Raw genomic sequence first — 47,419 nt, 5'->3', positions numbered from 1 at the left:
CCCGTGGAGGGGTTCCCGAGCGGCCAAAGGGATCAGACTGTAAATCTGACGGCTCTGCCTTCGAAGGTTCGAATCCTTCTCCCTCCACCATCATTCAAGAAAACCCGGCCTCGCGCCGGGTTTTCGCTTTCTGCCATTCCCCTCACACTTTTTCGGTCTTGTCAGATCTGACAGTTGCAATTGCATCCCATCTTGCTCATCGTGGCATCATCGACATCAGAGTGTTCATATCATGTTTGAAGTCTGGGACGAGCATGGTCACGCCACCGGTCTGACACTGCAGGCGCTCAAAGTCAGAATCAGCAACGACTATCAGGGTGATCTGATGGTGCGCTACAGCAACAAGCTGGGACTCCCCACGACCCTCTTTCTGACCATTCATCAGGGCGTTGCCTATCAACGCTTCAAAGCGGGTTCGCCAAGACTGGATTGGGAATGGCTGGCCACCGCAGGCAATGGTCACAGCCCCCGCAATTTTATGAGCGAACAGTTCCCCTTACTCCAGCTCTCCCTCGATAACTGAGTGCCCTTTCTCGCTCAATAACGTCAATTCATCGATGATTTGCTGTAATTGGGCACGAAAGCGTGTCAGCTCATCTGTACAAGCTGGCGATCCAAACTGACGGATTTTTTCTTCCAACCGCCATGCCTGTTCCGCCAATTCTGGCGCCATCATCATGCTGATGGTCCCCGCCTGACGATGCACCCAATTGGCCAATGCATTGTCATCAGGTGGCACCTGCGCCATCGACTGTTCAAGCTCCTGGCGAAAAAGCGGAAACATCTGCCGCAACTTTTCACCATGACCAAAAAATGCCTCCATGGCTGCAATATCAATCAAGGTTGGCGCGGGTAAGATCTGCCACTTCTGCAACATCTGGTGCAGAGCATCCAGCAGCACCGGTTTGCCCAACAGATCGTCCATGCCCGCGGCAAAACAGCGCTGAGCCTGCTCTGGCAACACATTGGCCGTCATGGCGATGATCAGTAGCCGCTCACCTTTCTCTGCAGCCCGTATCCTGCGGGTGAACTCATAACCATCCATCACCGGCATCTGACAGTCACAGAGCACCAGCTCATAGAGATGCTGCGCGACCATCTCGAGAGCCTGCTGGCCATGCTCTGCCACATCGCAGTTCATCCCCAGTTGCCTGAGCTGGCGTATCACCAGCGACTGATTGAGGGGATTATCCTCAACCAGCAATACCCGGCAGGGCTGCATGGGTGCGCTCTTTCGCATCGCTTTCGTTGCCGTCCCATAGCTCAAGCCAAGCTGGCGATAGCAAACTTCCCGCACCGCATGCCAGGTCATGGGATTGCTGTTGAGGGTGTAACCCTCCTCATCACAACGATAACCGAGGGGGGTTGCCAGCGGCAGCACCCGGATGACCCTGTTGCCCGCCAACTCATGGTCTGTGAAACGCAACTGAGCATCACCAGACTCCGACGTTCGTGTTACCCCCAAGGCGTCAAGATGCAACAGCAGGGTGTGGCACAGCTTATCGTCATGGAGATCGATATGGGCTTGCACGCCATTGAGACGGAGATCCGGCTCTCGCTGTGCCAACACTGGCAACGTGACCGTCAGGCTGATGAAAGTGCCTAGCCCAGGGGCACTCTCCAGCCGGATCTCGCCACCCATCAAGGTGGCCAGGGTCTGGCAGATACTCAGCCCCAAGCCGGTACCACCATAACTGCGGGTGGTGGAGCTCTCTGCCTGTTCAAAGGCATTGAAGATCCGGCCAAGCGCCTCCGAGCTCATACCGATGCCGCTGTCGCGCACGCCGAAGCACAGTTGCTGTTGCCCCTCCTCCTGTACCAGCAGTTGCACCGAGATCTCGATAAAGCCCCGCTCGGTGAACTTGATGGCATTGCTGACAAAGTTGAAGAGGATCTGGCGCAGACGCAGCGCATCACCGCTCACCCGGGCCGCAACACCTGCATCCGCCCAGAGATAGACGCGCAACCCCTTGCGATGAACTTCGCTCACCGTCATGGTCAGCACGTTGTCGAGCAGCTCCCGGACAAGAAACGGAGCCTCTTCGAGTTGCATCTTGCCCGCCTCCAGCTTGGCGAAGTCGAGCACGTTGTCGATCAGCGCATGCAATCCCTGGGCACCGCGGTTGATAACCTCCACCATCTGGCGCTGATCCTGGGTCAGCTCGGTAAAAGTTAGCTGTTCCGCCATACCGATAATGCCATTCATAGGCGTGCGAATTTCGTGGCTCATGGTGGCCAGAAACTCCCCTTTCTGGGTGGCGGCAGACTCCGCCTTGGCCTTGGCTCTAGCCAATGCAGCCTCAACCTGATGGCGACGGACTATCTCCTGACGCAGCCGCCAGTACGCCACCGACAGCACCAGAATAAAGAGCGTAATCGCCACCCCGGCGGGCAGCAGGGTACGCACCAGTTTCGCTCTGGGGATCCCTTCGCTGTAATTGAGCGCCAACCAGCTGTTGCGTATCTGGCGCTTCTCCTTGTCGCTCATGCTGGCAAGCACCCGGTTGACCAGGGGCAGCAAGGGGCTGTAAGGCTCACGTACCGCAACGGCCAACTCATCTTTGAAGGGGGTGGGCGCGGCAATATGAAGTCGGTCATCAAACTGCTCGGTGACAAGACGGGAAACCACCACCAGATTGCCGATATAGGCATCTCCCTCACCTGCTGCAACACGAGCGAGCCCCTCGTTGGCACTCTTGGTCGTGATCAGTTTCAGGTCAGGCACCAGTGTCCTTAGCTGGGGGATCAGCATACTGTCGGTCAACAACAACTTTTTACCGGCCAGATCAGAGAGATCCCCGATCGGAATACTACCGCGCGCCGTCACCAGCACCATCGGGAATGATGCAAAGGGCTCGCTGGCATGCCAACCCACCAACCGCTCAATGATGCGGGTGGGTAATACCGCCAGATCCACCTCGTGATGCAGCAGCAACTGCTGCAGATCGGGCCAGCTCTGCACTGGCACACGGCTGTATGCCAGCCCCAACTTCTCTTGCAGCACGTCCAGATAATCCGCCATCAAGCCGACCGGATTGCCCTCCTCATCGAGATGGGAGAAGGGCACCCAGCCGGGGATCAGCCCCAGCTTGAGCGGTGGCAGCATCGAGAGCCAGCCACGCTCATCAGGACGCAGTAAAAAATGACTGTGCCCCATAAAGTTGGGCTCCAGGCTCTCCCCCAACCAGCGTTTCTCCAGTTCACTGCGCGCCTCGACCGTCAGTGCCTGAATCGCCGTATCAAGCCGGATAGCAAGAGTGTGTTTCTGGCTGGCAATACCAAGGTGCAGGGTTTCCATCAACAAGGGAGACTGGGCAACCACCGCCAACGCCGGGTGACGCTCGATAAACAGATTGGCCACGTGTAGGTTGCCGATATAGGCATCTGCCCGCCCTTGTTCAACCGCCTGCAGTGCGCTGCTCGTATCGACAAAGAGCCGGGGTGTGACATTCGGATAATGCAGCTTGACCAACTTCTCGGTCAGAAAGCCTTTTTCAATAGCAATGCTGGCGGACTGCAACCGGCTCACATCCCGAAACAGGGGGCTGTCCTGGCGAACCACCACCACGGTCGGCGAAGTGTAGTAAGGTAGGCTATAGGTGACACACTGACGCACCTCAGAATTAAATGCATCGAGCAGGATATCCAGCTTGCCACGGCAGGCATCGGCATACATGGTTTTCCAGTCAGGGTAAACCTGCCAGGCAATCCGGTAGTCAAGCTTTTTGGCTATTTCCTCCATCAATTCAACACTGAATCCAGCGGCGACCTTGCCGTCCCACTGCTGGAATGGTCCCCATCCGCCAGCCAATATGCCCACTTCAATCGTTGGTACAGAATGTACCTCCGCCGAAAATACGGAAGGCGTCAAGGAAAAAACAGCGACAATAATTATGAATCGTTTGATTAATGACATAAGCGAACAATATATAGACATAACGATTCACATATATTTATAAAAAGATATATGCACCTGAAAAAATGGGGTGCGCACGGTAGTATAGAAATGTTAGCTTTGGTAGCCTGAATATTATTCACCGTTTTATAAGAGGCTCATCCATGTCCTTCAAGATTATTCTTGCCGATGACCACCCCTTGATTCTGACCGGGATCCGTAGCCTGATTGACCAGATAACACCCCATTGTGAAGTGATCGCCGAGGCATATCAGGTATCTGACTTGCTGAAATTATTGCAACAGCATCATTGTGATCTGTTGATCACTGATTTCAGCATGCCGGGAGATATCCGCTGTGATGGCCTGGTGATGATCCAGCAGTTGCGTCGGGATTATCCAAACCTGCCCATTATTGTGCTGACCCAGATCCAGAACAGCGCCATCTTGCAATCCCTTATTCAGGTTGGGGTCAACGGTCTGATACTGAAAAAATCGGTTATCAATGAACTGGCCGATGCCATTCGCCAGATATTGCTCGGTCATCGCTATATTGGTCCTGCGGTAAAAATACTGCTGGCCAATGCCGGAATCTCTGCTCAAGGCGAACCCCACACGCTTACACCAAAGGAGAGCGAAGTGGTGCGCCTACTTGCCAGCGGCATGTCCGTCACTCAGGTTGCCGACTATCTTCATCGCAGTGTCAAAACCATCAGCACCCAGAAAAAGAGCGCCATGATACGGCTGGGTATTAGCAGCGATAGCGCCCTCTTTGACTATGCCAAAAGCAGCGGACTCTATTAATCAATAGCCGCATCAAATATCAGGGTAACATCACCTTTAAAGGAGGCGCCAGGGTATTTCATCATCTCGGCGACCGTCCCACCCACAATCTGAAATCGAATCGTACTGGCAGCATTGATAACCGGACTTCCCTGTACATGAAGTACAAATCTGGTTTTATTTTTAGTCAACAGAAACATTTCATTTATGCTGTTAACATAGTGCGTTTTTAAAGGCACTGTTCGCCCCTTGCTATCTTTTAATGCGCACTCGCCACTAGTAGACCATTGATATTGGCAACGAAGTGAGACAGTAAATGGGGCACTAAACCATATTCGAAAAGGAACATCTTGCTGCAATATGCTTGGCTCTCGCTTTCCACTATGAATCCAATTACTCCACCCACCTGGTGGCAATAAGGTTACTTGGCTATGGCCATCGCTATCTCCTTTGGGAAAATCAACTTTCAATTGATGACGGACTGTCAGTGTAAATTTAAGTTCATGCTCTGTTCCCCCAGAATAGGTTGCATCACCCAGGTCAATATCCTTATTACGCCCCACCATTATTTTTAAACTACCAGTATACTTTCCGTTTGACATAGTCAATGGATTAGGTGCTTTGATACGAAAGCCATAATTCAGCCAATCGACAGAGTATGATGTTCCATCACCAAGTTGGCTATTGTGATAGCACTCAGACGCGCCATTTTGAGCTAAATCATTAATAGAATATAAAAAAAGTTGCCCAGTTACTACAGACCCGAACCACCCCCAAGTACTAAAGCTTTGATAGCAATCACCACCAATAGTATGCATGGGCCATCTATTATTATTGACAATTGGATACTCCATTTTTATTACCTTGGCACCTATATTGGTTGGAATAAATGCCAATTCATGGCGTTCTCCATTGTTGCTATTTGTCAACGTGACCTTTTTAGGCCCAGAAAGTCGATAGTAACTTAGGTAGTTCTGTTTACCCTTCGCCGAATTTATTGTTTTTCCTATCGACACAGGGAGTTTTACTATAACCGATGACTCTAGCGGCTTCAGGGGATCACAATAAGAAATCTCATTGCCGACATCGCACGGAGTGGTGTTGATAAAACGCCCACCACTCACTTCATAACTCTCCGGTTTATAGTCTGCCGTAATATCAATCACATCAGCCAAAGAAGAGTGACTGATAATCAGTAGAACTAATATTTTAATGCTTTTCATTTTTTACAGTAACACCAGGTGAACATATTAACTCTCCCAACATAATAATCTCCGATGCCTCCGTGCGACTCTGCACTCCTGACGAGTTGTTGCAACGGAGAATGCCATTATGTTCCACGCTAAATTGTGGCTGTCGTCGACTCGCCTCCAGCGCAAAGAAGCCATCGTTTTCGGTAAATGCCCGCCCTATGGGGTTGCTGACCATGGCACCACGCAGCGGCCTATTTTGCCCGTCGAGCAGGCGACCAATCACAGTGACGGTACTTATGGCGTTCACCTGGCCATAACCCACTCCGCCGCGGTTAAGGTGGTAGGGGAGCACCGTGGGCTTGATGGTGAGCGGTGCCCCTTCGTGGTCGGCCATCTCCAGTTGCAAGGCGCCACTTTGCAAGGCTGGCACCGAGACCAGATGGCGCCCAGGTCCAAGAGTTTGGACGCTACCCAAGTCGTCGCTAACCCGGATCCGTGCCGCCTCATCGTCGGCGTCGATATCGAGGATCATCGCAGCCTCATTGCCCATACCGCCCATCTCTCGAGAACCGAGCGCCAGCTCCCCCTCCCGCCCCAGTGCCACCAAGCTCTCCAGATTGATACCGCCAGTCACCTGTTCGTTATAAGAGGAGTGCTGGGCAAACAGGTCCCCCCCCAGCCAGGGCGATGCAAAACGGCCATAACCTGACAGGCCGGTACCATAACTGTCGTGGGTGCTACCGACGCTGACCTGACGAAGCGGCCCCCAGTCCACCTCCTGCTGATAATTGAGATAGGCGCTGCGCTGGGCACCGCCCGAGCGGGAAGTATTGCTGCCCAGCCCCAACGACAACTGGCGATCCTGTCCGCCCAGGTTGACGGTCAGACTGAACGTGCTGCCGCGATCCCGCTGCTGCGCCGTGCTCTCGCTGCCGGGGCGATCGAACAGGGTCACCCCCCAGGTCACCCAACGCCCCCACAGCCGATCGCTATAGTGCCATCCCACATCAGCGCCATTACCACTACCAGACTGATGAGAGAGATAGACCCCGAGGGATCCCCATTTTTCCAGCGATTTCTGCAGTGACAGACTGGACACCGCACTCGCCTCCCCTTGCTTGCGCAGATTGCGCGAATGGCTGGCCACCAGACTGCTGTTGCCATGCCAGTAGATCCCCTGCAAGTCGTAACCCCACCCCATGCCGACACTCTGGTTGAGGGAGGCAAAACCGTGGAGCTGACTGGTCGCCTCCCAATCAAGCGAGAGAGAGTGCTGGGCTCGTTTGTCCACATACTGGCTACCCGCCCCCGCTACCAGCGAGGGGAGCAGCAGATGGTTAACGGCAATACCACCACTGGCCCCTTCCAGATCACTATCTCCTTGCCGCACCAGCCAGCGGGTCTGGCGTCCGGCAAACAGGTTGAAGCGCCACGGCTCCTCCGGCGTCTGCCAGTTGGAGGGTTTGTAGATCATTTCGCGCCAACGGCGGGTCTCCTGACCATCCTCCAGCAACCGCAGTTCTACCTCGTAGATACCTCCGGGCAGCGATCGGGTATCAAGTGCCTGCAAACCCGATACGACCGGCTGGGACTGGATCAGGTTGCCATCACGATAGATCTCCACCATGCCCGGCCGGGCCGGTGCCACCTGGATCGGCGCCAGACTGGGGACCCCGCGCTCCCGGCGCAGCAGATCCGAGCTGCCCCACATCATCCCGAGCACTGTGGGGGTCGCGCCACTGTAGTAGTTGGGCTGACGCACCAACCCCTGCGCCGAGGGAAAGAAGAAGCCGAGACGATAAAAATTGGCCTCATGGAGCCGCTCGCCATAAAGCTGAGCCAGGCCGACTTCACTCGATTGCCCCTCCTGCCAGGTGGCATCCCCCTCCATAAAAGGGGTCCACGGTCCCCAGCTGCCCTCCAGCTGCAGGTTGTAGTGTCCATGGCGCTGAGTGCCCTGCACCAGGTTCAGCTGGTTCTGGATCAGCAACCCCTTGCTCTCTTGAGGCAGCGCCATAAAGCGCTGATCCCGCGCCCCCAGCTCCACCTGACCGGTCAGTACCGAGAGCTGGGACTCCTCCAGGCTGTATTGCAACCCCACTATGCCTTCGGGACAGGCACGGCCGCACTCGCCGAGTGGCAGATGGCTTCCCAACTTGCTCAACCAGCGTTCACGCGTACCCTCGTCAAACTCGCTCTCCTGTACATCCACCAGTGAAAGCAGCTGTACCGAGTTATCCCGCCCGAGCAGCACTTCCCCATCCCCCAGCAGGCGACCGTCGACAGTGACTCGCACCATCAGCGGGACGCCAAAAAAGTGCTCTTCAAACCCTTCCGGCAACTGCTGCGCCTGTTGCAACAGCAGTGCAGGTTTAGCCACCACCAGCGGAGCAGAGAGCAACAGCCCGAGCAAAAGAAGAAGAGAACGAACCATGAAGTACAACCTGAAAGCCTGAAATCTCAATTAAAGGGGGGCCTGATGGCCCCCACATCCCCAAGTCAGCCACCTTGAGCAGGCGGCGCCTCGGATTCAAACATCATGCTGACAATTCCCTGATAGTTGCCGGGCTTGTAGCCACCGCTTGGAGCCACGGCCGGAATGATCTCCAGTCCGACTTGTTTGCCGGTATTGGCATCGGCCTGAGTCAACAGCTCGGCGGATGTGGTGGTCAGTGCGACGCCTCCGACCTTGACCGTCAAACCGATGCTATCCTTGCCGCTAGCCATGGTGGCGGGATAGACCAGATAGCCCTTGATGGGGCCAAGAGTGCTCTTCATCTCCAGCTGCTTGGCCAAGGGATCCAACTTCTGGTTAAAAGGGTTGAAGGTCAGTTTCTGCGGGGTATTCATCCAGTCCCCGACCGGCTGCACATAAAACTTGTCCGTCGGGATCTGCGCCGTCACCGTTACCGTATGCTCGACCTTCTCGGCTGCCATCAGGGTACTGCTTGCCAACAACAGTGCGGGGGTGAACCATAACCTCTTCATAACCACTCCTTATTCTTTGATGATATTCATATGACATATCGATGTTCAGGCCTTGAACTCCTTGAATACCGATTGCTTTCCTTCTATCAGTTCAAAACGAACCGTACTGGTGGCATCTTGGCTGACCCGTTTTTTAACGCCGGGCAACAGATGCAGCTTCTCCGGTTGGCTGCATGACGTTTTGTCACACAACTCCAGATAATCGAGAATCACGGTGGTATTGCCCCGATTCTCCACATAGAGGGCACCGTTATCGCGGCCAATCCGGGTGTCATAATGGGTCTCTTTGGGTGCTACAAACAAAATGGTGCCATAACCGGTCATGATGCTGACACCGGCGCTAATTTGCTGCTGTGGTGGCAATTCGGTTATTTCATCATCCTGTGGTTTGACCGGTACAAAACGCACCCGAAAATAACGTTCGCGCTCCCTCTCACCCATATAAATAAAACGGGTAGCCTGGATTCCACCTGCAGGAATAATCAACCGAGATGGACTTGTCACCAGCTGGCGAACGCCCTCCTCCGGTAACTCCCGCTCCTTCGGCACGCCATCGGCACCATATATAATTTCGGCCAGCGTTATTTTGACAAAGGCCGTCTCATTACCAAGATTTCTAACCCGCTTGAGCAGCGTAGTTTTTTCTGCTGACATATAGTCATATAAGGTGCCAACGCTAATATCTGGAGATGCCAAGACATTGCTGCTGAATATAAGCAGCAACACAGCAAAAATCTTATTCATGAAATAATAATCACACTATGAAAATGATAGAGAGTAGTGCCTTCATTGCAGGCTCCGAAAGATATATGAGTTCAATATATGTGAGTTCCATATATGCAAATCGCCCAATGATCATATTTGGCTCGGCGATTCGTCATTGAGGCCAGTCTAGATAATCCACACAGCGGACTTAATCGGAATAATCTGATACTGCCAAAGTATTTTTTCTGCAAACAATCAGACAATTCCTACAGCCAGCTTTCAACATCCTCCCCTATTATCTGAAATCATCTCAGTCAGCAGGGAAGTGACATGTTTGCGTTTAAAGAAGAGTTTCCGGTCGGTGACGTGGCATCCCTGACGACAGCGGACACTGCCGTGCCCTTTTATCAGCCAATCGTTAACCGGGATCGCCAGATCATCGGCTTTGAGGCGCTGGCCAGACGCTGGGAACCCCGCCAGCAGCGCTATCAGGGAATAGACTTTCCCTCTCTCAGCGATGACGAGTCCCTGCATGTGGATATCGTTATGCTCAGAGCCATTCTACGCGACCTGCCAGCACTGGCATGCCATGCTCCTTGTACCCTCTCGATAAACCTCAACCCCGCTTTTGAGAGCACTACATATAAGAACCTGCTGTTACTCACTCTCTTGCAGGCCCGCAAGCTGGATATCGCAATCTGGTTCGAGGTGGTGGAGTACGCCCCGCTAGAGCGCAAGGAGTTGGCCCTGATCGAGGTACTGCGCAGCCACGGTGCCCATATCGCCTGCGATGACTTTGGCACCCAGGAGTGCAATTTTCAGCGAGTGATGGCGCTCCCCTACGAGGTCATCAAGCTGGATCGCTCCCTGCTGCTGCAAGCGACTAGGAGTAGCCATGCCTTGCGCATGCTGACCGGACTGGTGGAGTACCTGCAGCGACTCGGCATGAAGGTGGTGTGCGAAGGGGTGGAAAACCAGACCCATATCGAAATTGCCGACCAGCTCGGCTGTGACTATCAACAGGGTTACGTCTACGCCATGCCCGCCCCCCTCTCCCGTTGGGCCTGAGCGGCTGTTTCATTTCGGCATTCTGTCGGCTCGCGCTGCCAACAATTTCCTGCCAAATTGCATGATGACGTGGGGGCGAGTACAATCTCGCACCCCGAATATCCGGCGCATCTTCTGTAGATAGGCCCGGATATGCCGTCATCGGGTCGCGCTGCATTGAGCCTCTTCTCTGAGAGCTTTTTGCACCGCAACTCAACCACTACGATGCCATCAGGTGGCATCGTCCTGATTTGCAATCAGATATAAAGAGTCCGCCATGTTTAAACCAGAATTGCTCTCCCCCGCAGGTTCCCTCAAGAACATGCGTTATGCCTATGCCTATGGCGCTGATGCCGTCTATGCCGGTCAGCCCCGCTACAGCCTGCGGGTGCGCAACAACGAATTCGATCATGAAAACCTGCAGCTGGGCATCAACGAAGCCCATGCGCTGGGCAAGCAGTTCTATGTGGTGGCCAACATCCAGCCCCACAACTCCAAGCTCAAGACCTTTATCCGCGACATGCGCCCTGTGGTGGAGATGAAGCCGGATGCGCTGATCATGTCCGACCCAGGTCTTATCATGATGATGCGTGAAGCCTTCCCGGATATGCCCATTCACCTCTCGGTGCAGGCCAACGCGGTCAACTGGGCCACGGTGAAGTTCTGGCATCAAATGGGCCTGACCCGCGCCATCCTCTCCCGCGAGCTGTCGCTGGACGAGATTGACGAGATCCGCATGCAGGTGCCGGAGATGGAGCTGGAGGTGTTCGTCCATGGCGCGCTGTGCATGGCCTACTCCGGCCGCTGCCTGCTCTCCGGCTATATCAACAAGCGTGACCCCAACCAGGGCACCTGCACCAACTCCTGCCGCTGGGAGTACAAGGTACACGAGGGTAAAGAAGATGACGTGGGCCAGATCGTCCACCGTCAGGAGCCCATCGCAGTGCGTCCGGACAACACGCTAGGCCTTGGCAAGCCGACTGATGCCCTTGTGCTGCTGGAAGAGTCCAACCGCCCGGGCGAGTACATGAGCGCGTTCGAGGACGAACACGGCACCTACATCATGAACTCCAAGGACTTACGCGCCGTCGAGCACGTCGAGCGACTGACCAAGATGGGCGTTCACTCCCTGAAAATCGAAGGGCGCACCAAATCCTTCTACTACTGCGCACGTACCGCTCAGGTTTACCGCAAGGCCATCGACGATGCGGTAGCGGGTCGTCCGTTCGACCGCAGCCTGATGGGTACCCTCGAAAATCTGGCCCACCGCGGCTATACCGAGGGCTTCCTGCGCCGTCACAACCACAGCGAATACCAGAACTACGACTACGGCTACTCCGTCTCCGACACCCAGCAGTTTGTCGGCGAGATCACCGGTCGCAAAGGTGACATGGTCGAGGTCGAGGTGAAGAACAAGTTCCTGGTGGGCAACAACCTGGAGCTGATGACCCCGCAGGGCAACGTCCGTTTCAATCTGGAGCAGATGGAGAACCGCAAGGGCGAGCTTATCGATACCGCACCGGGCAACGGTCACGTGGTCTATGTGCCGGTCCCGAAAGATCTGGATGTGAACTACGGCATTTTGCTGCGCAATCTGGGCGACAGCCAGGATACCCGTAACCCGCATACGGCGGCCTGAAATGGCGCTGCTCATCACCGACAAGTGCATCAACTGTGACATGTGCGATCCCGAGTGCCCCAACCAAGCTATCAGCCTGGGTGAGGAGATCTACGAGATCGACCCCAGTCGCTGCACCGAGTGCGTCGGTCACTATGAGAAGCCGACCTGCATCAGTGTCTGCCCTATCGACTGCATCATCTGGGATCCCGCTCATGTGGAGACCGAAGATCAGTTGATGGAAAAATTTGTGCGGATGCACAGGCAGTAGCTGATGCACAGACCGTAAAACGAAAAAAAGGCCGAGCAATCGGCCTTTTTTGATCCTGCGTGCAGCGGCTGGCTATCACTTGCCGACCAGCCGGATCAGTTTGTCCAGCTCCCGCTGGGCCTCCAGCATCCGGGTCTGGGACTCCTCCAGCCTGGCCTGCCGCTTGGCAATCTTCTCCGGTTTGCCACTGACTCTCGCCTCCTGCAGCGCGAGCAGACGCTCATCCACCTCGCCACGCAGTTTGTTAACCCGCTCTTTCTGCTCCTTGAGCAGACCTTCATCGGTACAGTTGGCCTTGATATTGCGCGCGGCCTGTTCGAGCCCGGCAATCTGCCCGGCATTATTGTGTGCTTTGGCAAACACCAGCTGGTCGTTGACGGCCTGCAGACGGGCCTTGCAACCGACCGCCTCACTACCAAAGGCCTGACCCGCCAATAGCAGCAAGCCGGCTCCCAATACTTTCCACATCTCGATTCATCCGGTCTTGTTTGCGAGCTGACCATAAAAACCTCGATCGGCGACAGGGTCAAGCAAGCGTGAAAAAGGTGCGACAGAAGTTGTGCAACATCACGCAATTGCCACCCTGTTGGTTCTACAATGGCGCTCTTTCCAATCGGGAGTCTGTTATGAATCAACAAATTGTGGTCATTGCCAACGGTGCCCCCTATGGCAGCGAATCCCTGTTCAACGCCCTGCGTCTCGCTATCGCCCTCAACGAACAGGGTGGTGCCAGCCTGAAGCTGTTCCTGATGTCCGATGCGGTGAGCGCGGCGCTGGCCGGTCAGGCACCGGCCGAGGGATACAACCTGCGCCAGATGCTGGAGATCCTGCTGGCCCAGGGCGTCACCATTCGCCTGTGCAAGACCTGCACCGATGCCCGTGGCATCACAGCCCTGCCGCTGATCGAGGGCATTGAGGTCGGCACCCTGCCGATGCTGGCCCAATGGACCCTGGCTGCCGACAAGGTGCTGACCTTCTGATCTCCCCCTCCGGATCTCTTGCCCCTTTAGCCTTCACCTGACCCTCCATAGCCCCCGCCACGCGGGGGCATTGCGCGCGCCCCAGCCTCACTGACTACACTATCAATTGCCACACCTGCTTGTTTGTCCCACCTCACGGACAGCGTAACGCCCAGTAATAAGCCGAGGACGATGATGAATCCGACCGAACAGACCCTGCTTGAGCAGATGAGGATCACCGACTTCGAAATTGCCCATCGCAAGGAGTTATTGCTGCTCAATGAGCAGGATGTGGCGCGGCTGGCAAGTTATTGCAGCAAGATAGAACCACGTATCGACGCCCTGGTGGATCGCTTCTACCAGCAGCAGACGGCCATCACCGAAATCGCCCTGTTGATCGGGGATGCTGATACCCTCATACGGTTGCGCACCGCGCAACGGCGCTATGTGCTGGATCTCTTCAGCGGCCATTACGATCTGGAGTACGTCAACAACCGGCTGCGGATCGGGCTGGTTCACAAGCGGATCGGGGTCGAACCCAAGCTCTATCTGGCCGCCATCAACACCCTCAAAGCCCTGCTGATCGAGGATATGTTCGAGCAGATCCGCGATGAACCGGAGCGCCTCGTCATGCTGGCCGCCCTGGACAAACTCTTTCTGTTCGACATCACTCTGGTCTTCGAAACCTACATTCGCAGTCTGGTGTCGGAAATAGAGTCATCCAGAGAGAAGTCGGAGAACTATGCCAAGAGTCTGGAACAGAAAGTACGCGAGCGGACCAAGCAACTGGAGGAGCTGAACCGCACCGATGCCCTGACCGGATTGCTCAACGTTCGCCACCTCAACGAGCTGTTGCTGCTGAGCCTGCGCACCTGTCAGCGCCGTGCCGAACCCATGGCCATCGCCTATCTCGATATCGACAACTTCAAGCAAATCAACGATACCGAAGGTCACCAGCGCGGCGACGAGATCCTGCGCATCGTCGGCAACTGCATCCGTCAGGTCTTTCGCGCCGAAGACAGCTGCTTTCGTTATGGGGGAGATGAGTTCTGCCTGATCCTGCCCAACTGCAACGAGAGTCAGGCGCGGGATATCTATCTCAAACGATTGATCAACACCGTCAAGGAGCAGTTGGGCGATCTCACCCTCAGTATCGGCATAGTGCAGACCGGGCCGGAGCACTACGACGACGGGCTAAACCTGATCCGCCTCGCCGACGAGAGGATGTACGCAGCCAAGAAGGCGCTCAAAGAGAAGACGCCGGGTAGCACGCACTGAACATTCAGCATCACAGGTCCCCGCATTAACCGGGTCAGCTCCGCTCAACCACAGACGTGGCCACTGCGGGACGCTGTACTCTGGCCCCCCACTCATAAAGCGCAAAAATCGCCACGCAGAGCAGCGCCATCAGCACATAGAGCAGCTGGCCGCTCCACTGTTCGAGGATCCAGCCTCCCAGCAGGGCGCCTGCGGCCCCTCCCAACCCGGCCAGTGCGCTGGCACCAAAGTAGCTCCCCTTGAGGTGAGTGGGGGCCATCTGGTCGATCAGCACGTTGAGCAGGGGGAAGAGGATGGTCTCGCCGATGCTGAGCAGCAGCACGGCGCCAAACCAGTGGCTGCGCACCATCGGGTCCCCCAGCGCGAAGAGCAGCTGGGCCGCCAGAAAGAGCGCCATGCCGATATGAAGGCGTACCCGCACCGGCCAGCGTGACAACAACCGCAGCAGCGGAAACTGCAGCAGCACCACGGTCAGGGCGTTGGTCGCCACCAGCAGAGCAACCAGCTCGGCCACCTGCGGCATACCGGCTCGGGTCAGGTATTGCACCAGCGGCGAGTGAAACTGGGAGTAGACCAGCACCATCAGGAGATTGGCCATCACCAGCAGCAGGAAGGCGCGATCCGCCAGCAACACCTTGATGGCATCCCGCAGTCCGGGGCCTGCCGCCCCCGGCTTGCCTGTGCTGCCAGCCCGGCGAAAGCCCCAGCCAAAGGCCAGCGCCAGCAGCAGATAGCTCACCACCAGAAACAGGAAGGTCTCCTGCTGGGCGTTGATCCCGAGGGTCACCCCCAGTAGCGGCCCCAGCGCCGCCCCCAGGTTGAGCAGAAAATAGCGCAGGTGCAGTGCCAGCTCCCGCGCCTTGGCCGAGGCCAGACTGTCGGCCATCAGCGCCTTGCCGGGGGCATCGATGAGCCCCGACGAGAGGCCGCTGCCCATCACCCCGACCCCGAGCCAGAATACCTCGTGCGAAAAACCGAGCAGGCCGAAACAGATCATCGCCACCAGACAACCGGCCAGCAGTATGCTGCGCCGCCCGAAGCGATCAGAGAGCCAGCCGCCGTAAAAACTGACCAGGGTAGAGAGGGCCATCGAGCCACCCAGCAACAGGCCGATGAAGGTGGCCGAGAGGGCATACTCCCGATAGAGCAGAATGGAGAGGAAGGGCCACACCATGTAGTAGCTGGTACGCACCATGAAGGTACCCAGAATGACGATCCAGACCAGCGGGGTAAATTGCCTGAAGGTGCTCCATGACATCGCTATGCTCCATGCCCCGCAGCTCTTACCACAAGATCCTGTCATAAACGGGGAAAGCATTCAGTTGTAACAGAGGGCCTCAATAGAAACAACCTTTGCTCACCAGCAAGATGCAACCGGATGCAAAAAAGCCAGCCGATGGGCTCGGCTGGCCTTTTTATCACGGGATTTCCCTCGGGCTAGCGCCAGGGGCTCTGCTGCCACAGCCGCCCCAGTCCGGCTTCCAGCGCCTGCGCGCCCTGCTGCCCCAGCTTCTGGGTCAGGCTTTTTGGCTTGCGATAGCTAATGCCGATCACCTTGTGGTGGCTTGCCTGCGCCAGCAGGTAATCATCGCTGGTGCAGAGGGTATCCACCAACCCCAGCCCCTTTGCCTGACTTGCCAGCCAGTGCTCACCGGTCGTGACCTGATCGATATCGAGTTGCGGGCGGTGTTCGGCCACAAAGGCCTTGAAGCGCTCGTGGATCGCCGCCAGCTCCTCGCGAAACTTCTCGCGCCCCAGATCGTCGTTCTCGCCAAACATGGTGATGGTGCGCTTGTATTGACCGGCGGTGTGCATCTCGAATTCGATGTCGTGCTTTTTCAGCAACTTGTTGAAGTTCGGCATCTGGGCGATCACCCCGATGGAACCGACGATGGCAAAGGGGGCAGCCAGGATCTTGTCCGCCACACAAGCCATCATGTAGCCGCCGCTCGCCGCCACCTTATCGATAGCCACGGTGAGCTTGATGTCACGATCGCGCAGCCGCTGCAGCTGGGAAGCGGCCAAGCCGTAACCATGCACTACGCCACCACCGGATTCGAGCCGCAGCAGCACCTCGTCGCCGGGCTGGGCGACGCCGATCACCGCGCTCACCTCCTCGCGCAGGGAGGCCACCTCTTTGGCATCCATGCTGCCGTTGAAATCGAGCACGAACAGGCGGCTGCGCTCATCCCCCGCCTTGGCGCGTTTTTTCTGCTCCTCTTTCTGCTGCTTTTCCATCACCTTGCGCTCGGCCTTACTGGCGAGCGCGCTATTGAGGGCAAACTGCCCCTGCTCCAGCTCGCTCGAGAGATCGGTCACCACCAGCTCACCCTTGCGCGCTTTCGGCTGGCGAGTGCTGACGATCATCAGGATGATGGCGCCGATGGCCAGCAGGAAGGTCACTGTCTTGGCCAGAAACAGGCCATATTCGGTCAGAAATGTCACGATGGACTCCAGAATGGATCGGTTTTCGTCACATTCTAGGGAGTTTGATGGAGGTGCGCAAAAAATCGCAGCCAGTGCCCGGAAAAACCAACCCGAGCATCACAACCTCTCTATTTTCTTCACATTTTTCTTGCCGCTGGCTGGTCAAACAGGCGCGCGGATCAGTACACTTGGCGCCGATTGCCATGCACTTATGGCCGGAATTTGTTAACAGGAGTTGTCATGCTCGATTATCAGGCACCCCGCGATCTGCTCAAGGATAAAGTCATTCTGGTCACCGGTGCCGGCGACGGGATCGGCCGCGAAGCCGCCCTCACCTACGCCGCTCACGGTGCCACCGTGATCCTGCTCGGCCGCACCAGCGCCAAACTCGAAGCCGTGTATGACCAGATTGAAGCGGCCGGTTATCCGCTGCCCGCCATCGTGCCGGTGGATCTGAAAGGGGCCACCGCCGCCCACTACCGCGGCATGGCCGAAACCTTCGCCCAGCAGTTTGGCCGCCTCGACGGCGTGCTGTTCAACGCCGGCCTGCTTGGCACCCTCTCTCCGTTTGAACATATTCAGGAGAAGGAGTGGGACGAGGTGATGCAGGTCAACGTCAAATCGGAATTCCTGCTGACCCAGGCGCTGCTGCCGCTGCTGCGCCAGACCGCCAAGGCGCAGGGCGATGCCTCCATCGTCTACACCTCCTCCAGCGTGGGGCGCAAGGGGCGCGCCTACTGGGGCACCTATGCCATCTCCAAATTTGCCATCGAGGGGATGATGGAAGTGCTGGCCGACGAGCTGGAAAATACCGGTGTGCGGGTCAATACCCTAAACCCGGGCGGTACCCGTACCAAGATGCGCGCCAGCGCCTTCCCGGCGGAAGATCCCATGAACCTCAAGACTCCGGCCGACCTGATGCCGCTCTACCTCTACCTGATGGGGTCGGACAGCCGCGGCAAAACCGGCCAGACCTTTGTGGCTCAGCCCAAATAAATCAATAAAATACCCAGAGTGTTGTGCGGCAGGGGTTAAATTGAATAGGGGGCACAGGCTCCCTGTTCGAACCACTGACCATCCTATCTCCAATCAGGTTGAACTATGTTTCGTCCCAAGAGCACGTTTGAGCAATGGCGGATCTTTCAGGCGGTGGTCGACTGTGGCGGCTACGCCCAGGCGGCCGAGGCGCTGAACAAGAGCCAGTCCTCCCTCAATCATGCGGTTGCAAAGTTGCAGCAGAGTCTGGGGGTGCCCTTGCTGGAGGTGCGCGGCCGCAAGGCGGTGCTGACACCGGCGGGCGAGATCTTCCTCAAGCGGGCTCGCCAGTTGAGCCAGCAAGTAGAAGAGCTGGAGAATCTGGCCAACAACCTGGAGCGGCAGTGGGAGCCGCAGATCAACCTCTATGTCTCGGCGCTGCAACCAAGGGATCGCCTCTATCGGGCGCTGGCCAGCTTCTATCCCCGCAGCCGGGGTTGCCGGGTCAACCTGCACGAACGCATTCACTGCCACTTCAACGCCCTGCAACCGGGGGATCTGATGCTCTCCGAGCACCTGCCCGGCGATCGCACCGGTCTGCTGCTGGACGAGGTGTGCCTGCTGCCCCTCTGCGCCGCCAGCCATCCGCTGGCGCAAGAGGAGGGGCCCATCCGCAGCGACGTATTGACCAGCCACAACCAGATCAGCCTTCATCCCCCCATTCACCGCTCGGTGGACTGGAACGATGCGGATGACACCGGCTGGAAGGCGACCCACTACCACGAAGTGCTCGCCATGCTGCGCCTCGGCCTCGGCTATGCCTGGCTGCCGCGCCATCTGGTAGAGCGGGAGCTGGCGGAAGGTTCACTCATACAGCTGGATCTGGAGAGCGGCAACGAGCGCCACCTCTACACCTACCTGCTGACCCTCTCCCCCGAATCTCTCGGCCCCGCGACCGAGCTGCTGCTGCGCTGCCTGCGCAACGAGTATCAGGGCGAATCAGCGACGCTCCCGCACGCCCAGCCCCAACACGACAAATAACAGCCAGCCCCCCTGTCAGACGTTGGGCACCCGCCAGCTGGCGGCCAGTGCCACCAGTGCCAATCCCAGCGCCACCATAAAGACCCCGTGGAAACTCCACACCTCCGCCACCACACCGGCGATGGCCCCCGCCATGATGGAGCCGGTGCGGATGCTGTTGGCAAACAGGGTAGTCGCCACCCCGGCTCTCCCCGGCATCAGATCCTGAAAGTAAGACATGCCGATCCCCGCCACGATACCGATAAAGATGGCGTTGAACAGTTGCAAGGCGATCAGAGCATATTGGTCGGTGAGGGTCACCAGACCTGTGTAAAAGGCCGCGCCAGCCAGCACCGCCAGCAACATCATGGGGCGCTTGCCAAAACGGGCCGTGTAGTAACCCGCCAGCAGCATGAAGGGGATCTCCAGCGCCGCTGCCGTGCCCATCAGGATACCGGCAAGCTTCTCATCCAACCCCAGCTCGCGGGTGATGTAGAGCGGCATATTGATCAGGTACATGCTGTTGCAGGTCCACATCAGGGTTGAGGCGATAAAGAGTGCCCGCACCGCCGGATCCCGCCAGCTGCTGACCCGCTCTGTCTCTTCAGCCATCTTGGGCAAAGGGAGAGAGGGGAGCCAGCGCCACACCACCAGAGCGCAGAGCAGGTAGGCCAGTGCCGAGGCCAGGTACATCAGCTCGAAACCGTAGCCGATGGCCAGCGCGAAGGCGATGGGCGGGCCGATGACCCAGGCCAGCGAAAACTGGGCCCGCATCACCGAGCTGAACATGTCCGCCCGCCGGTTGCGGCTGTCGGAGTATTCCCGCGCCAGCGCAAACAGCTGGGGGCTAGCCGTGGCCGCCAGCGCAGCCAGCATGACCCCCAGACTCGCCAACAGCCAGTAGTTGCGGTTCCAGGCAAACAGCAAGGAGAGCGCCACCCCGGCAAAACAGCAGCGCAGGATCAGTCGCTTGCGATCCCCCTTATTGTCGGAGCGGTGGCCCAGCCACTGGCTGACCAGAATGCCCACCACCGCATTGATGGTATAGAAGAGCCCGACCAGAAAGGGGCGCACCTGCACCTCTTCGGCCAGAAACAGACTTAAGGTAGGCACCTGCAGTGCCACCGCGACGCCGGTCATAAAGGTCACGGCAAGAAATGAAAGAGAGACGGGGTCAGGGCGTTTGACCGCCGCTATCGACAAGCTCATAGGGTTACCACTGGTTGGAGGGACGATACGGGCTAACGGGCGGCAGCCGTATGAAAATTCGGCGCCTATCTTATGTCACTATCAAGAGCGGGCTCAAGGATGCATAAGCAGGTGTGCGCCTTGCGAGGGAGGCCGCGACCCCGTAGAGTGAAAGCCCATCCTGCCAGCACAAGGAGTTCGCATGTTTGATTTTGATCAGGAAGTAGACCGCTGTGGCACCATGAGCCTGAAATGGGACAAGTACAAGGGTCAGGATGTGCTGCCCATGTGGGTTGCCGATACCGACTTTGTCTCCCCCCCGTCCGTGATTGAGGCGTTGACCAAACGGGTCGCCCACGGCATTTTCGGCTATTCACGCCCCTCGCCGCGCCTGATCGAACTCATTATCGAACGGATGGCGACCCGCTATGGCTGGGCCATCGAGCCCGAATGGCTGGTGTTCCTGCCCGGCGTGGTGCCGGGGCTCAACCTTGCCTGCAAGGCGTGGAGCCAGCATGGCCGCGGTATCATCACCCCCAAGCCGGTCTACTACCCCTTCCTGCAGGCGCCGGGCTTCAATGATCGTCCCCTGCTCACCGTGCCGATGATTGAAGAGGCGGGTCGTTGGGTGCTGGATCTGGCAGAGCTGGAGCGTCAGGCTCCCGCCGCAGATCTGCTGCTGCTCTGCAACCCCCACAACCCGGGCGGCACCATCTTCACCCGTGACGAGCTGCTGGCCATCGATGCCATCGCCGCGCGCCACAATCTGGTGATCTGCTCCGATGAAATCCACTGCGATCTGCTGCTGGATAAAAACGCCCGCCACATTCCCTACGGCGCCATCAGTGCGCAAGCGGCCGAGCGCTGCGCGGTGATGATGGCCCCGAGCAAGACCTTCAATATCGCCGGTCTCTGCTGCTCCTTCGCCATTATCCCCAACGCCCGTCTGCGCTTCAGGCTGCAACAGGCGATGCGCGGCATCAGCGCAGACGTCAACCTGCTGGGTTTTGTCGCCGCCGAAGCAGCCTATGAGGGTGGCGAACAGTGGCTGACCGAGCAGCTCGACTATCTGGCGGCCAATCTGGCCCTGATCCAGCAGGCGGTTGCCCGCTGGCCCGGCGTCAAGCTGGCCAACCATCAGGCGACGTATCTGGCCTGGATCGATGTGAGCGCCCTTGGCCTTGCCGATCCCATCGCCTTCTTCGAGCAGGCCGGCGTTGGTCTCTCCCCAGGCGCCCAGTTTGGCGACGGTCAGTTCGTGCGGCTCAACTTCGGCTGCACCAGGGCACGGCTGGCCGACGCGCTGGCGCGGATGGAGCGGGCAATCCTCAACAACAAGCCCTGATCAGCCAGCAACGGGATGGGCAAGCCCCATCCCTTTTTCCCTGTGTCATTAGCCAGCGGTCAACTCAGTCAACGGTCAATTATGTCTCTACGGATCTTGCATCACCTTCTGCTTCCCCTCTGTGCACTCTCTGCGCTGCTCCCCTTTGGCAGCCAGGCGCTGACTATCGGAACGGGCCCGCTCAATGGGGTCTACTACCCGACCGGGGGCGCCATCTGCCGGGTGCTCAATGCCGGCCATGCTCTACATGGGGACAGCTGCACCGTGCAGAGCACCCGTGGCTCGATGGCCAACCTCAAGGCACTCGACAAGGGGGACGTACAGCTGGCGCTGGTGCAGTCCGATGTGTTGCACCACGCCCTGCACGGCACCGGCCCCTTCAGCGGGCAGGGGGCCAACAATGAGCTGCGCAGCCTGTTTCGCCTCTATCAGGAGTCGTTAACCCTGCTGGCCGCCGCCAATAGCGGCATCACCACCCTGGCAGATATCGAAGGGAAGCGGGTCTATCCCGGCAACAAGGGCGCCGGTGAGCAGATCACCAGCCAGGCCCTGATGGCGGCCATGGGATGGCAACCCGGGCAGTTTGCTGCCTATCAGCTCAAATCGGACAGCGAACCGCTGGAAGGACTCTGCGATGGCTCGCTGGATGCCGCGTTTGTGGTTGCCGGTCACCCCAGTCTGGCGGTCGGCGATCTGATCAGCCGCTGCAAGGTGCGCCTCATCCCCATCGAAGGGGAGCAGATCGACACGCTGCTCAAACAACACCCCTACTACCAGCGCAGCCGTATCGCCGCCAACCTCTATCCGGGACAGACTACTGCCATCAACAACATCGGAATGAGTGCCGAACTGGTGGCGCTGGCCAGCCTGCCGGACCCCATCGTCCGTACCGTGCGCGATACCCTGCTGGCCCGGGTCAAACAGTTCAGTCGGCTGCATCCCGCCCTGAGCAAGGTGACCCCCGAGCAGTTGCAGGCGCAAACCGAGCTGCCACTCCATGCGGGGATGTCGGATCAATCGCCAGCCCCCTTGCCACTGCCCCCCGAGCAGTTAACAGCGGAACAGCTGGCGCCGGAGCCGTTAACACCAGCGCCATCGGCCTCGGAGGCGGTGCCCACGACAGAGCAGGTGAGTGCCGCAGTGGCGACAGAAGCCACAGAGGTTAATCCCTTGCCCGAAGAGGCACTTGAGGTCACCCCCGAGCTCACTGCTACGCCGACCACCGAGGGTGAGAGCGTGGCCCCTTCGGCCGCAGCGTCAACGGCGCCAGCACCATCGGCTGCCGTTTCGGCTCAGTTGCCGCAAAGCGCCTCTGCGGCCACTGCGCCGCAAGAGCAGGCAACCCAGCCTGCCAGCAGCGCGGTTGCTGACGAAACCCCACCGCAGGATAAAACCGATATACTTCCCTCCCCTGCCACCAGTGCAGCCACACCGCCGCAGCACTGAATGGTCAGCGCCCACAAATGCATCAGGGCAGCCTCGGCTGCCCTGATTGTTTACGCGCGTTCGATAGTGACGCAATTGATGGCGGTACAGTCACCCCGATAGGCCTGCTCACCTTGCCGTACTGCTATGGCTCTATCACCCGGGTCAGATAGGGGTTGGGCTTCTGGATCTCCTCCTCAACCCAGTGCAGCAACTGCTTGATGGCCCTTGATAACACCTGATTCTGACGCACCACATAACCCAGACTGGTCCCAGGAAAGTCGCCGAGGCTGGTGACCGGCGCGGTGAGGTTGAGGCGCGGATGCAGGGAGAAGTCCGGCACGATGGCGACACCAAAGCCCGCCTCGGCCCAATCGAGCTGGGCGTCGACGCTGCCCACCTCCATGATGCGGCAAGGGGGGAGCGCCAGCAGCGGCAGGGACGGGTCGATCAGCGCCCGGGTGCGGGTGTCGTGACCGAGCAGGATCAGGGTCGGCTCATCGAGGGGGTCGCTCTCTCCCGCCACCGCCCGTGCCTGCCAGCGGGCAAGGCCGTGACCCAGCGCGCACCAGGTCACCTGTTGCAGCTCGGTGTAGAAGAGCGGCTCGCTGCGCTTTTGCGCCATCACGAAGCCCAGATCCGCCTTGCCCGCCTTGACCAGCTCGGCAGCCTGATCCGAAGTGGTGTTGAACAGGGTGAGGTCGATGCCGGGGAACTCCCGCTTGAAGCGCTGGAACGGCTGGATCAGCAGCAGGCGGGAGATGATGTCGCTGGCGGCGATGGCCAGCGTCCCCTGACTCAGCTGGTTGAGGGCATTGAGATCGGACTGGCAGAGCTGCAACTCGGCAATGGTGCGCTCGGCGCTTTGCAGCAGCCGCTCCCCCGCCTGCGTCAGGCGAAACGGGCTGCGCTCGATCAGCCGCACCCGAGTCGCCTGCTCCAGCCGCTTGATATGCAGGCTGACATTGGGTTGGGTCATGTGCAGTTCGGTGGCGGTCTGGCCAAAATGTTGCAATCGGGCCAGAGTGACAAAGGTTTGCAACCAATGAATATCCAGCATAAGAGTCCCTCAACCCGCAATGTGCGGGGCTTGCCAGGCAAAATCGGACGGTTTGCCGCTTAATTGGCCATAATTATATGGTTCTCTTATCAGAATTATAAAGATAATTAATTTTTCTAATCCGCATCAGGCTCCTAGGATGGACGCCTAACGTCTTAGGAGAAAGAGTCATGTCGTCTATCGTAGTCGTAGGTGCTAACTGGGGTGATGAAGGCAAAGGCCGCATCGTGGATTATCTGGCAGGTCAAGCTGGCGCCAGCATTCGCTTCCAGGGCGGCAACAACGCTGGCCACACCGTGGTCAACGACCTTGGCACCTTCAAGCTGCACCAGGTTCCGAGTGGCGTATTCAACCCGGATTGCCTGGTTGTCCTCGGCCCGGGCATGGTGATCAGCCCCGAGAAACTGACCGTCGAGCTCGAGGAAGTCAAAGCCTCCGGCGTGACTCCGAAGCTGGCCATCTCTGACCGCGCAACCCTGTGCCTGCCGCTGCACGCACTGGAAGATACCCTGGAAGAGCAACGTCTGGGTGACGGCGCCTATGGCTCCACCCGTCAGGGCATCGCCCCTGCCTACGGCGATCGCGTCATGAAAAAAGCGATCCTGGTTGGCTGGCTGAAACAGCCGGACGTGCTGGTCGAGCGCATCCAGTTCATGCTGGACTGGAAACTGCCGCAGATGAAGGCTATCTATCCCTCTTTCGAATTCACCCAGACTGCCCAAGAGATGGCCGACTGGCTGCTGGAAGTCTCTGCACCCTGGATCGACGCAGTCTGCAACGTCAGCATGCCGCTCAAAGCGCTGCAGGCAGAAGGCAAGACCCTGCTGTTCGAAGCGCAGTTGGGCGCTGGCCGTGACCTGATCTACGGCGAATACCCCTGGGTGACCTCCTCCCACGTATCCGGCGCCTACGCCGGTATCGGTGGCGGTCTGCCGGGTCTGCGCCCGGAGCGCGTCATCGCTGTGGCCAAGGCATTCAGCTCCTCTGTCGGTACCGGCACCCTGCTGACCGCCATGGAGAACCAGGACGAGTTCCGCAAGATCACCAATGAGTTCGGCGCTACCACTGGCCGTCCCCGTGATGTCGGTTACTTCGACGCCGTCGCCACCAAGAACGGTGTCGAGCTGCAAGCCGCCACCGAAGTGGCTCTGACCAAGCTGGACTGCCTGACCGGTCTGCCGGATCTGAAGATCTGCGTGGCCTACGAAGGTGCCCACACCGAGAACCCAATTTGGCCGCAAACCGCTGCCCTGAAGCCGGTTTACGAGCAGATGGAAAGCTGGAGCGAAGACATCACCGGTTGCCGCACTTTCGAAGAGCTGCCGCGCGCTGCCCAGCAGTACGTGCTGCGTATCGAAGAGCTGCTCGGCGTACCGGTTCCGATGGTTTCCGTCGGCCCGGGCCGTGACGAGATGATCCTGCGCTAAGCCGCACTTCTCATCGTCAAACAAAAAACCGGCATCCCTGATGCCGGTTTTTTTATGGCTGCCGTTTACCTTCTTGCCATAAAACCACCAAAAGGCTCAATTAATTCACCATTCGAGCTCACATTGAGCCGTTCTGCAATATTATTCTGCCCTGCTCTCGCTAAAGTGAACCCGTTACCACACGAGGAGTCACCCGATGAAATTGCTCAAACAGAGTGCCCTGTTGCCACTGCTCTGCCTGACGGCCATGCCAGCCTTTGCCATGACCCTGAAGAGCACAGATATTCACGAAGGCCAGCTGATGGACAAACAGTTCAGCTTCAACGGCTTTGGCTGCAGCGGCGACAACCGCTCGCCCCAACTGAGCTGGCAGGATCTGCCGGCAGGCACCAAGAGTGTTGCCATCACCGCCTATGACCCAGATGCCCCCACCGGCAGCGGTTGGTGGCACTGGCTGGTGGTGAACCTGCCTGCCACCCAGAGCGAGCTTGCCAGCAATGCCTCAGGCAAGCTCAAGCAGGGATTGGAGATCCGCACCGACTTTGGCAGCCAGGGTTACGGCGGCCCCTGCCCGCCCGCAGGTCACGGCATGCACCGCTATCAGTTCACCGCCTGGGCCCTGCCCCATGATCTCGAGGTAAAGGCTGATACCCCGCCCGCTATGATAGGCTACATGCTCAACAGCATGGCGCTCGGCAAAGCCACCCTGACCGCCACCTTCGTCACCCCCTAGGAGCCAACCGGATGAGCACTCCCCTGCTGCAACAGAGCCACTATCTCGGGATCCGCCAGCAGCCCCTGCATCGGGTGCTCATCTATGCCCCAACCCTCATCTGGGTCACCCAGGGGAGCAAGCAACTATGGTGGCGCGAGCGACGTCTGTCGTTTGACAGGGAGCGGTGGCTGCTGATCCCGGCAGGCCACCAGCTCACCTTCGTCAATCAGCCAGAGCAGGGCAAGTTTCGCTCCCACGCCATCACGCTGCTCACTCCGCCGCCACCAGAATGGCTGGCCGAGTCAGCCCCTTCCCACGCCGATCTGGAGGAACCCGCCGTCAAGATCACCCCCGGGCTCGCCTTCTGCTTTGAGCTCATCAGCACCATGGCCGAACGGGGACTGAGCGAGGCGACCCAGGCCGAACTGCTGCGCGGCTTCTATGCCGAGCTGCGGGCCGCCAACGCCCTCGGATTGCTCTTTCCCGCCAGCACCATGACCCTCGCAGAGCGGCTGGCACGCTACCTGGCGGTGGAACCCGGCATCGACCACACCCTGGAGGCGGTGGCCCCCCACTTCTCCATGAGCCGCGCCTCCATGGTGCGCAAGCTGGCCGCCGAAGGTCGCAGCTTTCGCCAGTTGCTGGCTCAGGTACGCATGAGCCACGCCCTCAACCTGTTGCAACAGGGCCTGACCCCGCTGGAGGTCGCCCTCGCCTGCGGTTATGACTCCCCTAGTCGCTTTGCCGCCCGCTTCAAACAGGAGTTCGGCCTGACGCCCCACCAATACCTGCACACCTGCCCTGCCAGATTGGCGAGCAACGAAAAGTAAAATATTACTTAAAGACCATTCTATGTAACCTGATGTAACCCGGTGATCCTGCTCACATTGCCGCCTCTTCAGAGTGTGATCTCGCGCCAACGATCCCTTTCCCCTTGCCATACAATGGCTACCGAACACCTTTTCACTAAAAATAAGCGTAAAAAATCTTCCTTTTAACCTACATAAACGGAATTGGAGCGAGAAATGTTTCGTAAAACTTTACTCTCGGTAGCTCTCGGCACCGCCCTGTTCGGACTGACCGCCTGCAACGATAACCAGACAGAGAGCAGCACAGTCGCCAAACCGGAGCAGGCCATCCAGTACAAGGACGTGATCAACCGTCGGGGAACACCGACCCAATTCCGCGACTTTGACAGCTACTCCAACCTCAAATACAACCCGCTGCTCGATCTGGGGGCCTGGCACGGTTTCCTGCTGCCTGCCAGCGACAAGGAGTGGGGGGGCTTTACCGGCCCCATGGTCATCTCCGAGGAGTACAGCCTCTTCTTTGCCAGCGAGCTGGACAAGCTCACCCTGAGCGATGCAAGCGGCCGCCCGTTCCCACTCACCAGCGCCCGCAAGCAGGAGGTGTACGCCATTCCCGGTGCACTGGTGCAACGCTTCGAGTTCGAGCCCTTTACGCTGGAGCTGGAGCTGCGTTATGGCGATGCCCGCACAGCTCTTATCCGCACCCGACTCATCAATCAGACCGATGCACCGCTCACCCTCAACCTCAACTGGCAGGGCGAGTTGCTCAATCAATGGGATGCCAAGGATACGATTGCCAGCAAATATCCAGGCTGGACTCGCACCATCAGCGAGAGCGACAAAGGAATCGAATTCCAGTTCGGCAAACTGCGCAGCACTTGGAACATCATGCAGAGCGGCAGCGCCCGCTATCGCATCGACCGCACCCTGCCAAGCCGCACCACCCTCGACCAAAAGACACTGGGCTACCAAAGTGACGCCAGCATTACCCTGGCCGCCAAGGGGAGCCAGGATATCTACACCCTGCAGAGCTATCTCCACTCCGCAGATGACGCCAGCCGCCATCAACAGAGCCGTCAGGCCCTGCTGGCTGACCCGGCCAGCTATTTTGCCGACTCCATCCGCCGCTGGGAGGGCTACCTTGCCAACGGTCTCTCCAATCAGGGTATCCCCGAGTCGGAGCGTCGCATCGCCGTCAAGGCGATGGAGACCCTCAATGGCAACTGGCGATCCCCGGCTGGCGCCATCCTCCACGATGGGGTAACCCCCTCCAATACCGCCCGCTGGTTCGACGGCGTCTGGGCTTGGGACAGCTGGAAGCACGCCTATGCCATGGCACACTTCAACCCGGAGGTGGCCAAGAACAACGTGCGCGCCATGTATGACTATCAGGTGCAGCCGGATGATCCGGTACGACCGCAGGATGCGGGCATGGTGATCGACGCCGTCTTCTACAACAAGCTGGCGGATCGCGGTGGCGATGGCGGCAACTGGAACGAGCGCGACACCAAGCCGCCCCTTTCCGCCTGGGCCATCTGGGAAATCTACAGCGCCACCAAGGACAAGGCCTTTATCGCCGAGATGTATCCCAAGCTGCAGGCCTACCACGACTGGTGGTACCGCGCGCGGGACAACAACCGCAACGGCATCATCGAATATGGCGCCACCAAGCATGTGGAGCACAACGACGAGTACGGCAATATCACCTTCAAGGTGCAGTACTCCAACGGTATTCCCGCCGGGCTGGATCTCTCCAGCTGTACCAGTGAGGGGGATGGCTGGTATGCCTGCGCCGGAATGCCGCTCTATCAACAGGTGTTGAACGTGGGCGGGTACAGCGACATGGATATCGGTGCCCAGCACGGCGCCGGTTGGGAGTCCGGCATGGACAACGCCGCCCGCTTCGGCTTTATCGAACCGGGCCAGCTGCAACGCTATGCCGACAAGATTTATGGCGGAGATTTGGCCAAGGCACGTCAGGACTGGAACGTCGCCTTCTTTGAAAACCATCAGGACAATGGCGATTTGATCGGCTTCTCCATCGATCAGGAGTCAGTGGAGCTCAACGCCTTCCTCGCCAAGGAGAAACGCATTCTGGCCGACATGGCCGACCTGCTTGGCAAACCGGACGACGCGAGCCGCTACCGCGATGGCGCGACCCAGCTGGCTGGTTACATCAATAGCTGCATGTTCGATGAGGCATCAGGCTTCTATTACGATCGTCAGATTGCTCAGGGGGATGTGGCTGACGGCAACGGCTGCGTCGGCAAATTGCTGACCGCTCGCGGCCGTGGTCCGGAAGGGTGGAGCCCGCTCTGGGCAGAGGTCGCAGACAAGGAGAAAGCGGCGCGGGTGCGTGAGGTGATGCTCAACGCCCAGGAGTTCAACACAAAGATCCCGCTGGGCACAGCCGCGCTGACCAACCCGGCCTACGACCCCAATATCTACTGGCGAGGCCGGGTATGGCTCGATCAGTTCTACTTCGGGGTGAAGGGGCTGGAGAACTACGGCTATCGCAGCGATGCCGAGGCACTGGTCAACAAGCTGTTCAACAATGCCGAAGGACTGGCGGGCAGCGGCCCCATCCGCGAAAACTACAATCCGGAGACCGGCGCCATGCAGGGGGCCAGCAACTTCAGCTGGAGCTCGGCCCACCTCTATATGCTCTATCGCAACTTCCTGAAACCACAGGCGTAAGCTTGCTCCACCATGCAAAAGGCCTCCGGATGGAGGCCTTTCTGTTTTCACTCAAGTTGCACTCACACAATACCTGCCACGCGGCGGGTACGGACTCGTCTTAGCCGTTCGTGAGTGGCAAAGATAGGCGTTTGGCCAGTGCCTGAAAGTGCTGGCTCACCTCAGCCCCGAACAGGGGGTCGCCAATGGCGCGGTTCTGCCAGTTTTGCTCCAGATGACGCCAGTCATCCTCGGTCAGGGAGTCACGCAGATGGGGGAAGATCACCCCCTCTTCATAGTTCATGTGCGCCTCTTGCAGTTCCACGAAGCGCTCCAGCTTGGTGGTGAACTGATCGAGGGGGATCACCGCATCCATCAGGATCATCTCCACCATCTCCTTGAGATCGGCCCCGGCCTCCAGCAGCTTGACGTGCTCCTCCTGCAGGCGGTTGGCGACCTCACCCTCCACCACCCGATATTTCAGGTAGTAGTCATAGATGAGGTCTTCCTTGGGATGGTGGTACTTGTCAGAGACCTCCCGCAGGTAGTCGATGACATCGCGCACCAGAAAATAGCTGATGGGCTCTTCGGCACGAATGGCTGCCAGCTTGTGCTTGAGCAGCTCCAAAAGTCGGGCGATGTTGAGATGATCCTTGTGCAGACTGGATAACATGGGCACTCCTTGGCTCTGAATTAATCTTATGTCCCTGAGTATACGGTCATTTGTCGCCCGAACTTTGCACTCAATCAAGTGGGATGCAGACAGATTTCCACTCTATCGGACTCTTGCCCTGTTGTTCCAGCAAGCGATTGGTCTCGCTAAAGTGACCGCAACCGATGAAACCGCGGTGGGCAGAGAGGGGGCTCGGGTGCGGCGCGGTCAGCACATAGTGGCGCTGGCGGTCGATGAAACGTCCCTTCTTCTGGGCGTGGGCACCCCACAGCAGGAACACCACCCCCTGACAACTGGCATTGATCTGCTCGATGACCCGATCGGTAAAGGTCTCCCATCCCAGATGGGCATGGGAATGGGCCTGACCGGCCTGCACCGTCAGCACAGTGTTGAGCAGCAAGACACCTTGTTTGGCCCAGGATTCGAGAAAGCCGTGATTAGGTGTGACGAAACCTGGCAGGTCACGCTGCATCTCTTTATAGATGTTGACCAGTGAGGGGGGCGTACGCACGCCGGGCAGAACGGAGAAGCAGAGCCCGTGCGCCTGATTGGGGCCGTGGTAGGGGTCCTGGCCCAGGATCACCACCTTGACCTGATCCAGCTCGGTCAGCTTGAAGGCATTGAACACATCGGTAGCTGGCGGGTAGATCACCTTGCCCGCTTCCCGCTCGGCTCTGACAGTTGCCAGCGTACTCTTGAAATAGTCCTGCTCTTTCTCAGAGCCAATCACATCACTCCAGGTCAGCACCCCGGCCTCCTCACTTGATACGGCGAAGGGCTCAGGATAGGGGGCCAGCCCGCAAGACGCAACCGTGGCTCACGCTTTCCAGAGCCTGGCGAGGCGCCCCGAGCGCTCCAGCTTGCGCAGGCCGGTATTGAACAGCAGCATCAGACGGCGCGCCTCGGGATCGGCCTTGCGCATCAGCAGGTATCCCGGTTGCGACCAGATGGGGTCGGCGGCACCGGTCAGTGACAGCGATTGGGGATGACGAACGAGCGCCTGCTGGAACAAAGTCTGTGCCACCTGCTCATCCATCACCAGGTAGTGGATCCGCCCGTCAAGCAGCTTGCCCATGCTCTCCTCATCGGAATCTGACCACTCGAGGGTGAGCCCGGCCTGGCGAGCGGCAAAACCATCGCCATAGAAATAGCCACGGGTCACCCCGACCGGCTCGTGTTTCAGCTCACCCAGATTGACCGCGGGCGTACCGGTCAGCGTCATCAGGCGAGTGGTGAAATGGCCGAGCGAGGCGGAGAGATAGAAAAGCAGCTCCCGCTCGCGGGAGCGAAACCAGGGCATGGTGACCACATAGCGCCCCTCCAGAGTCAGTCGGTAAGCCTCGGCCCAGGAATAGAAGTGAAAGCTGACATCGAGCCCCTCTTCGGCAAAGGCCTGGCGCACCACCTCACAGAGAAAGCCCTGATTGGGCAACGACTCACTGATATAGGGCGGCCACTCGCCCACGGCAATACGCACCGTCTCGGCCCGCACCGCAACACTGCTTGCCCAGCAACAGAACAAGGCCAGCCATGCCCACTTTCGCCACCCATTATTCACCCGGTACTCTCCTCGCTTTTTTTGCTGAGTGTAGCCAACCCCTCAATTAACCACAGAAAAAGCCGAAAAGATGTAGTTAAATTACTAGATTAACGAGATAAAAGATGCATAATTTGGATATCTTACAAAATCAGAAAAATGACCTATTTTTGATTCAACTCAAGAATTTAATCCCATTGAAATGGTGCTTTGTCGGATTTTCTTGATCCAGATCAATTTTGGTAATATTACCACCGTGGTATATATGACCCCATCAAAGAAAAGGTGTAAGGCAAGGGCCCTTTAAGTCATCGCCATCGACGGTAGCTTAAATACATCAGGGTAATTTCCTTACAGTTGGATTCGCGTTCCCATTGAGGAGTCATACCATGATCAAAGGCATTCAAATCACCCAGGCCGCCAACACCGCTCTGCTGAACTCTTTCTGGCTGCTGGACGAAGAGAAGCAACAAGCTCGCTGCATCTGCGTCAAAGGCGATGCTTTCGCTGCTGATCAAGAAGTGCAACTGGCTGACCTGGGTCAGTTCGAATACCGCGAACTGCCGGTTCAGGCTGAGCCTGCTGTTGAAGGTGGCCAGCACCTGAACGTCAACGTGCTGCGTCGCGAAACTCTGGAAGATGCTATCGAAAACCCGGAGAAGTACCCGCAGCTGACCATCCGTGTATCTGGCTACGCAGTGCGTTTCAACGCCCTGACCCCGGAACAGCAGCGTGACGTGGTTACCCGTACTTTCACCCAGAGCCTGTAATCAGCGCCCTGCAGTGAAGAGCTGATACTTGCGGTATCAGCACAAAAAAAACGGCCGATTGGCCGTTTTTTTATTGCCCCCGCACCAGCCAACGCGGCCGTGCGGGGGGAACAGCGCTTACGCCCTGTCCGCTTCCAGTTGCCCGACCTTGCCGCCGAGCACTGCATCCATTTTCTTCTCGTCCAGCTGCTTGCAGTATTTGGCGACCACCACAGTGGCAACCCCGTTACCGATCAGGTTGGTCAACGCCCGCGCTTCGGACATAAAGCGGTCGATCCCCAGGATCAGCGCCAAACCAGCCAGTGGCAGATGGCCCACCGCCGAAATGGTCGCTGCCAGCACGATAAAGCCACTACCAGTCACCCCCGCCGCCCCTTTCGAGGAGATCAGCAGTACCACCAGCAGGGTGATCTGTTGGAACAGATCCAGCGGCGTATTGGTAGCTTGGGCGATAAAAATCGCCGCCATAGTCAGATAGATGGAGGTGCCATCCAGGTTAAAGGAGTACCCGGTCGGAATGACCAGCCCCACCACCGATTTCTGGCAACCCAGCTTCTCCATCTTGTCCAGCATCCGCGGCAGTACCGACTCGGAAGAGGAGGTCCCCAGCACGATCAGCAACTCCTCACGAATGTAGGAGATGAAACGCAGGATGCTAAAACCTGAGGCTTTAGCGATGCTGCCCAGCACAATGAAGATAAAGAAGAGGCAGGTGAGATAGAAGCAGGCAATAAGCTGGCCCAGCTGTACCAGTGAACCTACTCCATATTTGCCGATGGTAAATGCCATTGCCCCGAATGCACCGACCGGCGCCAGTTTCATTATCATATTGATAATGCCAAATATGACTTTGGAGAAACTGTCGATGACGCCGAAAATAACCTGTCCCTTTTCACCGATATGATGCAGGGAGAAGCCGAACAGCACCGCAAACAGTAACACCTGCAAGATATTACCGCTGGCAAAGGCACCGATCACACTGCCCGGAATAATATCCAGCAAAAAGGCGATAATGCCCTGGGACTTGGCCTGCTCCGCATAGGCGGAGATGGCGCTGGCATCCAGCGCAGCCGGATCGACGTTCATACCGGCACCCGGTTGCAGCAGGTTGACCACACACAGCCCGATGATCAAGGCGATAGTGCTGACCACCTCGAAGTAGAGCAGAGCAATGGCGCCGGTCTTGCCGACCGCCTTCATACTTTCCATCCCGGCAATGCCGGTAACCACGGTACAGAAAATAACGGGGGCGATGATCATCTTGATCAATTTGACGAAGCCATCACCGAGGGGCTTCATATCGGCGCCCAGTTCCGGATAGACATGCCCCAGAAATACCCCGAGGGTAATCGCGAGCAATACCTGAAAATAGAGGCTGCTAAATAGTTTCTTTCGCATTATTAACGTCCTGTTAATTTAATTGCACATTGTTATGGCAGCAATAAACATGCAGATAGCCGGACGAGATATCTGCGTACCTCACCCGATCCATGCTGTTTCTGCATTACTACGGTCACCACTTTACATGTAATAAAAAACAATTAAGAGACATCAATCACACAACAAAATTAACACCATTAACACTACGGCAACCAATAATTGTTTGCTCACAGATTAATTTTAGTCTTCAACTAAATATGGCAGATATAAAAATGCCCCGCATTGCGGGGCATTTTCATCAGGCATGACAGCGTCGGGATCAGGCCGAGGTATCGAGAGGTTCGAAACCCTTGATCAGGTCATCAATGGCCTTCATCTGTTTGAGGAAGCCTTCCAGCTTCTCCAGCGGCAGGGCACTCGGGCCATCGCAGCGAGCAATTTTCGGATCCGGGTGGGATTCGATAAAGAGACCGGCCAGACCGACCGCCATGCCGGCACGTGCCAGCTCGGTCACCTGTTCGCGACGACCACCGGAGGCGGCACCCAGCGGATCACGGCACTGCAGGGAGTGGGTCACGTCAAAGATCACCGGATAGCCACCGGTGCTCTTCTTCATCACGCCCAGACCCAGCATGTCCACCACCAGGTTGTCGTAGCCGAAATTGGCACCGCGCTCGCACAGGATCAGCTGGTCGTTGCCGCACTCCTCGAACTTGTCGGTGATGTTCTTCATCTGGCTTGGGCTCAGGAACTGCGGCTTCTTGATGTTGATAACGTTGCCGGTGCGGGCCATGGCTTCCACCAGATCGGTCTGGCGTGCCAGGAAAGCGGGCAGCTGGATAACGTCAACCACCTCGGCGACCGGCTTGGCCTGATGGGGTTCGTGCAGATCGGAGATGACCGGCATGCCGAAAGTCGCTTTCAGCTCCTGGAAAATCTTCATCCCCTCTTCCAGACCCGGACCGCGGTAAGAGTGGATGGAGGAGCGGTTGGCCTTGTCCCAGCTCGCCTTGAAGACAAACGGGATGCCCAGCTTGCTGGTCACTTCCACGTACTTCTCGCACACCGCCATCGCCATGTCGCGGGATTCCAGCACGTTCATGCCGCCAAACAGCACGAACGGTTTGTCGTTGGCAACGTCGATCTGGTTGATCTTGATATTCTTCTGTTCCATCTAAGACTTCCTTAATGAAGGGGCCTGAAGCCAAGTTACTCCGTTGCAGCCGAGCGCTGCGGCCTTGATATTCTTCTGTTTAAGTTTCAAGCCGCCCTTAATGGAGGGGCTTGGGGCTCAGATCCAGCGCGGCCAGCTGCACTTTCAGCACATCGGCGACCGGATCGTCCGGGCATTGTTCAATAAAATATTCAAAATCGTCGGCGGCCTGGCGCGGGCAATCGAGCTGCTCGTAGATAAAGCCGCGATCCCGCGTCTCCAGCGGATCGCCGGGCTTCATCCGCAGCAACAGCTCGCTGCAACGCAGCGCCTCGGGCATGCGGTCTTCCCGCAGCAGGGCCCCCTTGCTGACGTTGAGCAGCCGTTCGATGATCTCCCACTGGCCGGAGGGCTGCAGGTAGTCGGGGGTCAGGGTCGCCAAGTCCCCCAACGCACCGCGCAGCAGCAGCTCGATGCGGGCCAGGCTCAGCTCGTCGCCGGTAAAGGGGTCAACATAGACCTCCCCCTCGCCACCGGCAAAGCTCACCAGGAAGTGGCCGGGGAAGCAGATCCCCTCTACATCGAGCCCGAGCTTGCGCCCCAGCTGGATAATGAGAATGCCGAGGCTGACCGGGATCCCCTTGCGCTGAACCAGCACCTGATTGAGATCGCAGTTGTTGGCAGAGAAATAGTCCTGCCAGTCGCCATGAAAACCGAGGCTGTGGTAGAAGCCCTGCAGCAACTGCTGGCGCACCTCGTCGCAGGTGCCCTCTTCGATCTGCTCGTCCAGCCACTCGTCCAGCAGGTTCAACTCGCGGATCCCCTCCTCGACCGAGCCATAAATTTCGTCACTGACTGACAACGCCAGCTCGGTGATGTCGTGGGCTTCGAAATCGGTCCATTCGTCTATGTGTAACATTCTCTTCATGCCTTAGCCGAACACACTCGTCTGTTTGAGCACTGCCAACTTGGCAATAAAGTAGATCCAGCCGAGCGCCCCCAGAAAGGAGCACCAGCGCACCAGATTGCTTTTGGCCAGCCGCAGCGCCATCGCCGCCAGAAATACCAGCACCAGAATGGCCATCAGCTTCTCGCTGAGCCAGGGCGTTCCGTTATTGAGCGGGTTAAGATCCAGCACCATGCAGAGCAATACGCCGGAGAGCACCACCAGACCGTTGAGCCAGCCGCTGACCTTCATCACCGGCGCGCTGTAGGCACGGCCAGTGGCGGTCTGTACCCAGTAGAAGCGGAGCATAAACATCAGCACGGCCCCGGCAATCAGGGTGAGGTGCAGGTGTTTGAGCACAAAAACCATATTCAATCCTTGCATGGGGGCGCACAGGCAACCCGCCGTGTAACAGTAAGGGGCTGTCAGCGCAGCGGGCAGAGGCCCAGCGTCACCCTGTCGTTATCCCCGTAATCACGCACCGTGGCTACCTCGCGGTAGCCGCTATCACGCAGCAACTGACGCACCGCCTCCCCCTGATCCCAGCCATGCTCCAGCAGCAACCAGCCGTCAGGCAACAGATAAGCGGGGGCATGGGCCACGATGTGGCGGATATCGGCCAGCCCGGCGTCATCGGCAACCAGCGCCGAGCGGGGTTCAAAACGCACATCACCCTGCTCGAGATGGGGATCGGCGCCATCAATATAGGGGGGATTGGAGACAATCACCGCAAAACGTGGCGTTTCGTCGCGCTCCGGCTCGCCAAGGGGCTCGAACCAGCTGCCATCGCGCACCTCGATGGGCAATCCCAGCGCGGCGCTGTTCTCGCGGGCCAGCGCCGCGGCATCGGCCATCCGATCCACCGCCCACACATCGACCTCGGGCCGCTCGGACTTGAGCGCCAGCGCGATGGCGCCGGTGCCGGTGCCGAGATCCAGCACGGCGCACGGCCCTTGCGGGATTCTGGTCAGCGCCTGCTCGACCAGCACCTCGGTATCGGGGCGCGGGATCAGGGTCGCCGGGCTCACTTTCAGCGGCAGCGACCAGAACTCCCGCTCGCCCACCAGATGGGCGATGGGTTCGCCATTGAGACGACGGGCCAGCCACCCCTGCAGGGTGGCCTGCTGGGCGGCATCCAGCTCACGCTCGGGCCAGGTCATCAGATAGCTGCGACGGCAATCGAGCAGATGACAGAGCAGTACATCGGCGTCGGCGCGGGGGGATTCTCCCCCAGCCAGCACGGTCATGATATGGGCGCGGGCCTGCTGGATCTGCATCAGTGCCACTCCACCTTATGGGCACAACACTTAATGCGAGCTTGCCGGATCACCATTTGCATCAGTTGTTCTCGGCCAGCGAGGCAAGCTGATCGGCCTGATACTCCTGCACCAGCGGCGTGATGACGCAGTCCAGCTCCCCTTCCAAAATTTCGGAGAGGCGATAGAGGGTCAGGTTGATGCGATGCTCGGAGAGGCGGCCCTGCGGGTAGTTGTAGGTACGAATGCGCTCGGAGCGATCGCCGGAGCCCACCAGATTGCGGCGGGTGCTCTGCTCGGCAGCGCGGTGGCGCTCATCCTCGGCCGCTTGCAGGCGGGCGGAGAGCACCGACATCGCCTTGGCGCGGTTCTTGTGCTGGGAACGCTCGTCCTGACACTCCACCACCAGACCGGTCGGCAGGTGGGTGATGCGGATGGCCGAGTCGGTCTTGTTGACATGCTGACCGCCGGCACCGGAGGCGCGGAAGGTGTCGATCTTCAAGTCGGAAGGGTTGATCTCGATCTGCTCGGCTTCCGGCACTTCCGGCAGCACGGCGACGGTACAGGCGGAGGTGTGCACACGGCCTTGAGACTCGGTCTCCGGCACCCGCTGCACCCGGTGACCACCGGATTCAAACTTGAGGCGGCCATAGACGCACTCGCCGTCGATCTTGGCGATCACCTCCTTGTAGCCACCGTATTCACCGTCATTGCAGCTGACGATGGAGACGCGCCAGCCCTGACGCTCGGCAAACCGTGAATACATGCGGAACAGGTCACCGGCAAAGATGGCCGCTTCGTCGCCACCGGCACCGGCGCGGATCTCCAGATAGCAGTTGTTGTCATCCTTGGGATCCTTGGGCAGCAACATCAGTTGCAGCTCCTGCTCCAGCGCCTCCAGATTGGCCTTGGCCAGCGGCAGCTCCTCCTGCGCCATCTCGCGCAGGTCGGCATCGTCCTCCTCCAGCATCATCTGGGTGGTCTCCAGATCATCCTGAGCCTGACGGTAACGCTGGAAGGCATGAACGATATCTTCCAGCTGGGCATATTCGCGGGTCAGGGCGCGGTAGCGATCCTGATCCGAGACCACATCCGGCTCGCCGAGCATGGCCTGTACTTCTTCGTGGCGCTCGATGAGGCCTTCCAGCTTTCTGATCAGTGACGGATTCATAACTCTTGCATTCTCAATGGAGGACGGGACAACCGGCAGGTTGCCCGAAAATTATGGCTCTTGTGACAACCCCAGCGCCTGCCGCAAGCGGGAGAGCTCGCTCTGATCCCCCTGGGAGGCAGCCTGGCGCAACGCCTGGGTCGGCGCGTGGATCAATTTGTTGGTGAGGCGATGGGCCATCGCCTTGAGCGCCTGTTCGGCACTCTCGCCCTGCGCCAATGCCAGCAGGGCCCGTTGCAACTCTTCATCAGCCACTTGCTGGGACTGATGGCGGTAATCGCGAATGAGATCGACCGAGCTCTGGCCGCGATACCAGCCCATAAACTCGTCGCGCTCTTCCTGCACGATCACTTCCGCCTGCGCGGCAGCCCGTTTACGGGTTTCGAGGTTCTGCTCGATGATCCCCTGCAAATCATCCACCGTGTAGAGATAGGCATCGGAGAGCTCATCGACTTCGGCTTCGATGTCGCGCGGCACGGCAATATCCACCAGAAACATGGGCTTGAAGCGGCGGGCCTTCAGCGCGCGCTCCACCATCCCCTTGCCGATGATGGGCAGGGGACTGGCGGTCGAGCTGATGACAATATCCGCCTCGTGCAGATAGTCGGGGATCTCTTCGAGCGTCATCACCTGGGCACCGAATTCAGCCGCCAGGGTCTGGGCACGCTGCAGGGTGCGGTTGGCCACCATCATCTTGGTGACGTTCTGCTCGCGCAGATGACGGGCCACCAGTTCGATGGTCTCCCCCGCCCCGACCAGCAGTACCTTGGTCTGGGAGAGATCGGAGAAGATCCGCCGACCCAGACTGACGGCGGCAAACGCCACCGACACGGCACTGGCGCCAATCTCGGTATCGGTACGCACTCTTTTCGCCACCGAGAAGGATTTCTGGAACAGCCGCTCCAGCGCCCCCTTCACCGACTCCGCCTGCTGGGCATGAGCGTAGGATTGCTTAATCTGCCCCAGGATCTGCGGCTCCCCCAACACCAGCGAGTCAAGCCCGCACGCCACCCGCATCAGGTGGCGCACCGCCTCTTCATCGTGATGCTGATAGATGGCAGTGACCAGTTCGGCCGCGTCCAGCCCGTGGAACTGCTGCAGCCAGCGCAGCACTTGCTCCTGCCGCTCCTCCTCCAGATTGCAATAGAGTTCGGTCCGGTTGCAGGTGGAGACGATCACCGCCTCGCTGACACCGGGTTGGCTCACCAGCTCACGCAAGGCGCGATCGATGCAGTCCGGGCCAAAGGCGACCCGTTCCCGCAAGGCGACACTGGCGGTGTTGTGGTTGATTCCGAGGGCAAGCAAACTCATGAGTGGGCGACGATCATTTCATACGCTGGGTGCAAAGGCTGCCAATTGTACGAGAAAGGGTAAGTCTTTAAAAGCAATACGGCCGCCCCGTATACTGTGGCAAATTCCTCTCTCTGGAGCCGTCTCTTGCTGCTACGTATTTTTACCCTCACCTGCCTGCTGTTGCTGGCCGGTTGTGCCACTACCCAGCCCCAGCGTGACCAGGTGAACTGGAACCAGGAGCGGGCCCGCCTCGAGCAGCTGACCCACTGGCAGCTCTCCGGCAAGATGGCCATCATCACCCCCCAGCAAAAGGGCAGCGCCCGTCTCAACTGGCAGCAGGATGGGGAGGATTATCGCCTCAACCTCACCAGCCTGATTGGCACCAGCATTCTGGAGCTCTCCCGCAGCAAGGGGGAGATCACCCTGCTCGACAGCGATGGCAATCGCCACCAGAGCCAGGATGCCGAAGCGCTCATCTATCAACTGACCGGCTGGAATATTCCGGTTGCGGGATTGCCAGAGTGGATCAAGGGGCTGCCGGGTCAGGCGGAGTTTGAACTCAACCCCGACAGCAGTCTGGCCAGCGTGCGCGACGGCCAGTGGCAGATCGTCTATGGCGATTATCGGGATCAGGATGGCTACCGCCTGCCGCACCAGCTGACCATGACCGGCCAGAACAGCCGCCTCAAGCTTCAGATCAACCAATGGACTCTTGCACGTTAATGGCTTCCACACGCTGGCCGGCACCGGCCAAACTCAACCTGTTTCTACACGTCAATGGCCGTCGTCCCGATGGCTATCACGAGCTGCAGACCCTGTTTATCTTCCTCAACCACAGCGACTGGCTCGAGTTCGAGGTGATACCGAATAGCGACACACTCACCTTGAGCCCGGCCATTCCCGGGGTGCCGGATGAGCAGAATCTGATTATCCGCGCGGCGCGCCTGCTGCAGGCAAAGCTGCTGAGCCCGCAGGGAGCCCATATCCGGCTGGAAAAGGTGCTACCCATGGGCGGCGGCATCGGCGGCGGCTCATCCGATGCAGCAACCACGCTGGTGGCGCTTAACCACCTCTGGCAAGCGGGTTTGAGTGAAGATGAACTGGCAGCGCTTGGCGTCCAGCTGGGGGCCGATGTGCCGGTGTTTGTCCGTGGCAAGGCGGCCTTTGCCGAAGGAGTGGGCGAGCGGCTGCAACCAGTCGAACTGCCCGATGCCTGGTATCTGGTACTCAAGCCCGATTGCCATGTGGCGACCGCAGCCGTATTCCAGGATCCGGACCTGCCGAGAGCCACGCCGAAAATGGCGCTGGACAACCTGCTGGAAGGCGAGTGGAAAAACGATTGCGAATCACTGGTGAAAAAGCGCCACCCCGAGGTTGCCAATGCGCTCGGCTGGTTGCTAGAATACGCGCCGTCAAGAATGACGGGCACAGGAGCCTGCGTCTTTGCTCAATTTGAAGACGAAGTGACTGCTCGGGAAGTGTTGGCCTGCGTGCCGAAGGGACTTGATGGGTTTGTCGCCAAGGGCGAGAACATATCACCTCTCTTCTCCACATTGCAACAGTTCAAATGATTGGGGTATCGCCAAGCGGTAAGGCAGCGGGTTTTGATCTCGCCATTCCTAGGTTCGAATCCTAGTACCCCAGCCAATTTTACCGAACGGTATTGATGATGATTAACGTGGCCGGTTTTGCACTCGGCCACGGATTCGGGTTACCGGTATCATCACATTCATTGGGCAGCAGACACCTTGTACGTTATCTTGATAAATCGTTTGCCCCAAAACGATAGGGTCTGATTTCAGACTCCCCCACATACTGGATGCAACCCCGAGGTTTCAAACCGTGCCTGACATGAAGCTGTTTGCTGGTAACGCAACGCCGGAACTAGCCCAGAAGATCGCAGATCGCCTGTTTATCAAACTCGGCAATGCTGCCGTAGGTCGCTTTAGCGACGGCGAGATCAGCGTACAGATCAATGAGAATGTACGTGGTGGCGATATCTTCATCATTCAATCCACCTGTGCCCCGACCAACGACAATTTGATGGAATTGATCGTCATGGTGGATGCTCTGCGTCGTGCTTCAGCTGGCCGTATCACTGCCGTTATCCCCTACTTTGGTTATGCCCGTCAGGACCGCCGCGTCCGCTCCGCCCGTGTACCCATCACCGCCAAGGTTGTCGCTGACTTCCTCTCCAGCGTCGGTGTGGATCGCGTGCTGACCGTTGACCTGCATGCCGAGCAAATTCAAGGTTTCTTCGACGTTCCGGTAGACAACGTGTTCGGTAGCCCGGTGCTGCTGGAAGACATGAAGTCCAAGAACCTCGAGTCTCCTGTCGTTGTCTCCCCGGACATCGGTGGCGTCGTGCGTGCCCGCGCCATCGCCAAGTTGCTGGATGACACCGACATCGCCATCATCGACAAGCGCCGTCCCCGCCCGAACGTCTCCCAGGTCATGCACCTGATCGGTGACGTTGCCGGCCGCGACTGCATCATCGTTGATGACATGATCGACACCGGCGGCACCCTGTGCAAAGCCGCAGAGGCCCTGAAAGAGCGCGGTGCCAAGCGTGTATTCGCCTACGCTACCCACCCGGTCTTCTCCGGTTCCGCCGTCGAGAACATCAAGAACTCCGTGATCGATGAACTGATCATCACCGACTCCATCCCGCTCACTGCGGAGATGAAAGCGGTCGGCAAGGTCAAGCAGCTGACGCTGTCAACTGTACTGGCCGAAGCCATTCGTCGCATCAGCAACGAAGAGTCCATCTCTGCCATGTTTGAGCATTGATAGATTCAGCAATAACGAAAACCGCCATCAGGCGGTTTTCGTCTTTCTGGACCTTCTCTTTCCAACTTTCTGCTATCTGGTACGACCCTGCCCCCGGCAGGCTTAAGGATTTACCCATGAATTGCTTGCGTCCCCTCCTGCTAGCGACCCTCACCTCCGCCCTGTTCGCCTGTCAGCCCGCCAAAGAGAACCCGCCCTTTGTGCTGACCCTTGCTCACATGAACGACACCCACTCCCAGTTTGATCCGGTCAATGCCGAGATCAAAGGGCAGATTTTTGCCCAGCAGGGGGAGACGGACACCCTCTATACCCGCTTTGGCGGTTATCCGCGCCTGCTGACCATGGCGAAAGCCTATCAGGCCGATGCGCTGGCCAAGAACCAACCCTTGCTGCTGCTGCACGGCGGCGATGCCTGGCAGGGCAGTGGCTACTTCAAGCTCAACGAGGGGATGGCCAATGCCGAGTTGCTGAGCCAGTTCGGCCTTGATGCCATGGCGCTGGGCAACCACGAGTTCGATCTGGATAACCAGAAGCTGGCCCGCTTCATCGAGGGGGTCAACTTCCCTGTGCTGGCCGCCAACCTCGACACCAAGGCCGATCCGGCCCTCAGCAAGGCTGACAACCTCAAGCCCTTCGTGGTCTACGCCTTTGACGGCAACCAGAAGAGTCCGGTCACCGATCTCGACAACCTGCCGCAAGGCAAGCAACTGGTCGCCGTCATCGGTCTGGTGCTGGAAGACATGGGCAATATCGCCCCCAACGTCGGCAAGCTGCGCTTTGGCAAGGAGGTCACCTCGGCTCAGGCCACGGTCGACATGCTGCAAGCCAAGGGGATCCATCAGATCGTGGCGCTCACCCACATCGGCAACGAGCGGGATCTGGCACTGGCCGCCAAGGTAAACGGCCTCGATGCCATCGTCGGCGGCCACTCCCACAGCTTGCTCGGCGATTTTCGCAATATCGGCTGGGGCAAGACCGGCGATTACGCCAAGCTGGTGACCAATCCGGATGGCATCGGCAAAACCTGCGTGGTGCAGGCGGGCTCCTATGCCCAGGCCATCGGCCTGGCTCAGGTGACCTTTGACAGCCAGGGTCAGGTGACCGACTGCCAGGGCCACAACAGCCTGCTGGCCAGCCGCGATTTCTTCGCCGATGCGTCGCGCAAGCAAGCGCTCGACGACGCCCGCAGCAAAGAGGCAAGCCAGTTTGTCGACAACCAGCCCAATCTGGTGACCGTGGATGAAGATCCGCGCCTGCGCGGCATCATCGACAGCCACTACAAACCGGCGCTGGAGAAAGCTTATGGCCCGGTGATCGGCACCATCCCCGAGCAGCTGCAAAATGCCCGTCGCCCCGGCGACAACGGCAGCGACAGCCACGGCTCAGATGTAGCGCCGCTGGTTGCCGAAGGGGAGTTCTACTGGGCCAATACCCCGGCCGTTCAGGCCCTGACCGGTGGCCCGATCGATTTTTCTCTGGTGGCGGTGGGCGGCGTGCGTGCCGACCTGCCTGCAGGAGAATGGCGCGAAGGGGATAGCGCCCTCACCCTGCTGCCGTTCAAGAACCAGCTCTCGGTGCTTACCCTGACCGGCGCCGAGGTCCGCGCCCTGCTGACCGAGACCATCACCGCCACCCTGCCCGCCAGCGCCCATGCCGGCAAGTTCCCCTATGGCGGCCACCTGCGTTACACCTTCCAGGAGACCGACGCAGGCAAGGCGGGCATCCTGACCCAATTGCAGCGCAAGACCGCAAGCGGCGAGTGGCAAGATCTGGTGGATAGCCAGCACTATCGGGTAGTGATGAACGCCTACAGCGCCAACGGCAACGATGGCTGGCAGGCACTGGCCAATGCCCAGCGCCACCAGAGCGAGCGGGTCGATATCGCCAGCGTCAATGGCAAACTGACCGCCTTCCCGGTGCTGAAGGTGGCACAAAACGGTGAACTGCTCGGCGCCGTCTATACCCCGGGCCAGCCCCTCGATTGCAAAGCCAGCGGCGTGGATTGCGGCACCGATGCAGCGTCTTTCGTGGAGTATGTGCGCGATGCCCGTCCCACCCTGACCGCACTGGATGAAGAGACCGTCACCCTGCTGCGTGCCAAATAACGACGGTAGTCAACCGGGCACAATCCATCGGTAAGCTGAAACGGGCCTCTTGCAAGAGGCCCGTTTGCCCACCGTTATCCACCCATTGGCCGCAATAATGCTGCAAATCCCGCCATAACATGCGCATTGGTTGAGTGATCGCCACTCGGCGGCTAGAATATTGCGTCCTATTGCCCTGGGTAGTGTGCCCACGGCAGCTGCGAGTGAAGACATCAAGCGTGACAAGCGAAATCAAACTGATCGTCGGACTGGGCAACCCCGGCCCGGAATATGCCAAGACCCGCCACAACGCGGGCGCCTGGTATGTGGAGCAACTGGCCCGCTGGCACAATGTCAGCCTGCGTGAAGAACCCAAGTTCTTCGGCCATACTGCCCGCATCCTGGTCGAGGGGCAGGATGTGCGGCTGCTCATCCCGAACACCTATATGAACCTCTCTGGCAAGGCGGTGGCCGCACTGGCGCGTTTTTATCAGATTGAGCCGGAAGCGATGCTGGTAGCCCATGACGAACTGGATCTGCCGCCGGGCATCGCCAAGTTCAAGCAGGGTGGTGGTCACGGTGGCCATAACGGCCTCAAGGACATCATCGCCAAGATGGGCAACAACAATAACTTCTTCCGGCTGCGTCTCGGGATCGGCCATCCCGGCAGCAAAGAGCAGGTGGCTGGCTTCGTCCTGACCAAGGCCCCCAGCAGTGAACAGAACCTGATCGACGCCGCGCTGGACGAGTCCCTGCGCGCCACCGACATCCTGTTCAAACAAGATATGACCAAGGCCATGAATCGCTTGCACAGCTTCAAGGCTGAAAAGGGTTAGGTCGGTTTGACCCTGTACGGGCATTGTGCCGGTACATGAGCAACGACCAGAACAAGCATGACATGGGCCGCCTGCGGGCGACCCCCAACAGCATCCATCAAGTAAGGTAACAATCCATGGGTTTTAAATGCGGTATCGTGGGCCTGCCCAATGTAGGTAAATCCACCCTGTTCAACGCGCTGACCAAGGCCGGTATCGAAGCCGCCAACTTCCCCTTCTGCACCATCGAGCCGAACACTGGTGTGGTGCCGATGCCGGATCCCCGCCTCGATCAGCTGGCTGCCATCATCAATCCGCAGCGCGTTGTGCCGACCACCATGGAATTCGTCGACATCGCCGGTCTGGTTGCCGGTGCCTCCAAGGGTGAAGGTCTGGGTAACCAGTTCCTGGCCAACATCCGTGAAACCGAAGCGATCGGCCACGTTGTGCGCTGCTTCGATGACGAGAACATCATTCACGTTGCCGGCAAGGTCTCTCCCGCTGACGACATCGAAGTGATCAACACCGAGCTGGCCCTGTCGGACCTGGACGCCTGCGAGCGCGCCATTCACCGTCAGTCCAAGCGTGCCAAAGGCGGCGACAAGGATGCCAAGCTGGAAGTGGAAACCCTGGAGAAGATCAAGGTCGCGCTGGAAAACGGTCAGATGATCCGCGGCATGAAGCTGGATAAAGAAGAGCTGGCCGCTGTCAGCCACCTCAACTTCCTGACCCTGAAACCCACCATGTATATCGCCAACGTGGCGGAAGATGGCTTCGAGAATAACCCCTATCTGGACAAGGTGCGTGAAATCGCCGCCGCCGAGAACGCGGTTGTCGTGGTCGTCTGCTGTGCTATTGAAGCCGACATCGCCGAACTGGACGACGAAGATCGCGCCGAGTTCATGGCAGACCTGGGCATCGAAGAACCGGGCCTGAACCGCGTTATCCGCTCCGGCTACCAGCTGCTCAACCTGCAGACCTACTTCACCGCCGGTGTGAAAGAGGTACGCGCCTGGACTATTCCGGTCGGTGCCACCGCCCCGCAAGCGGCTGGCAAGATCCACACTGACTTTGAAAAAGGCTTTATTCGCGCCCAAACCATCGCCTTTGAAGACTTTATCAACTACAAGGGTGAGCAAGGCGCCAAGGAAGCGGGCAAGATGCGCGCTGAAGGGAAAGATTACATCGTCAAAGATGGCGATATCATGAACTTCCTGTTCAACGTCTAATCCCATGACAGGCCAGCATTTGCTGGCCTGTTTTTTATCTGCCATTGCCCGGGCAATCATGGCAATGTCTTAAAAAAAAGCAGATTGTTGGGCTTTTGCGCAACAGAGACCAATAACTGGTCAAACGCACTCAAATTGCGTTTTTCTGGCAAAAAAAGGGTTGACGCCCCAGAGCCAGATACGCATAATTCGGCCCGCACGGTGACGAGGTAACGACTCACCGGAAGCAAGGTTGGCTATGTAGCTCAGTTGGTTAGAGCATCGCACTCATAATGCGGGGGTCACAGGTTCGAATCCCGTCATAGCCACCATCTATAGTTGGGGTATCGCCAAGCGGTAAGGCAGCGGGTTTTGATCTCGCCATCCCTAGGTTCGAATCCTAGTACCCCAGCCATTTTTAAAAGTTCTTTGCCAGTCTCGCGACTGTTGAGGAACGCTGTTGGGGTATCGCCAAGCGGTAAGGCAGCGGGTTTTGATCTCGCCATCCCTAGGTTCGAATCCTAGTACCCCAGCCATTTT

General features: G+C 58.5%; 42 protein-coding genes and 5 tRNA genes. 27 read left to right on the top strand and 20 right to left on the bottom strand.

Translation table 11 applies throughout. The features are described from left to right. Nucleotides 1-5 precede the first annotated feature (5 nt). Together AB5Z05_RS14160 and AB5Z05_RS14155 are read left to right on the top strand one after the other, a co-directional pair. A tRNA-Tyr gene (locus tag AB5Z05_RS14160) sits at nucleotides 6-90 on the top strand. 142 nt (nucleotides 91-232) lie between these two features. Next, entirely contained in the window at nucleotides 233-523 is a 291-nt protein-coding gene (locus AB5Z05_RS14155; protein WP_124928801.1) for a hypothetical protein, read from the top strand. Here the strand turns inward: AB5Z05_RS14155 and AB5Z05_RS14150 are convergent. After that, nucleotides 497-3,937 (bottom strand): transporter substrate-binding domain-containing protein, encoded by a 3,441-nt coding sequence (locus AB5Z05_RS14150; protein WP_368151985.1) that lies wholly within the window; start codon nucleotides 3,935-3,937, stop codon nucleotides 497-499. The two genes, AB5Z05_RS14155 and AB5Z05_RS14150, sit on opposite strands and share 27 nt — an antisense overlap. Before the next feature lie 122 nt (nucleotides 3,938-4,059). Here AB5Z05_RS14150 and AB5Z05_RS14145 point away from each other — a divergent pair, with 122 nt between their 5' ends. Beyond that, on the top strand, nucleotides 4,060-4,698 hold the full coding sequence (locus AB5Z05_RS14145; RefSeq protein ID WP_330125751.1) for a response regulator: 639 nt from the start codon (nucleotides 4,060-4,062) through the stop codon (nucleotides 4,696-4,698). On the opposite strand, the gene AB5Z05_RS14140 is transcribed toward AB5Z05_RS14145, so the two are convergent. The 4 genes from AB5Z05_RS14140 to AB5Z05_RS14125 form a co-directional block, all read right to left on the bottom strand. After that, nucleotides 4,695-5,900: a hypothetical protein gene (locus AB5Z05_RS14140; RefSeq protein WP_368151983.1), complete on the bottom strand. Its 1,206-nt coding sequence runs from the start codon at nucleotides 5,898-5,900 to the stop codon at nucleotides 4,695-4,697. The two genes, AB5Z05_RS14145 and AB5Z05_RS14140, sit on opposite strands and share 4 nt — an antisense overlap. Next, nucleotides 5,887-8,304: a TcfC E-set like domain-containing protein gene (locus AB5Z05_RS14135; RefSeq protein WP_368151981.1), complete on the bottom strand. Its 2,418-nt coding sequence runs from the start codon at nucleotides 8,302-8,304 to the stop codon at nucleotides 5,887-5,889. The genes AB5Z05_RS14140 and AB5Z05_RS14135 overlap by 14 nt, the downstream gene beginning before the upstream one ends. 65 nt (nucleotides 8,305-8,369) lie before the next feature. Then, nucleotides 8,370-8,858: a CS1 type fimbrial major subunit gene (locus AB5Z05_RS14130; protein WP_151285607.1), complete on the bottom strand. Its 489-nt coding sequence runs from the start codon at nucleotides 8,856-8,858 to the stop codon at nucleotides 8,370-8,372. Between the two features lie 45 nt (nucleotides 8,859-8,903). Beyond that, a complete protein-coding gene (locus AB5Z05_RS14125; protein WP_064340876.1) occupies nucleotides 8,904-9,602 on the bottom strand; it encodes a hypothetical protein in 699 nt (232 codons plus the stop codon). Nucleotides 9,603-9,893: 291 nt separating this feature from the next. Here AB5Z05_RS14125 and AB5Z05_RS14120 point away from each other — a divergent pair, with 291 nt between their 5' ends. The 3 genes from AB5Z05_RS14120 (at nucleotide 9,894) to AB5Z05_RS14110 (ending at nucleotide 12,499) form a co-directional block, all read left to right on the top strand. After that, nucleotides 9,894-10,631: an EAL domain-containing protein gene (locus AB5Z05_RS14120; protein WP_368151978.1), complete on the top strand. Its 738-nt coding sequence runs from the start codon at nucleotides 9,894-9,896 to the stop codon at nucleotides 10,629-10,631. Between the two features lie 256 nt (nucleotides 10,632-10,887). Next, nucleotides 10,888-12,249, top strand: a complete 1,362-nt coding sequence (gene yegQ, locus AB5Z05_RS14115) for a tRNA 5-hydroxyuridine modification protein YegQ (protein WP_368151976.1) — start codon at nucleotides 10,888-10,890, stop codon at nucleotides 12,247-12,249. 1 nt (nucleotide 12,250) lies between these two features. Next, the gene (locus AB5Z05_RS14110; RefSeq protein WP_005334896.1) at nucleotides 12,251-12,499 is read left to right on the top strand and encodes a YfhL family 4Fe-4S dicluster ferredoxin; all 249 of its coding nucleotides are present in this window, start codon (nucleotides 12,251-12,253) and stop codon (nucleotides 12,497-12,499) included. Between the two features lie 75 nt (nucleotides 12,500-12,574). Here AB5Z05_RS14110 and AB5Z05_RS14105 read toward each other — a convergent pair whose 3' ends face one another. Then, a complete protein-coding gene (locus AB5Z05_RS14105; protein ID WP_368151974.1) occupies nucleotides 12,575-12,967 on the bottom strand; it encodes a DUF1090 domain-containing protein in 393 nt (130 codons plus the stop codon). 158 nt (nucleotides 12,968-13,125) lie between these two features. On the opposite strand from AB5Z05_RS14105, the gene AB5Z05_RS14100 reads away from it, so the two are divergent. Both AB5Z05_RS14100 and AB5Z05_RS14095 read left to right on the top strand, forming a co-directional pair. Continuing rightward, complete coding sequence (locus AB5Z05_RS14100) at nucleotides 13,126-13,479, top strand: DsrE/DsrF/TusD sulfur relay family protein (protein ID WP_005334901.1); 354 nt, start codon at nucleotides 13,126-13,128, stop codon at nucleotides 13,477-13,479. A 174-nt stretch (nucleotides 13,480-13,653) separates the two neighbouring features. Further along, nucleotides 13,654-14,736 (top strand): diguanylate cyclase, encoded by a 1,083-nt coding sequence (locus AB5Z05_RS14095; protein WP_064339649.1) that lies wholly within the window; start codon nucleotides 13,654-13,656, stop codon nucleotides 14,734-14,736. A gap of 34 nt (nucleotides 14,737-14,770) precedes the next feature. Here AB5Z05_RS14095 and AB5Z05_RS14090 read toward each other — a convergent pair whose 3' ends face one another. Both AB5Z05_RS14090 and sohB read right to left on the bottom strand, forming a co-directional pair. Further along, entirely contained in the window at nucleotides 14,771-15,994 is a 1,224-nt protein-coding gene (locus tag AB5Z05_RS14090) for an MFS transporter (RefSeq protein WP_368151972.1), read from the bottom strand. Between the two features lie 179 nt (nucleotides 15,995-16,173). After that, nucleotides 16,174-17,181, bottom strand: a complete 1,008-nt coding sequence (sohB, locus tag AB5Z05_RS14085) for a protease SohB (RefSeq protein ID WP_368151970.1) — start codon at nucleotides 17,179-17,181, stop codon at nucleotides 16,174-16,176. A 222-nt stretch (nucleotides 17,182-17,403) separates the two neighbouring features. Between sohB and AB5Z05_RS14080 the strand changes: the two genes are divergently transcribed. Both AB5Z05_RS14080 and AB5Z05_RS14075 read left to right on the top strand, forming a co-directional pair. Then, nucleotides 17,404-18,159, top strand: a complete 756-nt coding sequence (locus AB5Z05_RS14080) for a YciK family oxidoreductase (protein WP_005334909.1) — start codon at nucleotides 17,404-17,406, stop codon at nucleotides 18,157-18,159. Between the two features lie 105 nt (nucleotides 18,160-18,264). Further along, complete coding sequence (locus tag AB5Z05_RS14075; protein ID WP_368151968.1) at nucleotides 18,265-19,179, top strand: LysR family transcriptional regulator; 915 nt, start codon at nucleotides 18,265-18,267, stop codon at nucleotides 19,177-19,179. Between the two features lie 15 nt (nucleotides 19,180-19,194). Here the strand turns inward: AB5Z05_RS14075 and AB5Z05_RS14070 are convergent, their stop codons facing one another. Continuing rightward, nucleotides 19,195-20,367 (bottom strand): MFS transporter, encoded by a 1,173-nt coding sequence (locus AB5Z05_RS14070; protein WP_323911576.1) that lies wholly within the window; start codon nucleotides 20,365-20,367, stop codon nucleotides 19,195-19,197. Between the two features lie 181 nt (nucleotides 20,368-20,548). Here AB5Z05_RS14070 and AB5Z05_RS14065 point away from each other — a divergent pair, with 181 nt between their 5' ends. Both AB5Z05_RS14065 and AB5Z05_RS14060 read left to right on the top strand, forming a co-directional pair. Next, nucleotides 20,549-21,691, top strand: coding sequence for a MalY/PatB family protein (locus AB5Z05_RS14065; RefSeq protein ID WP_368151966.1), 1,143 nt, complete (start codon nucleotides 20,549-20,551; stop codon nucleotides 21,689-21,691). A gap of 81 nt (nucleotides 21,692-21,772) precedes the next feature. Next, nucleotides 21,773-23,137 carry a TAXI family TRAP transporter solute-binding subunit gene (locus AB5Z05_RS14060; protein WP_368151964.1) on the top strand — a complete coding sequence of 455 codons (1,365 nt, stop codon included), beginning with the start codon at nucleotides 21,773-21,775 and terminating at the stop codon, nucleotides 23,135-23,137. 124 nt (nucleotides 23,138-23,261) lie between these two features. Here AB5Z05_RS14060 and AB5Z05_RS14055 read toward each other — a convergent pair whose 3' ends face one another. After that, complete coding sequence (locus AB5Z05_RS14055) at nucleotides 23,262-24,176, bottom strand: LysR family transcriptional regulator (protein WP_042658174.1); 915 nt, start codon at nucleotides 24,174-24,176, stop codon at nucleotides 23,262-23,264. 170 nt (nucleotides 24,177-24,346) lie between these two features. Between AB5Z05_RS14055 and AB5Z05_RS14050 the strand changes: the two genes are divergently transcribed. The 4 genes from AB5Z05_RS14050 to ygjK all read left to right on the top strand — a co-directional run bounded on the left by AB5Z05_RS14050 (nucleotide 24,347) and on the right by ygjK (nucleotide 29,824). After that, nucleotides 24,347-25,603 carry an adenylosuccinate synthetase gene (locus tag AB5Z05_RS14050; RefSeq protein ID WP_005347796.1) on the top strand — a complete coding sequence of 419 codons (1,257 nt, stop codon included), beginning with the start codon at nucleotides 24,347-24,349 and terminating at the stop codon, nucleotides 25,601-25,603. A gap of 196 nt (nucleotides 25,604-25,799) precedes the next feature. Further along, nucleotides 25,800-26,336 (top strand): YbhB/YbcL family Raf kinase inhibitor-like protein, encoded by a 537-nt coding sequence (locus AB5Z05_RS14045; RefSeq protein ID WP_368151962.1) that lies wholly within the window; start codon nucleotides 25,800-25,802, stop codon nucleotides 26,334-26,336. An 11-nt stretch (nucleotides 26,337-26,347) separates the two neighbouring features. After that, nucleotides 26,348-27,148, top strand: a complete 801-nt coding sequence (locus AB5Z05_RS14040; protein WP_368151960.1) for a helix-turn-helix transcriptional regulator — start codon at nucleotides 26,348-26,350, stop codon at nucleotides 27,146-27,148. Nucleotides 27,149-27,343: 195 nt separating this feature from the next. After that, nucleotides 27,344-29,824, top strand: a complete 2,481-nt coding sequence (ygjK, locus tag AB5Z05_RS14035; RefSeq protein WP_368151958.1) for an alpha-glucosidase — start codon at nucleotides 27,344-27,346, stop codon at nucleotides 29,822-29,824. Between the two features lie 100 nt (nucleotides 29,825-29,924). Here the strand turns inward: ygjK and AB5Z05_RS14030 are convergent, their stop codons facing one another. From AB5Z05_RS14030 to AB5Z05_RS14020, 3 genes are all read right to left on the bottom strand, one after another. Beyond that, nucleotides 29,925-30,476: a hemerythrin domain-containing protein gene (locus tag AB5Z05_RS14030; protein ID WP_005362195.1), complete on the bottom strand. Its 552-nt coding sequence runs from the start codon at nucleotides 30,474-30,476 to the stop codon at nucleotides 29,925-29,927. A gap of 70 nt (nucleotides 30,477-30,546) precedes the next feature. Beyond that, entirely contained in the window at nucleotides 30,547-31,224 is a 678-nt protein-coding gene (ung, locus tag AB5Z05_RS14025) for a uracil-DNA glycosylase (protein WP_005353881.1), read from the bottom strand. A 69-nt stretch (nucleotides 31,225-31,293) separates the two neighbouring features. Next, a complete protein-coding gene (locus AB5Z05_RS14020; protein ID WP_323916191.1) occupies nucleotides 31,294-32,034 on the bottom strand; it encodes a transporter substrate-binding domain-containing protein in 741 nt (246 codons plus the stop codon). A 368-nt stretch (nucleotides 32,035-32,402) separates the two neighbouring features. Between AB5Z05_RS14020 and grcA the strand changes: the two genes are divergently transcribed. Further along, complete coding sequence (grcA, locus tag AB5Z05_RS14015; RefSeq protein ID WP_005334936.1) at nucleotides 32,403-32,783, top strand: autonomous glycyl radical cofactor GrcA; 381 nt, start codon at nucleotides 32,403-32,405, stop codon at nucleotides 32,781-32,783. Nucleotides 32,784-32,900: 117 nt separating this feature from the next. On the opposite strand, the gene AB5Z05_RS14010 is transcribed toward grcA, so the two are convergent. The 7 genes from AB5Z05_RS14010 to hemA form a co-directional block, all read right to left on the bottom strand. Continuing rightward, on the bottom strand, nucleotides 32,901-34,181 hold the full coding sequence (locus AB5Z05_RS14010; protein WP_204482816.1) for a dicarboxylate/amino acid:cation symporter: 1,281 nt from the start codon (nucleotides 34,179-34,181) through the stop codon (nucleotides 32,901-32,903). A gap of 301 nt (nucleotides 34,182-34,482) precedes the next feature. After that, on the bottom strand, nucleotides 34,483-35,337 hold the full coding sequence (kdsA, locus tag AB5Z05_RS14005; protein WP_005334937.1) for a 3-deoxy-8-phosphooctulonate synthase: 855 nt from the start codon (nucleotides 35,335-35,337) through the stop codon (nucleotides 34,483-34,485). Between the two features lie 97 nt (nucleotides 35,338-35,434). Then, nucleotides 35,435-36,235, bottom strand: a complete 801-nt coding sequence (locus AB5Z05_RS14000) for a SirB1 family protein (RefSeq protein ID WP_005362204.1) — start codon at nucleotides 36,233-36,235, stop codon at nucleotides 35,435-35,437. 12 nt (nucleotides 36,236-36,247) lie between these two features. Next, on the bottom strand, nucleotides 36,248-36,631 hold the full coding sequence (locus AB5Z05_RS13995; protein WP_005334939.1) for a SirB2 family protein: 384 nt from the start codon (nucleotides 36,629-36,631) through the stop codon (nucleotides 36,248-36,250). Nucleotides 36,632-36,687: 56 nt separating this feature from the next. After that, nucleotides 36,688-37,539: a peptide chain release factor N(5)-glutamine methyltransferase gene (gene prmC, locus AB5Z05_RS13990; protein ID WP_368151955.1), complete on the bottom strand. Its 852-nt coding sequence runs from the start codon at nucleotides 37,537-37,539 to the stop codon at nucleotides 36,688-36,690. A 61-nt stretch (nucleotides 37,540-37,600) separates the two neighbouring features. Then, nucleotides 37,601-38,689, bottom strand: coding sequence for a peptide chain release factor 1 (gene prfA, locus AB5Z05_RS13985; protein ID WP_368151953.1), 1,089 nt, complete (start codon nucleotides 38,687-38,689; stop codon nucleotides 37,601-37,603). A gap of 51 nt (nucleotides 38,690-38,740) precedes the next feature. Next, the gene (gene hemA, locus AB5Z05_RS13980) at nucleotides 38,741-40,000 is read right to left on the bottom strand and encodes a glutamyl-tRNA reductase (protein ID WP_005362209.1); all 1,260 of its coding nucleotides are present in this window, start codon (nucleotides 39,998-40,000) and stop codon (nucleotides 38,741-38,743) included. Nucleotides 40,001-40,126: 126 nt separating this feature from the next. Here hemA and lolB point away from each other — a divergent pair, with 126 nt between their 5' ends. The 10 genes from lolB (at nucleotide 40,127) to AB5Z05_RS13930 (ending at nucleotide 47,415) form a co-directional block, all read left to right on the top strand. Continuing rightward, entirely contained in the window at nucleotides 40,127-40,705 is a 579-nt protein-coding gene (gene lolB / locus AB5Z05_RS13975; protein ID WP_005334955.1) for a lipoprotein insertase outer membrane protein LolB, read from the top strand. Further along, on the top strand, nucleotides 40,705-41,553 hold the full coding sequence (ispE, locus tag AB5Z05_RS13970; protein WP_076491303.1) for a 4-(cytidine 5'-diphospho)-2-C-methyl-D-erythritol kinase: 849 nt from the start codon (nucleotides 40,705-40,707) through the stop codon (nucleotides 41,551-41,553). The genes lolB and ispE overlap by 1 nt, the downstream gene beginning before the upstream one ends. Nucleotide 41,554: 1 nt before the next feature. Continuing rightward, nucleotides 41,555-41,629, top strand: a tRNA-Gln gene (locus AB5Z05_RS13965). Nucleotides 41,630-41,824: 195 nt separating this feature from the next. Further along, the gene (locus AB5Z05_RS13960; RefSeq protein ID WP_005343846.1) at nucleotides 41,825-42,772 is read left to right on the top strand and encodes a ribose-phosphate pyrophosphokinase; all 948 of its coding nucleotides are present in this window, start codon (nucleotides 41,825-41,827) and stop codon (nucleotides 42,770-42,772) included. 116 nt (nucleotides 42,773-42,888) lie between these two features. Then, nucleotides 42,889-44,877: a bifunctional UDP-sugar hydrolase/5'-nucleotidase gene (locus tag AB5Z05_RS13955; protein WP_368151950.1), complete on the top strand. Its 1,989-nt coding sequence runs from the start codon at nucleotides 42,889-42,891 to the stop codon at nucleotides 44,875-44,877. A gap of 218 nt (nucleotides 44,878-45,095) precedes the next feature. Continuing rightward, nucleotides 45,096-45,692 carry an aminoacyl-tRNA hydrolase gene (gene pth, locus AB5Z05_RS13950; protein WP_005334960.1) on the top strand — a complete coding sequence of 199 codons (597 nt, stop codon included), beginning with the start codon at nucleotides 45,096-45,098 and terminating at the stop codon, nucleotides 45,690-45,692. 116 nt (nucleotides 45,693-45,808) lie between these two features. Further along, on the top strand, nucleotides 45,809-46,900 hold the full coding sequence (ychF, locus tag AB5Z05_RS13945; protein ID WP_005334961.1) for a redox-regulated ATPase YchF: 1,092 nt from the start codon (nucleotides 45,809-45,811) through the stop codon (nucleotides 46,898-46,900). 234 nt (nucleotides 46,901-47,134) lie between these two features. Continuing rightward, nucleotides 47,135-47,211 (top strand) — tRNA-Met (locus AB5Z05_RS13940). Between the two features lie 8 nt (nucleotides 47,212-47,219). Beyond that, nucleotides 47,220-47,294 (top strand) — tRNA-Gln (locus AB5Z05_RS13935). Nucleotides 47,295-47,340: 46 nt separating this feature from the next. Then, nucleotides 47,341-47,415 (top strand) — tRNA-Gln (locus tag AB5Z05_RS13930). Nucleotides 47,416-47,419: the final 4 nt, after the last annotated feature.

Origin of the sequence: Aeromonas sp. R2-4 (assembly GCF_040908365.1) — a bacterium.
Lineage (GTDB): Bacteria > Pseudomonadota > Gammaproteobacteria > Enterobacterales > Aeromonadaceae > Aeromonas > Aeromonas veronii.
Note: the sequence above shows the minus strand (reverse complement) of the source record. Positions and strands in the feature narration are given on the sequence as shown.

Excerpts from the sequence above, each read along its gene's own strand:
- AB5Z05_RS14155 (WP_124928801.1), top strand. The coding sequence starts at position 233 with ATGTTTGAAGTCTGGGACGAGCATGGTCACGCCACCGGTCTGACACTG.
- AB5Z05_RS14150 (WP_368151985.1), bottom strand. The coding sequence starts at position 3,937 with ATGTCTATATATTGTTCGCTTATGTCATTAATCAAACGATTCATAATT.
- AB5Z05_RS14145 (WP_330125751.1), top strand. The coding sequence starts at position 4,060 with ATGTCCTTCAAGATTATTCTTGCCGATGACCACCCCTTGATTCTGACC.
- AB5Z05_RS14140 (WP_368151983.1), bottom strand. The coding sequence starts at position 5,900 with ATGAAAAGCATTAAAATATTAGTTCTACTGATTATCAGTCACTCTTCT.
- AB5Z05_RS14135 (WP_368151981.1), bottom strand. The coding sequence starts at position 8,304 with ATGGTTCGTTCTCTTCTTCTTTTGCTCGGGCTGTTGCTCTCTGCTCCG.
- AB5Z05_RS14130 (WP_151285607.1), bottom strand. The coding sequence starts at position 8,858 with ATGAAGAGGTTATGGTTCACCCCCGCACTGTTGTTGGCAAGCAGTACC.
- AB5Z05_RS14125 (WP_064340876.1), bottom strand. The coding sequence starts at position 9,602 with ATGAATAAGATTTTTGCTGTGTTGCTGCTTATATTCAGCAGCAATGTC.
- AB5Z05_RS14120 (WP_368151978.1), top strand. The coding sequence starts at position 9,894 with ATGTTTGCGTTTAAAGAAGAGTTTCCGGTCGGTGACGTGGCATCCCTG.
- yegQ (WP_368151976.1), top strand. The coding sequence starts at position 10,888 with ATGTTTAAACCAGAATTGCTCTCCCCCGCAGGTTCCCTCAAGAACATG.
- AB5Z05_RS14110 (WP_005334896.1), top strand. The coding sequence starts at position 12,251 with ATGGCGCTGCTCATCACCGACAAGTGCATCAACTGTGACATGTGCGAT.
- AB5Z05_RS14105 (WP_368151974.1), bottom strand. The coding sequence starts at position 12,967 with ATGTGGAAAGTATTGGGAGCCGGCTTGCTGCTATTGGCGGGTCAGGCC.
- AB5Z05_RS14100 (WP_005334901.1), top strand. The coding sequence starts at position 13,126 with ATGAATCAACAAATTGTGGTCATTGCCAACGGTGCCCCCTATGGCAGC.
- AB5Z05_RS14095 (WP_064339649.1), top strand. The coding sequence starts at position 13,654 with ATGAATCCGACCGAACAGACCCTGCTTGAGCAGATGAGGATCACCGAC.
- AB5Z05_RS14090 (WP_368151972.1), bottom strand. The coding sequence starts at position 15,994 with ATGTCATGGAGCACCTTCAGGCAATTTACCCCGCTGGTCTGGATCGTC.
- AB5Z05_RS14080 (WP_005334909.1), top strand. The coding sequence starts at position 17,404 with ATGCTCGATTATCAGGCACCCCGCGATCTGCTCAAGGATAAAGTCATT.
- AB5Z05_RS14075 (WP_368151968.1), top strand. The coding sequence starts at position 18,265 with ATGTTTCGTCCCAAGAGCACGTTTGAGCAATGGCGGATCTTTCAGGCG.
- AB5Z05_RS14070 (WP_323911576.1), bottom strand. The coding sequence starts at position 20,367 with ATGAGCTTGTCGATAGCGGCGGTCAAACGCCCTGACCCCGTCTCTCTT.
- AB5Z05_RS14065 (WP_368151966.1), top strand. The coding sequence starts at position 20,549 with ATGTTTGATTTTGATCAGGAAGTAGACCGCTGTGGCACCATGAGCCTG.
- AB5Z05_RS14060 (WP_368151964.1), top strand. The coding sequence starts at position 21,773 with ATGTCTCTACGGATCTTGCATCACCTTCTGCTTCCCCTCTGTGCACTC.
- AB5Z05_RS14055 (WP_042658174.1), bottom strand. The coding sequence starts at position 24,176 with ATGCTGGATATTCATTGGTTGCAAACCTTTGTCACTCTGGCCCGATTG.
- AB5Z05_RS14050 (WP_005347796.1), top strand. The coding sequence starts at position 24,347 with ATGTCGTCTATCGTAGTCGTAGGTGCTAACTGGGGTGATGAAGGCAAA.
- AB5Z05_RS14045 (WP_368151962.1), top strand. The coding sequence starts at position 25,800 with ATGAAATTGCTCAAACAGAGTGCCCTGTTGCCACTGCTCTGCCTGACG.
- AB5Z05_RS14040 (WP_368151960.1), top strand. The coding sequence starts at position 26,348 with ATGAGCACTCCCCTGCTGCAACAGAGCCACTATCTCGGGATCCGCCAG.
- ygjK (WP_368151958.1), top strand. The coding sequence starts at position 27,344 with ATGTTTCGTAAAACTTTACTCTCGGTAGCTCTCGGCACCGCCCTGTTC.
- AB5Z05_RS14030 (WP_005362195.1), bottom strand. The coding sequence starts at position 30,476 with ATGTTATCCAGTCTGCACAAGGATCATCTCAACATCGCCCGACTTTTG.
- grcA (WP_005334936.1), top strand. The coding sequence starts at position 32,403 with ATGATCAAAGGCATTCAAATCACCCAGGCCGCCAACACCGCTCTGCTG.
- AB5Z05_RS14010 (WP_204482816.1), bottom strand. The coding sequence starts at position 34,181 with ATGCGAAAGAAACTATTTAGCAGCCTCTATTTTCAGGTATTGCTCGCG.
- kdsA (WP_005334937.1), bottom strand. The coding sequence starts at position 35,337 with ATGGAACAGAAGAATATCAAGATCAACCAGATCGACGTTGCCAACGAC.
- AB5Z05_RS14000 (WP_005362204.1), bottom strand. The coding sequence starts at position 36,235 with ATGTTACACATAGACGAATGGACCGATTTCGAAGCCCACGACATCACC.
- AB5Z05_RS13995 (WP_005334939.1), bottom strand. The coding sequence starts at position 36,631 with ATGGTTTTTGTGCTCAAACACCTGCACCTCACCCTGATTGCCGGGGCC.
- prmC (WP_368151955.1), bottom strand. The coding sequence starts at position 37,539 with ATGCAGATCCAGCAGGCCCGCGCCCATATCATGACCGTGCTGGCTGGG.
- prfA (WP_368151953.1), bottom strand. The coding sequence starts at position 38,689 with ATGAATCCGTCACTGATCAGAAAGCTGGAAGGCCTCATCGAGCGCCAC.
- hemA (WP_005362209.1), bottom strand. The coding sequence starts at position 40,000 with ATGAGTTTGCTTGCCCTCGGAATCAACCACAACACCGCCAGTGTCGCC.
- ispE (WP_076491303.1), top strand. The coding sequence starts at position 40,705 with ATGGCTTCCACACGCTGGCCGGCACCGGCCAAACTCAACCTGTTTCTA.
- AB5Z05_RS13955 (WP_368151950.1), top strand. The coding sequence starts at position 42,889 with ATGAATTGCTTGCGTCCCCTCCTGCTAGCGACCCTCACCTCCGCCCTG.
- ychF (WP_005334961.1), top strand. The coding sequence starts at position 45,809 with ATGGGTTTTAAATGCGGTATCGTGGGCCTGCCCAATGTAGGTAAATCC.